This is a genomic window from Cylindrospermum stagnale PCC 7417 (assembly GCF_000317535.1).
GTDB classification, from domain to species: domain Bacteria; phylum Cyanobacteriota; class Cyanobacteriia; order Cyanobacteriales; family Nostocaceae; genus Cylindrospermum; species Cylindrospermum stagnale.
In genome coordinates this window covers 230686-282500 of the sequence record NC_019757.1, presented here as the reverse complement: position 1 = coordinate 282500, position 51815 = coordinate 230686, and the positions used below count along the sequence as shown (strand labels likewise).

Sequence of the window (51815 nt, the reverse complement as noted above, 5' to 3'; positions counted from 1 at the left end):
CAACGTGTGCTCTGGGTATTCAGAGTTTGTCTCGATTTGGTACCGGTCTCCCAGCCCGCACCGAAACAGTGCTTTACCCCCCAGATGTAATCGTTACCGCTGCGCCTAAACACATTTCGGGGAGAACCAGCTAGCTCCTGGTTCGATTGGCATTTCACCCCTAACCACACCTCATCCGCCGATTTTTCAACATCGGTCGGTTCGGACCTCCACTTGGTGTTACCCAAGCTTCATCCTGGACATGGTTAGATCACCAGGGTTCGGGTCTATAAACACTGATTATCGCCCTCTTCAGACTCGCTTTCGCTTTGGCTCCAGCATTCTCGCTTTAACCTACCAGTGCCTATAAGTCGCCGGCTCATTCTTCAACAGGCACGCGGTCAGACGTTAAATCGTCCTCCCACTGCTTGTAAGCTAACGGTTTCATGTTCTATTTCACTCCCCTTCCGGGGTTCTTTTCACCTTTCCCTCGCGGTACTGGTTCACTATCGGTCACACAGTAGTATTTAGCCTTACGAGGTGGTCCTCGCGGATTCACATGGGATTCCTCGTGCCCCATGCTACTCGGGATTCAGCTACTATCCTTTGACTTTCGACTACAGGACTTTCACCTCCTCTGGTGCAGTATTTAGCTGCTTCGTCTAGTCTCTAGATTCGATCTCGCTGTCCCACAACCCCAATCGGTAAACCAATTGGTTTAGGCTCTTCCCCTTTCGCTCACCACTACTTAGGGAATCTCTATTTGATTTCTCTTCCTCCAGCTACTAAGATGTTTCAGTTCGCTGGGTTGGCTCTCTCCTGCCTATATATTCAGCAGGTAGTATTTAGGGTTGCCCCATTCGGAAATCTCCGGATCTTTGTTTGCTTCCAACTCCCCGGAGCATATCGTCGGTAACCACGTCCTTCATCGCCTCTGTGTGCCTAGGTATCCACCGTTAGCCCTTATTAGCTTGACCACTCAAACATTTTGGTGTTTCACTTTAAAGCATCCACGAACATGACTTATGTCTGTGTCTGCCTGCAATTTTTTTCGCGTCACTATGCAGTTTTCAAGGTTCTGGCTGGTTTCATTCCCAGCAGTCTGGCATATAAGCCTAGTTGCTGAATTTTCCCCGGTCTACCATCCTACCATACAGTCTAAGATACCACAAAGACTATTTTAACACTTTTTTACTATTTATAGCTGTGTTTATTGAGCTTGGTAACCGTCACACTAGGTGGAGGTTAGCGGACTCGAACCGCTGACATCCTGCTTGCAAAGCAGGCGCTCTACCAACTGAGCTAAACCCCCATCAACAATTAAAAATTAAAAATTAGCAAATAAAGACTTTCCGCCTTTTTAATGCTTAGATTTTAGACTTTTAATTGATTCAGGTGGGCCATCCTGGACTCGAACCAGGGACCTCACCCTTATCAGGGGTGCGCTCTAACCACCTGAGCTAATAGCCCCTAAACGAACCAATCATAGTTTGAAAGCCATCAATAACCATCTGCGACCGACCTTAGGATGACCAACTCAATATCTAATCACTGATTGTTTTCGATATCTGAGTGGGTAGGTCTCCCTAAAAGGAGGTGATCCAGCCACACCTTCCGGTACGGCTACCTTGTTACGACTTCACCCCAGTCACCAGTCCTGCCTTAGGCATCCCCCTCCACAAGGGTTGGGGTAACGACTTCGGGCGTGACCAGCTTCCATGGTGTGACGGGCGGTGTGTACAAGGCCCGGGAACGAATTCACTGCAGTATGCTGACCTGCAATTACTAGCGATTCCTCCTTCACGCAGGCGAGTTGCAGCCTGCGATCTGAACTGAGCTACGGTTTCCGGGATTAGCTTGCTATCGCTAGCTTGCTGCCCTCTGTCCGTAGCATTGTAGTACGTGTGTAGCCCAAGGCGTAAGGGGCATGCTGACTTGACGTCATCCCCACCTTCCTCCGGTTTGTCACCGGCAGTCTCTCTAGAGTGCCCACCCGAAGTGCTGGCAACTAAAAACGAGGGTTGCGCTCGTTGCGGGACTTAACCCAACATCTCACGACACGAGCTGACGACAGCCATGCACCACCTGTGTTCGCGCTCCCGAAGGCACTCTCCCCTTTCAAGGAGATTCGCGACATGTCAAGCCTTGGTAAGGTTCTTCGCGTTGCATCGAATTAAACCACATACTCCACCGCTTGTGCGGGCCCCCGTCAATTCCTTTGAGTTTCACACTTGCGTGCGTACTCCCCAGGCGGGATACTTAACGCGTTAGCTACGGCACTGCTCGGGTCGATACAAGCAACGCCTAGTATCCATCGTTTACGGCTAGGACTACTGGGGTATCTAATCCCATTCGCTCCCCTAGCTTTCGTCCCTCAGTGTCAGTTGCGGCCTAGCAGAGCGCTTTCGCCACCGGTGTTCTTCCTGATATCTACGCATTTCACCGCTACACCAGGAATTCCCTCTGCCCCGAACGCACTCTAGCTATGTAGTTTCCACTGCCTTTACAAGGTTGAGCCTTGCTCTTTAACAGCAGACTTACATAGCCACCTGCGGACGCTTTACGCCCAATCATTCCGGATAACGCTTGCATCCTCCGTATTACCGCGGCTGCTGGCACGGAGTTAGCCGATGCTTATTCCTCAGGTACCTTCATTTTTTATTCCCTGAGAAAAGAGGTTTACAACCCAAGAGCCTTCCTCCCTCACGCGGTATTGCTCCGTCAGGCTTTCGCCCATTGCGGAAAATTCCCCACTGCTGCCTCCCGTAGGAGTCTGGGCCGTGTCTCAGTCCCAGTGTGGCTGATCATCCTCTCAGACCAGCTACTGATCGTCGCCTTGGTAGGCTTTTACCCCACCAACTAGCTAATCAGACGCGAGCTCCTCTTCAGGCAGTTAACCTTTCACCTCTCGGCACATCCGGTATTAGCCACCGTTTCCAGTGGTTGTCCCAGACCTGAAGGCAGATTCTCACGCGTTACTCACCCGTCCGCCACTATCTCCGAAGAGACCGTTCGACTTGCATGTGTTAAGCATACCGCCAGCGTTCATCCTGAGCCAGGATCAAACTCTCCGTTTTGGTTTGTTTGTTTTAGCTCTTTCAACCGATTTTTACAACCTCGGTCAGGTTATTTTTTACTGACGCAGGCTAGTTGTTTTATACTGGCTTTCAAACTATAATATTTTCAAGGTTCGGTTCCCTCCGGCGCCGCTCTGTCGCGCTCGCTTTTCAGGCACTCATCTAATATAGCGAGCACACAATCTTTTGTCAACTCTTTTTCCAAAATAATTTTGGAACCATTTCTGCACTGACTAAAATCCTTATAGAGTAAGGGTTGTAGGCTATACTGTTCATGTTCGGCAAGTAGAGACTAATTAAGTTGTGAGTAAGTTTGGTGTTTTGCCGCCAAGGTTGGTGTTAGATCCGCTGTTGCGTGGGTGGTTGTTGGAGGATGTTGGTCGGGGCGATCGCACGACGGGTAGCCTATTAGTGGAAGATGTGACTCCAGGAAGCGCTAAATGGATAGCTAAAGCTGGGGGAATAATTGCTGGCTTACCAGTTGCTGGTAGGGTATTTCAGCTTTTGAATGAGAAGGTGCGCTTTGTGGCGATCGCAGATGAAGGCGCTAGGTGTGAGCCTGGACAGGTAGTGGCAGAAATCCATGGTTCGCTGGATGCGCTGCTGATGGGGGAACGGGTTGCTCTCAACTTAGCTATGCGGTTGAGTGGGATTGCGACGCTCACTAATATATATATAGAGAAAATTGCTGATTTACCTCCTCGGTTGGTGGATACGCGCAAAACTACACCAGGGCTGAGACTTTTGGAAAAGTACGCGACTGCTGTGGGTGGGGCGATTAATCACCGGATGGGGTTGGATGATGCGGTGATGATTAAGGACAATCACATTGCGGCGGCTGGGGGAATTGGAGAAGCTGTTACTCGCGTTCGTTCTCAGATTCCTTATCCTCTAACTATTGAGGTGGAGACGGAAAGTTTGGAACAGGTGTGGGAGGCTTTACAGCACAAAGCTGATATTATTATGTTGGATAATATGCCTTTGGAGATGATGCGCGAGGCGGTGCAGTTGATTCGCCAGCAGGATAGTGGGGTTAAAATTGAAGCTTCGGGGAATGTGACTTTGGAGACTATTCGGGCTGTGGCGGAAACTGGTGTGGACTATATTTCCAGTAGTGCGCCGATTACTCAGTCGAAGTGGTTGGATTTGAGTATGAGAATGGGGTGAGGAGTGGAATTTTATTCCGACAGACTGAAGTTGGTGGCTATATATCCCTCTTTCAAGAAACACATTCGGTGGGGAGAGAAATAGGAATAAGTTCCAAACCAAGAGCCTGAGCTTTTTTGTGGAGGTTGTTGACCATTCGCTCTCGGTAGTGCTGCTCATAATAATCCATGCCAGGATCGGTATAATCTCCTCCGGTTGTCCAAAGTTTGTAAAAAATCCGGGCAATTTTATGAGCGGTAGCAGTAATAGCTTTAGGAGAGCCAAGTCGAGAACGTAAGCGACGATAAAATGCACCCAAAGCAGAATTACTTTTTCCGGCGGTTTGTGCTGCCATGCGGAAAGCATTGGCAGCGCGGTTGACTACAGGACGAGTCTGAGAACTTTTAATTTTGCCATCAGTAATGCGGCTACCAGGACAAAGGCCAAGCCAAGAGGTAAAGTGTTTAATTGTAGGGAATCGGCTAGGATCTAAACCCACCTCAGACAGGATTATTTGCACTGTCAGGATACCAAGACCGTCAACACGGGTAAAATCTACCCCACTCATTAATATCGCTGACTGCTTGATGCAGTTGTATGTTCATTTGAGTTAAAGCTTTCTGCATCCGTTGTATACGAACACTGGCACTTCTGATGAGGCTATCACGTTGACGGATATAGCTACGTAAAACACAAATTTCGTCTTCTGGAGCCACTGCGTTGGGCGGCTTTGCCGACTTGAAGCAAGTGGCGCGGCGAAAAGAACCTGACAACAATCCATAGCTGTGCAACTGTTGCAGCCATTGACAATCCAGAACATCTGTTTTACGTCCTGGTAAAGTCTTTACATGGTGAGCATTTACAAGTTTAACTTCAAAGCCACGAATCTCCAGAATTTGAAACAACGGAATCCAATAAACACCTGTTGATTCCATTGCCACTGTCTCAACTCCACATTCACTCAACCAATCAGCAATGGCGTATAATTCAGCTGTATAACAACCAAAACGCCGGACGCACTCGTTAGCGTGTCCTGAGGGTACGCACACCCAATGATGTTGAGAACCAATATCAATCCCAGCCGCATTAGGATGAATCGGATTAAGTTTAGATGCCTTGCCTATAGATTGGCAATTCGGAACTGAAGACTTCTGCTTCTTCTTCATTTTAGTTCCCCTAGTCTCAAGCAGTATCAAAGTTGAGGTGTGCCTTGACCCAGGTTGACGGAATTATTACAGTCTTCTAAACGGGATAACGTCTAAACGCTTCACCAATGCCATCGCCGTCACAACCCAGAACCACGCTTTTGTACGGGCAAAGTTGCACCATTGAGGGAACGGTCTTAACTGTCAAGAAACAATGCAAGTATAAGCTTTTTCCGTACTTTTTATTTCGTTTCTTTCATCCATCGCGGACATATCGTCCATCAACCGCTTTTGTCACTTTCCGGGAGGACAATCTCTGAAAGCCTTATCAACCAATCAATCCAACCTATCCTATTAGAAAAAAATGGGTGTTGTATTTGTTATTAGAAAGAAATTGTGCAATCGCTTGGTAGATAAAAGCTCTAGAATTCAGAAATGGCGAATGTTTTCGGAGAGTGACAGAACAGGAATATCCCTCTTCTGTCAGAGTGGGGTGATAAAATAGAAATAAAAGGCTAAAACCTATATCCACAGGAGGTTTGCCATGACTTTACCAAGAATTGCATTCAAAACAGTTTCTGTAATCGACGAATACTGTGAATCCAGAAACGTTGAATGCAGCAATAAAACTTTACATACTAAGATGTAATTGTCCTATCAAGGGTTAATTGTCAACATTTCATAATATCTTCCATCCAATGTACATAACTAATTTGTTGACACATACAGGCTTGTAAATAGCGGAATTTATCTAATATTTTTTCACCCCATTGTTTAGGAACAGATACAAGTTGTAAAATCAGATAAGCAATGAGACTTGCATAGATTTGTATGGTAATACCATTAACATTTTTGGTAATTAATTTATCAAGTTTTAGGTGCATCTTTAAAAATTTCCATAACAATTCAACTCCCCACCTTAAGCGATAAATATCTCTAATATCATCATCTCTAACTGCTGCATCTCCATTAGTTGGTAAATTAGTGACTAAGCGAAATTCAGTTCTCGTTTCTAAATCACAAAAATTAATCACTCTATAAGCTTGTGCATCTGTTGATGAGCCAATTTTTACCAGTCCATTTTCTGATTCAAATTCTAACTTCCAATTATTTTTAATCCGTAACACAAAGTATTTATTTTCTTGAACTAGTTCTTGAATAAAATTTAAACCTGCAAAGCCCCTATCCATTACTCCAACAGCATCTGCTGGCAAATTAGACATCATCTTTGAGCCAAATTTATAATCATGATTATGACCAAAGTTGATGAAATTATCTTCTGGACTTCCTGTAGCAAGATTTAGGGAACTAAACAGTTTAACTTGATGATAATCCAGAATCCATAACAGCTTACTTGTCAATGTAATAATTGTTGAATCAATTGGACATATTGCATATTTATTGTGTAACTTCTTCTGGACTTTATTCTGGACTAATTGATTTAATTGATGATAAATCTTCTGGAATACTTCTTGACTTCGATGAGTGTTAGCTTTGGAAAACGTGGAAATATCTACATCAAATCCTGTATTGTTTAATCGTTTAAATAAATCCCTCATACTCGTTAAGCTATTATCCAGGGCATAAGCTAACCAACACTCGACAAAAAGACGGCTGTTCAAAACAGGATAATCATTTTTTGGTAGCCCTCCCAGGATATTTTTGACAATCTTGGGAAATGAATTTATAATCATCGTTAATCGAAATATTTTAATCCTTTGCCCAAAATCTAACATATTTTGGGCTATTCTTATCGGAATTTTCTTAACATTCAACACTTCTGCTGTGAATCATACAAGGATATATTTCCAGAAGTCAGAAGCTTTGAATGTTTTAAATGCTTACTTTTGGGGATAATTTCGGATATAAAAAGACACTGCCGGAGATTGCTAAAGTAGTTAGATTAGAAAATGCACAATCGCTACATCATTTTTTAGCTAATTCACCATGGGCAGTAAATAAATTAAGAGACCAAAGATTAGAATTATTATCAAAAGGATTAAATTCTCGGTCATTCATTTTGATAATTGATGAGACAGGAGATAAAAAGAAAGGGAAAAGAACTGACTATGTAGCCCGTCAATATATTGGTAATTTGGGGAAAATAGAGCACTTAATTGTGTCAGTAAATGCCTATGGTGTATTTGAGGACATTATCACATTTAAATTGTCTTCTATTTATTTCTAATAATACTGGTTTCTCTGCCCAGGGTAAATCTTTAATTATATATCTATGATTTTGTATGTAATCTTTGACTTTTTGTCCCGTAGCGAGGACAAACACTTTCCGAATTGATTGATTCAATCTGTAGAATTATTCCGATTCCTTCATGCTGGCGCTGTGAGCATACCTTTATCCCTTATAGATTCAGAAGCTCTGTCAGTATTTTTATTCCCCTTTTTGCCTTCATGACTGTAAATGCACTCAAAAATCGTTTTGGCTAACATTACAGTGAACAATAGATGATTCCTACTTGTCAATCCCTTCAAGTATTTGATGAATATTTTTATCAAATAAATTATCTTTATTCTCCTATTTAACTAATAGTCTGGCATACTAGGTACTGAAGAGCCGTATATTTTATTCTCTGGAAGTCCCTTAGAAGTCCCTTTGCTTGACAAGGAGTGTGTTCATCAAGGGTATTTATTCTTCTACCACTTCCACCAAGTCTTCAATCATCACATCTAAGGCGCGGGCCATCTTCAAAATTGAGGTATAATCTACCATTGCTAGCCCTGGCGCTCTTGCATAGGCTCTAACAGAACTATAGGCAACTCCAGAACGGTCGGCGACATCTTTCAGTGTCCAACCCTTATCATCAGCAAATTCCCGAATTCGTAGCCTAATCAGCCCCATTCTATCTTGACAAACGATTGAATTTTATCTTAAATATCTTAAATATATAGTATCATATAAAGCAATCGCCCTCCGTCCTGCAAAACTGAAAGGCGATCGCATATTTCACAAAAACCATTCACTTTCAAAAGAGACCAATCACTCTAAAAATAAGGTGAGCAATCACTTGAAAAATCAGGTTTGCTTTATGGTATCATCACTTTTAACAAAAATGCTCGTTATTCGCACATCAAAAATCGTTTACAAATCGGCAACTCCCCACCAATTAGCACGATTTGTCAGCGAAGAGGCAGTTTGCCTGATGTTCAGAATTGGCTTTGAAGATATATATACAGTTGAATGCTGGCGGCACATCGTTTACATCCACGCAAAGGGTGTGAGTAAATTTGCCAGCTATGCCGATTTTCCGCCGATTGTGGGAGTAACGCCACCCACAGCCCTAGACTGTATTAAGTGGCGCAAGTGTTGGCGTAAAACACATGATTATGCCCACAAAAAGCAAGCTCCCTATTGGTGGGCGGAATTTTTTACTAATGAGTTTCGCCAAGCTTCCTCAGAGTCTGTGTTGTCTAGTTGGGGACAATTGGTCGAGTTGATCAAATTTGCCTTTGCCGAAGACACTTTGCCGGAACTCCGAAGAAGCTATCACCAGGAAAAATCGCTGATAGCTGTTTAATTGCTATTCAGCAGGTTTGTTGCTAGCTCGATTGGCACGCGCTTCAGCGGAAGCCATCACCTCTTCAAAATTCTCTAGGATTTCGCCGGGGAAGTTTTCCAAAATCCTGGTGGAAAGAGCTACCCGACCTTTGCCTTCATCCAAGTCAATAATTACAGCTTTAATCTTCTGACCGTTTTGAAAGACTTTTTCCAGCGATTCAATGAATTTTTGGCTCACCTGCTTGATGTGCAGCAAAGCGCTCATACCATCTAAATCTACAAATACGCCAAAAGGTTTGATGCCAGTAATTTTACCTTCTACCAGCTGACCTAATTCTAGTAAGCTGAAGTTGCTAGAACGAGTTGCCAAGCGCTGGGAAAGTATCAGTTTGTTGGTGTTGCGATTGATTTCTAAAAAGCCAACATTCAGAGTTTGACCTTTAAGTGCTTCTAAGTTATCACGCTCTTGCAAGTGCGATCGCGGAATAAATCCCCGCAAAGACAGAAGATCAACGGTGACACCACCTTTATTCACACCCATAACCCGCACTTGCACTGTCTGGGAATTTTCCTGCATCTCTAGCAGTCGATCCCAGATGTGCTGAATTTCCAACTGCTTGCGAGAAAGAGTTACTTGACCCTCAGCATCCTGATCTCGGATAATCAAGAACTCCAGTTCCTCTTGCATCGGCAGCACCTCCGATAAATCGGTTACTGCTCTCAAAGAAGCCTCATCGCGGGGGAGAAAAGCTGACGACTTGCCACCAATATCAACATACGCTCCATCATGGTCAAGTTGGAACACTTTGCCATGTACAACCTGTCCCTTTTGAAACTGGTAGTCGTGTTTTTCCAGTGCTTTGGCGAAATCGTCCATTGTAAAGGGCGAATTGGCTGTTTGAGAACTTTTCGATTCGGAATTCATGACTTTTGAAGATAAATTGTTATTTGATCTGATGCCACTGGAGTTTTACTCAACGCCCAACAACATCGGACTTGGTGAGAGGGTGATGGCAGCCATTTGTAAATGTTGTACGCTTGCTTTAGCACTGAGCAATTTTACCCCGCCAACACGCTACCAAACAGTTGTTTCACCTGCTCCCAAGCATCGGTTGCAGCTTTAGGATTATAGCTGGCACGAAGGTCACAGAAAAAACCGTGATCAGCTCCATCGTAGCGAAACACACGATGGGGAATGTTGTATTTTTCTAACGCTGCCGAAATCTCGTCTATCTGTTCTAAAGGAATGCTGGCATCTTGAGTACCAAAAAAGGCGTAGAGAGTGCCTTGAATTTCGCTTGTACGGGTGATGGTGGGATTTCCACCTCCAGGGGTGCGGGTGGTGATACCAGCACCGTAGAAGGAAGCCGTGGCTTTAATATCTGGTAGGGTGGCGGCAAGATATGCTACGTGTCCGCCAAAACAGAAGCCTATACAGCCAAAGCCATCTTTTTTGACTTGGGGGAGGCTTTTGAGGTAATCTATGGCTGCCTGAATATCCCTCAATAACTCTGATGCTTGAGTTTGCATGGCGTAGCTTCTGCCAGTTTCAATGTCTTGGGGGGTATAGCCTGTTTCAAAGTCTTTTACTTGTCGTTGAAAGAGTGCGGGGGCGATCGCTACATACCCCAGCTTGGCAATCCGTTCTGTCACTTCCCGAATATGAACGTTAACACCAAAAATTTCCTGTAGGACTACAACTCCTGGGTAAGAACCAGGATCTTTGGGCTGTGCCAAGTAAGCGGTAGAGAGGAAATTATTTTGGCTTACCGTAGCGTCTGGTAGAGAAAGTTTAACTTTTGTAGTAGTGATTGCATGGTCTGTCATAATAATTTTTACTAATGTACTGTGATTGTTTGATATAACTATGCCAGTATCTTCAGGCTATCTCCAATCAAATTATCAATTAGCAAAAGTGAGCGCATTAGAAATTTCCACCAGAAAAACTCAACGTCACAATAAAATATTTAACAGGTAGAATATGCAGTTGGTTTTCTACAAATTTCGCCGCCAACTCGAGTACCAACGTCAGCGATCTAGTTCCCAACTGGTGTTAGTTGATCAGTTTTACCCTAGTTCCCAAATTTGCTCGTCCTGTGGACAGGGGGAAATACCGACAGTCGCGGAGGAAGCAGGACGTAAACCTCAATGTCCAGACAAGTCCGGCGTTGTATTAGTTTTATGGAGCAGGTTTGGTGATGATTCAATTCCGTATTCAGCCAGACAGCGAAATTCCCGCATCCACCCAGCTGTTTAATCAAATCAGGTTTGCGATCGCATCCCGGCAATATCCACCCGCGTATAAATTGCCAAGCACAAGGGCGCTAGCAATGCAAACTGGGTTGCACCGCAATACCATTAGTAAAGTTTACCGCCAGTTGGAGGAAGACGGATTTGTTGAAAGTCTAGCTGGTTCGGGAATTTATGTCCGCGCCCAAGGTCATGAGGGCGGTAGTAGGCTACAATCGCCCATTCTCAAGCAACATCCCGAAGCATACAAAGTTGTTCAAGAAGCACTTGACGAATTACTCAGCCAAGGCTGCACCCTAAATCAAGCACGGGAAATATTTCTGGCTGAAATTGACTGGCGCTTGCGTTGTAGTGCGCGAGTGCTAGTAGCAGCGCCATCTCAAGACATTGGTGCTGGCGAATTAATGGTCTTTGAATTGGAAGAATCGCTAAAAATACCAGTGCAGTTGGTAGCGATGGAAGAATTAGCTGCTGTGCTAGATCAAACAACCTCTGCGACATTGGTCACCAGTCGTTATTTTATTGGGGATGCGGAAGCGATCGCCGCGCCAAAAGCTGTGCGCGTGATCCCCCTAGATATCCACGACTATGGCAAAGAACTCAACTTGGTGAAAAACCTACCCAAAGCTAGTTGTATTGGCATAGCTAGCCTCAGTCCTGGGATTCTCAGAGCCACAGAAGTCATCCTTCACGGTCTACGCGGGGATGAACTACTTGTCATGACCTCGCAACCCAAAGATGCTTATAAACTTCAGGCCCTCGTCAAGCGGGCAGAAATGATCTTTTGCACTGATCAAGCCAGTTTTTCAGCAGTGCAAGCAGCCGCACAAACAGCTTCGGAAGATTTAATTCGTCCACCCAAGCTAGTACGCTGTGAAAATTACATCGGCGCCAAGTCTATCAATTTGCTAAAACGAGAACTGGGTTTAGGTTAAACCCCAGATAGAGGAGCTAAAGATAGGTCAAGGGCGAGAATGAGAGATGGGGAGACACATTTTTGTGGAAACTCACTCTTGGCTCTTCACTAAATGACTAAATAACTATGATTGTGGAAATACAAGCCTCTCTTAGTCTGGGGGAAGCAATCAAGCAACGGCGTGCTGCTAGAGCTTTCAAGCGCGAAGATATTCCAGAAGCTATTTTGCAACAAATACTCAATTTAGCAGTACAAGCACCATCAGGCTTTAACCTCCAACCTTGGCGATTTATTATCGTCAAGGAACAAAAAAACAAGGAAAAACTCCAAGCTTGCGCCTTCAACCAGCGCCAAGTCGGTCAAGCGCCTGTTGTTTTAATTTGTTGTAGTACAAGCCTTGTAGGCACAAAAGAATATATCGCCTCTGTCATCCATTTGGGGGAAGAGCACGGGACTATGACTGATAGCTATGCAAATTATCTGCATTCTAGCATTCCCGAATTCTTCGCCAATCATCCCAGCTTTGGGGACATGGAAGCTTGGACGAACCGTCACACTATGTTAGCAGTAGCTTACCTGATGATTGTGGCGAAAAGCTTCGGCGTTGATAGCTGCCCAATGGAAGGATTTATCAGCGCCCAAGTTAAAGATGCCTTCCAGATTCCTGAGGAAGTAGATATTTGTTGTTTACTAGCACTTGGATATGCCTCAGAACCATTTAAGCCTTATGGCGGACGCTTCCCACTCAACCAAGTTTGCTTTAGCGAAAACTATGGCGAACCTTTGCCGTCAAGTTAACTTTTTGATAGTTCTGGTGTGGGAATTTGCAAAAATTCTCGCACCCGCGCCAGGTAAGTTTTTGGATCTTCTAACATTGGGAAATGCGCTGTCTGGGGAATCAGAGCATACTCAACTTTTTCGTTCAATGCGGCTGCTTGACGCCCCATGTCGGCGGGAATAATGATGTCATACTCCCCCGACACCAGCAAAGTCGGTACTGTCAGCTTGGCAAATTCCCCAGGCATAAATTCTGCTTGTGCCTTGCTCACGGAAGTAAAAATTGTGCCTAACGCCGCATCATAATCAGCTTCAAGAAAATCCTGTAAAAAAGCCTGACGCTCAGATTTTGGTATGGGGAGATGCAAAAATCTGGCCATAAATATCCTGTCAGCAAGTGGTATTTTCCCTAACCACTTGGGACGGAATTTAACTACGTAGCCACCGAATTTATGAAAGGCAGCAAAGGCTTTTTCGTCATACTCAAAAATACCGCTACAGGTCAAAATTCCTTTTTCCACTCGTTGGGAGTAGCGGTTAAAAAATAAAGTGGCAATTGAAGCACCCATTGAATGAGCATTAACATAGACGCGCTGGAGGTGCAAGCCATCTAACAAAGCTGCCAAGTCCTCAGCGTAGTCCTCTAACTCATAGGTTAACTCTTTAATTGCTTCAGCTTCTTCCTGGGGCGACTGGGACTCGACAACAGATTCACTGGCTTGGACGATAGTTGGTTTCCCACGGGAACGCCCAAAACCCCGCATATCGTAGAGTAAACAATCAAAATGGTCTAATAAAGCTTCAGCAGTACCTCGCCAGTATCTAGACGAACCAGCCCAACCGTGCATAAAAATCATCACTGGTTTTACCAAAGAACCAGATGGTTTTTTGATCCACTCGTAGTAGTGCTCAACACCACGAACATTAATATAAGGCATTAGTCATTAGTCCTTTGTCATTAGTCCTTCGTCATTAGTCATTGTGCCTTTACTAATGACTAATAACTAATGACTAACGACTATTATGCTGATTCTGGTTTCGGTAGCGAAGATGGATGCACCAGTAGTTCGGCAGTTGATCGCTTCTCGACCATTTCCCGCGTCACTGTGCAGCGAGTAACATCCTTCCGGGATGGCAACTCATACATCACCTCTAGCATCAATTCTTCCACAATGCCCCGTAGCGCCCTCGCACCAGTTTTGCGGCGGTAGGCTTCTTGAGCGATCGCCCGCAAGGCTTCTGGTTTAAAGTCTAACTGAACATTATCCATCTTCAGCAGCTTCTGGTATTGCTTCACCAAGGCGCTGCGTGGTTGGGTGAGAATCGCCATCAGTGCTTCTTCATCTAGAGGATCTACCACCGCTACCATTGGCACCCGCCCAATAAATTCGGGAATCATGCCAAACTTCACCAAGTCGTCCGGTTCGAGGTGGCGCAATGTATCTGCTGCCCGTTTCTCCTTCGTCTGACCTTCTCCTGGTTGCACAAAGCCGATGGACTTTTTGCCAACTCGCTGATCTACAACTTTATCTAAACCGACGAAGGCGCCGCCACAAACGAACAGGATATTGCTGGTATCAATCTGGATGCAGTCTTGATAGGGATGCTTGCGTCCTCCTTGGGGTGGAACATTAGCGATCGTCCCCTCTAACATTTTCAGCAAAGCTTGCTGTACGCCTTCACCTGAAACATCACGTGTAATCGACGGGTTCTCACTCTTGCGGGCGATTTTGTCAATTTCGTCAATGTAGATAATTCCCCGCTGTGCCTCCTCTACGTCCAAATCTGCCACCTGCAACAGTCGCAGCAAGATATTTTCCACATCTTCTCCCACATACCCGGCTTCCGTCAGTGTCGTGGCATCAGCGACGGCAAAGGGTACATCCAGGATTTTCGCTAGGGTTTGTGCTAAGAGAGTTTTGCCGCAACCAGTGGGGCCAATTAACAGAATATTGGACTTTTGCAGTTCTACCGCATCCTCTGCCCCACCTTTACCACTGCTTTTAGCCTGCACGCTTGCCAGCCGCTTGTAGTGATTGTAAACCGCAACTGACAGCACTTTCTTGGCTTCGTCTTGACCAATCACGTGTTCGTCTAGATACTTTTTAATCTCTCTAGGTTTGGGTATTTGATTAAACGAGAGACTAGAAGTACGTGTACGGCGTTTTTGAGGCGGTTCTGACTTTGGCGCTGGTGGCGACGCCGCACCATTCGTGTCCAGTAACTCCTCATCTAGTATTTCATTACACAAGTCCACGCATTCATCGCAGATGTAGACTCCCGGACCCGCGATCAATTTTCGCACCTGCTCCTGAGACTTGCCACAAAACGAACATTTTAAATGGGAGTCGTACTTAGACATACCAGCCTCTTATTTCAGAATGGTGACGTTTTCCCCTACTGTGGGAATATTTTGTCTGGAGATGACCTGATCGATCAAACCGTAGTTCTTCGCCTCTTCTGCCGACATGAAAAAGTCGCGTTCCGTATCTGCTTCGATCTTTTCTAAAGCTTGACCAGTATGCTGGGCCAATAACTGATTCAACTTAGCCTTAATGTAAAGAATTTCTCGCGCTTGAATTTCGATGTCGATGGCTTGCCCTTGAGCGCCACCAAGGGGTTGGTGAATCATAATTCGTGAGTCTGGTAGAGACATACGTTTCCCCGCAGCTCCGGCTGTTAACAGGAATGCCCCCATGCTTGCAGCTAGTCCAAAGCAGATGGTAACAACATTGGGACGGATCTGTTGCATTGTATCATAGATTGCCATCCCTGCGTAGACGGAGCCGCCGGGAGAATTAATGTACAGTTGAATATCTTTTTCTGAGTCTTCGGCGTCCAAGAACAACAACTGGGCAACAATTGAATTGGCGACAGCATCATCTATTGGTGTTCCCAAAAAGATAATCCGCTCTCGCAGTAAGCGGGAGTAGATGTCGAAAGCCCTTTCTCCCATACCAGATTGTTCTACCACCATCGGCACGATGTTGCTAGGGCTGCTCAAGTGGGAGTTAATATCTATTCGACTCAAGCTGCTAATTGGGTAATTTCCCGACTGCGATACAAGCATACAAGAACATTTAACAATAAGTAGGACAGAGATTGAAGCAGCAATGACTGCTTTTTCCACGGATGGAATTTTTATTTGAGCTATGTTTTAACCATTATGCCTCATCTAAATTCGTCTCGTCTAAACTTAGTGCTGAGTCCTGAGTCCTGAGTATTGAGCAGTCAAGAGTCAAGGATTAAGGGTTAAGGGTTATTCACCCCATCACCCCATTACCTTTACTCAGGAATAGTGGACTCATTGTCCTTGTCCAATTCAGTGGTTGGTGGTTCTGTTTCCTCTGTAGCACTCAAAGAACCTTCTGGTACAAGTTCAACAGATGAGTGTTCTAGAAGCCAATTGAGGATTTTTTCGGTTAACAGTTCATTTTCCACCACTGAGCGCAGTCTATCTTCATCAACGTCTTGATCTTCATACTGCTGCAACAGTTCTGTGGCTCTAGCTTCGATTTCTTCTGGTGCCACTGCGATAGACTCGCGTTTACCAATTTCCTGCAAAGCTAGGGAACGTTTCAGGCGCTCAATTGCTTCAGGCCGGGATCTCTCCCGCAATTGGGCAATAATATCTTGGGTGAACAACTTTTTGACATCCAGCCCCTGCTGTGACAGCCGGATTGCTGTTTGTGTCAGCATGGCATCAGCTTCTTGTTCAATCAATGTTGCTGGCAAGTCAACTTCCACGTGCTTAAGCAGTTCTGCTACCAGTGCTTCCTGCTGATTCGCTTTGGTTTTATCTTCAGCTTCTTTTTGATATCGCTCTTCTAAAGAGGCCCGCAATTCTGCTAAAGTCTCGAATTCGCTGACTTCTTGGGCAAAATCGTCATTCAATTCCGGTAGTTCTTTTTCCTTGATTTCTTTGAGTGTCACTGTGAAACTTGCTGGTTTTCCAGCTAACTCATCGTTGGCATAGGGATCTGGAAACTGAGCCGAAATTTCTTTAGTTTCTCCAGGATTCATCCCCACCATGCCAGTGACAAAACCGGGAATAAACTTATCTTCCTGCAACTCTACTTGAAAATCAGCCGCTTCTCCTCCGGGTATTGGTTTTGGCTCGACTGTTTCGTCTTCACCCTCGGCTTTTACCAACACACCTTTAAAATCAACTACGGCAATATCGCCGATTTGGGCTGCGCGTCCTTCTACCGGAATCAAGGTCGCTAATTCTTCTCGTTCCTTGTCCAGGACGCTTTCCACTTGCGTTGGATCGTACTTTACTTCCTCGGCTTTGGCTTGCAAGTCGGTATACTGCGCCAGGTTGATTGCTGGTTCTACGTCGACGGCAGCGGAGATAATCAGGGGTTTCCCCGGTTCATAATTATTAATCAAATCGTCAAAGGAGGAGAGCAACCGCGGTTGACCAATTGCGGCGATGTCTTCTTGTTTAACTGCTTGCTCAATGCCATCTGGAATTAGCTCTTCTAGGGCTGTTGCCTTGATGCGACTGACGCCTAGGCGCTGTAGCAATATCTGCCGCGGCACCTTACCTTTGCGAAACCCAGGAATATTTGCAGTACTGGCTAAGTTTTTAATAACCTGTTCGTATTTTTGTTTGGTAATTTCCGGTGTGATCTCTATTTCCAGGCCAATTTGGCTGGCGGGAAGTTTCTCCTGGGTAACTTTCATGCTTTGTCTCTGTTTTCTGGTATTTTAAACTCCGAAATCTACGCACAAGACGCGTTCGCCTTTGGCGGGGCGAAGCCCGTCGCTGGAGAGCGGGCCTTTTTTCCCATCGCCGGAGAGCGTCCGCTTTGCGCGATCACTGTTTGGTATAGCGCCGACCTTGACGCCGCATCCCGCAGGGAAAAATAAGGCTTTGGCGGAGCCTAGGCTCGCGTTGCTAACTTGATGTCTTGCGGCAGGGGGATATGCCCACAAGGCTGCGTCAGAATTCAAGGATTGGATGGTTGCCCTTCAGCAGAGATCTAGTTTACTGCCAATGGCAAAGGACTTAACACTTTACCGCAATAACTTTACCCCACCTCCACATTAGTCATGAGTTCTGATTTCTAAGGAGCCAGTACGTTACTCTGGTCGAGAGAGTTGCAGTGACTGGCGTGGCTGAGTCATAAAAACCTGCTCAATTGTTTTCTCAGGTTTTTTATTCAGAACTGTTTACTAGAAGCGGACTTGTGATCAGAGGGCTAACACCGTGATATCCTGGTTTTCAACCAGCAGATCGGATGCCAAACTTGTACCGTTTGCTCTGGCAGCCTTGGTTCAAGCGCAGCTATTGCCTGGCCACATAGCTCAGTTTATTGCTGTGATGATGCTAATCCATTTGGATCATAGTACATTCATCGTCCTGGTAACAAACTTTTATTGCGTGATGTTTGTTTACTTTACAGCTAGGGCGTCTGGAAAATACCTGAGTGTAAATATCTCCAGATTTCCCCGGATGGCGGTTTGTTGTATAATAATATATTATTATGTTTATGGCTTAAATCGGTGAAAAATTTCAGCAGTAGTAATTGTTTGTCAAGGGCTAAAATCAGTTAACTTACATAACAAAGAAAATAAATGTTTCAAATTTATAAATATCTATTAAATTAGAGAAACATCTTAAAGAAATATTCAAATTTATTTAATATCTGCTATTGCCATTTAAAAAACATGCATATATTTTGTTGAATTGTTCCCAAAAATTGTCAATAACCTCTTAAAGGAGGAAGTCAGTTTGTCTAAATCCTATCGTGTAGCTATTTTGGGAGCAACTGGTGCTGTAGGCACAGAGTTGCTGGAATTACTGGAACACCGTAATTTTCCGGTTTCTGACTTAAGGTTGTTGGCATCAGAGCGAAGTGTGGGGCGGACACTGCGGTTTCGGGGGGAAAATCTAGCAGTCGAGCCTGTGAGCGATCGCGCTTTTGATCATGTGGATCTGGTGTTAGCTAGTGCCGGTGGTAGCGCATCCAAAACCTGGGCAAGAGTGGCTGTAGAAAAAGGCTCAGTAGTAATTGATAATTCTAGTGCCTTTCGGATGCACCCGGAAGTTCCACTGGTAGTGCCAGAGGTGAATCCACTAGCCGCAGCTAGCCACAAAGGGATTATTGCTAATCCCAACTGCACAACAATTTTAATGGCGATGGCAGTATGGCCTTTGCATCAAGTCAAACCAGTAAAACGCCTGGTGGTCGCAACCTACCAATCAGCTAGTGGTGCTGGCGCCAAAGCAATGGCAGAAGTGAAAACCCAAGCTAGTGCTATTCTACAAGGACAGCAGCCTGTTGCTGAGGTACTGCCTTACCCGTTGGCGTTTAATTTATTTCCCCATAACTCCCCATTAAACGATTTGGGATATTGTGAGGAAGAGATGAAAATGGTCAACGAAACTCGGAAAATATTTGGCAGCCAACAGATCAGAATCACGGCAACTTGTGTACGGGTTCCCGTACTCCGCGCCCATTCAGAAGCAATTAATCTAGAATTTGAAACGCCTTTTAGTCCAGATGAAGCTAGAGAGATATTAAGTCACTCCCCTGGAGTCAAATTGGTGGAAGATTGGGGGACTAATCATTTTCCCATGCCAATTGAAGCCAGCGGTCGGGATGAAGTTTTAGTGGGAAGAATTCGTCAAGACATCTCTCATCCGTGCGGCTTGGAACTTTGGCTATGTGGCGACCAAATTCGTAAGGGTGCAGCGTTGAATGCAGTACAAATAGCTGAGTTATTGGTAGAAAAAAACCTACTCAAATTGTCGGCAACAATTTACGCTTCCAGTTAGGAATAATAGAAAACTATGAGGTTGGGTTGCGGGAATGAAAGCTTTTCAAAGAGGAGAAAAAAATTCACGCAAATGTGTAAATCAGGCTTGCAAGCAATTTAGTAGCTAGGTTATGACAATAAAAATCCACCAAGGCACAAACAACAAACAGGGTTATCAGGAGTGAAAACAGGGTGGGAGATTTTGGCAGAGTTTTAACCGCTATGATTACGCCGTTTAAAGTCGACGGTAGCGTCGACTATGATGTAGCGGCAGAACTAGCAGCACATCTAGCTAGTAATGGCACAGATACATTGGTGGTGTGTGGTACAACGGGGGAATCCCCAACCCTGAGTTGGGATGAGGAGTACCAGTTGTTTGTCGAGGTTTTGCAGGCCGTGGCGGGTAAAGCCAAGGTGATTGCCGGATGTGGTTCTAATTCCACCAAAGAAGCGATCTCAGCAACCCAAAAGGCAGCTAAAATAGGAGTGCATGGTTCTTTACAAGTTGTTCCTTATTACAACAAACCGCCACAAGCGGGACTATATCAGCACTTTCAGGCAATAGCACAAGCCTGTCCCGACCTACCGATGTTGTTGTATAACGTTCCTGGTCGTACCGGTCAAAATCTTAGTTCAGAAACAGTTGCCCGATTAGCTGAGGTCAATAACATTGTTGGGATTAAGGAAGCCAGTGGGAGTTTAGACCAGGGCAGTGAAATTCGCCGCTTGACACCAAAAGAATTTCAGATCTACGCTGGAGATGATTCTTTAACCTTGCCCCTGTTAGCTATCGGGGCAAAGGGTGTGGTAAGTGTGGCTTCGCATCTGGTAGGAAACCAACTACAGCAGATGATCCAAGCCTTTAGTGCGGGGAAAATCCAAATTGCCACTGAGATTCATCTCCAACTCTTCCCCTTGTTTAAAGCTTTATTTCTAACTACAAATCCCATTCCAGTTAAGAAAGCACTAAAACTTCAAGGTTGGGAGGTTGGTTCCACTCGTCTGCCGCTTTGTGAAACTGACTCAGATATCTGTCAAAAGTTAGAGGCGGTGCTTCAAGAACTTAGTTTAGTGTAAGCGCAAATTTGAGCGGCAGCAATTTTATAGTTGCCAAAAATACATATAAATATGGGCAATACTTGTTACTAAGTAGCTAATTAAACATCTATGCTGCGACTGAATAGATAAACTGATGAATTCTTCAGTGTAAAGTCCATTTTATTCAACAAACAATTGAACATCTGAATTAAAACTTTAGCTGCTTTGGGACTACCGTCATAGACAGCTCGTGTTGTATTTCATACAAAAACGCTAACTATCAACTGATTAACTACACACAAAAATCACAGGAGCAAATGGCTAAAAACGAAGTTGACTCCGCCCTAAAAATTATTCCTTTGGGCGGCTTACACGAAATCGGTAAAAATACCTGTGTTTTCGAGTACGACGACGAAATCATCCTGTTAGATGCAGGATTGGCTTTTCCGACAGAGGCGATGCATGGAGTAAATATTGTCCTGCCAGATATGACTTATCTGCGGGAAAATCGCCACAAAATTAAAGGTATGGTCGTTACCCACGGTCATGAAGACCATATCGGTGGGATTGCTTTTCACCTCAAGCAGTTAGAAATCCCTGTAATTTATGGGCCGAGACTAGCAATGGCAATGCTAGAGGGTAAATTGGAAGAAGCAGGGGTGCGCGATCGCACAGAATTAAGAACAGTCCGCCCCCGTGATGTGGTGCGGATTGGTCAACATTTCTTTGTCGAATATATCCGCAACACCCACTCCATCGCGGATAGCTTCACTCTTGCCATCCATACACCCTTGGGCGTAGTTATCCACACTGGCGATTTTAAAATTGACCACACCCCAGTCGATGGTGAGAAATTTGATCTCCAACGCCTAGCGGAACACGGTGAAAAAGGTGTGCTTTGCTTGTTGAGTGATTCCACCAACTCAGAAGTACCAGGATTCACCCCTTCAGAACGTTCCGTTTATCCCAATCTTGACAGGGTATTCTCTCAAGCCACTGGGCGATTGTTTGTTACCACTTTTGCTTCCAGCGTGCATCGGATCAATATGATTTTGGATCTGGCACAGAAGCACAACCGGGTAGTGACAGTCGTCGGTCGTTCCATGCTCAACTTGATTGCCCATGCTCGCAATCTGGGTTACATCAAGTGCGAAGATAATCTGCTGCAACCGTTGCATGTTGTCCGCAGTATGCCAGATGAGAGGGTATTGGTTCTCACGACTGGTTCTCAGGGTGAAACGATGGCAGCTATGACCCGAATTGCCAATAAAGAACACCCCCACATCAAAATCCGCCAAGGAGATACGGTAGTATTCTCCGCCAACCCGATTCCCGGTAATACGATCGCTGTTGTCAACACCATCGATAAATTGATGATTCAGGGGGCAAAAGTAGTTTATGGAAGGGATAAAGGGATTCACGTTTCTGGTCACGGTTGTCAAGAAGACCAAAAACTGATGATTTCCTTAACTCGACCTAAATTCTTTGTGCCTGTTCATGGTGAACATCGGATGCTGGTGAAGCACTCGGAAACGGCTCAGAGTACGGGCATTCCCGCCGAAAATATGGTAATTATCCAGAATGGGGATGTGATAGAACTAACAGAAAATTCCCTCCGCGTTGTTGGTAAAGTGCCATCTGGTATCGAATTGGTGGATACTACCAGTTCTGGTATGGTGAGTGCCAAAGTGTTGCAAGAAAGGCAACGCATGGCTTCAGAAGGTCTTGTGACTATCGCCGCGGCGATTGATTGGAGTGGCAAATTGCTGGCAAAACCAGAAATTCATATGCGGGGTGTAGTCACAAGTTTCGAGCGATCGCTTTTACTAAAATGGGTACAACAGCGAATTGAAGAAATCCTCAGCGTCCGCTGGTCAGAGTTTTCTGCCGCAGAAGGTGAGCCAGCAGATATAGATTGGGGTGGATTGCAAGCAACTTTAGAGCGAGAATTGCAACGTTCCCTGCGTCGAGAGTTGCAATGTCAACCAACTGTGACTTTGTTGATGCAAATTCCTGAGGAACCACCTGTGAAAGTTGCTGACGGTAGAAGGCGCCGTACTCGGACTGCTGCTCAAGTAGCATCTTAATTTAGTTAGAATGAACCTCACGCAAAGGCGCAAAGACACAAAGTTGTTTTTAGCGTCTTTGCGTTTTTGTTAAAGAAGAATCATTTGCCTCTACTTTAGAAGCTAGTTATGGGTAGCCATCAAATTCGTCAAGAAAAATGGGAAACGATTCAAGAGAACCTGGAAAGAAGTTCAGAACTTTTAAATGAAGTTCAGGAATTAACAAATGAATTAAAAGAAGATTATAGCTATTCTAGTGCTGCAAGCGAAAGGAGAGAAAAGTTAGAGGAACTTTATTCAGATGTAGAACAAGCTTTGGTAATTCTGGAAAAAGCCCTGGAAATTTTGAATGATCGGTAATTATTAAGATTCAATGATTTATCTCTTGAGCGTGACAAGCTACTAGCGACTATGTTAGATCAAGCCAAAAAACCTGCTGTTTGATACCTGGGAAAAAAGTTAAGTGTGATCATTCGCGATCGCTTCTTTCTAAAAAGGAGCAAGATGAACATCCTCAATGAACCCACAGATAAACCAAAATTAGAGTAGAAAGTGTCAGGGGAACACCAAAGCGCAGATGCTCCCAAAAAGTCAACCTGTAACCTAAATCAGCCGCCGCTTCGACAACAATTAGGTTAGCTACTGAACCAAATAAAGTTAGATTACCAGCTAGAGTTGAACCCGCTGCCAGCAACAGCCAGAAATGGGTATCAGCGCGAGGTATTAAAGGTTGCAGCAAGAGTACAGCGGGAACATTAGAAATTAGATTAGATAAAATAACTGTCACACCCAAAAAGCTCACAGGTGAGTTAACTGCATGGGTGAATGGCTGGAGTAAATTTAACTTTTGTGTGACTCTCGTCAGGATAAACAGCCCAGAAAACATCACCAGCAGGTTCCAATCTACCTTTTTAAGGATGCGCTGGGGTTTGATGCGTCTTGTAATTAGCAACAAGCTAGCAGCAACTAAGGCAGATTCTGCTAAGGGCAAACCAAGGGCAAAGGCAATCAGCAACCCCGTAGTGATCACTAAGCTTTTATTAAACAAGGGTTTGTAAATGCGATCGCCTTTGGCGGGGCGTAGCCCATCGCTAGAGAGCGGGCGCTCCGCGCCATCGCCTTTGGCGGGGCGCAGCCCATCGCTAGCGGTGGGTAACTGCTGGCAAGGTTGAGTTGAGCGCACATCTGGATAAAGTAGCCACAGTAAACCCACCTGAATCACCAAGCCAGTTAAGGCAACTGGTGCGAGGACGCGCAAAAAATCTAGGTAGGGAATGCCTGAGAAGGAACCAATCAGAATATTTTGGGGATTACCGCTCAAAGTTGCTACTGAACCGACATTAGTTGCCCCAGCCACCGCTAGTAAATAGGGAATCGGATTTAATTTGAAAGACCTTGTTAAGCTCAAGGTTAGGGGTGTAAAAATCAGCGCCAGGGTGTCATTGAGAAAAAAGGCAGAGAGGATGCCACTGGCAAAAGTAAAAGCAATCAATAAGCCTAGAGGACTACGAGTAAAACTCAATAGCACTGACAAAGATCGCCGAAAAAACCCGGCGTAGGCTAAGTTAGCGTTAACGACCATCATGCTCAACAGAAACACGATGGTATTAGCATCAATCACTTGCCATGCCTCTTGCAAATTCAAAACACCCAGGGCAATGAGAAAGGCAGAGCCGACCAAGGCAATAGTAGCGCGGTTCATCCGTAAACCCGGAATGTAGCCTACAGCTAAACCTAGGTAAGTCAGTCCTAACACGCCATAGATCGCAAATTGCCCAAAAATCACTTTATTTATCGAACTATTATCAGCAGCGGTGTTTGAGATATAGACCGCGCAAAATTATTTATATCACTGATATTTATACTTATCGCAAACACTCACCGGAATGTTTGATGTTAACTTTTGTTAAAAATACGCCAAAACCTGTCTAATGACAGAGGTCTTCATTAGACTAATGACAGAGGTCTTCATCAGACTAATGACAGAGGTCTTCATTAGAATTTCAACTAAGTCAAGTTATGAACAAGATCATATTATTACACTACCCATCCCCGGAAAATTGCGTTTAACTTGACGTAGTCATATGTAGGTTCTGACTTTAAGTGGCCGCCTAAACATCATATTAATGTATCAGTCAGAACACGATTATTCCGGGAAAAGTCGTTGCCACGTTGTATATATTCATCAGTAAGATGAATACCCTCAAGAAAATAGAGGATTGACCATGAAGGTATTTAATTGTACCACAAAAAGAATTTTTCTCGCCAGCTGGGTTTCGATAAATCAAGCAGAGCCTAGTAACGCGCATCTCACCCAGCTGCATAGTTCTGTTTCCAAGTCTTACTGCGATCCTCTCCAACCCCTGCGAAAGTGGTTAGACAAACTTCAAGTTGGCGATCGCCAACAAGCACACCGTTTGTGCAAGATGATTCCGGCTCAATGCCCATTTGAGCGCGATGTCAAGTTATTTGGCAAAACCCTGTTTCACATTCCGCCAATGTGTAAACTAAATCCCTTATATGAAGAAGTAGTAGGCTTACGTTTCCGAGCAATGTGCTATCTAGCCGATGAATGCGGCGAGGATATTTCACAGTACTGCTAATAGGTAATAGGTAATTGGTAATGGGTAATTGGTAATGGGTAATTGGTAATAGTTTTTCTAATTACCAGTTACCCATTACTTATGACCAATGACTAATTTTTAATCCTTCTAACTTGCCATTTTTGGATAGCATCCTGAGCATCTTCATAAGCGGCTGTCACCTCTGGAACTAAAGCAGCGGTTTCAATTGCCGCATTGAGTTCTCCTTGAGCGGCGCGACTTTTGGCCAGGTCTAAAATTTTTTCACTCCATTTATTGATCGATTTTTGGGCAGCATCAAAACCTGGTTGACCTGGTGGTACTTTTTTGGCAACTTCGATAGCACGATTGTAGGTAGATGCCTGTCCTGGCTGAATTAAGCCATTAGCTGCTTCTAACAGGGTTTTGTTGCTGACATACTGCTTGGCCTCGAGCCGCCACTGCTTAATTGCTGCTTGTGCTTGGGGATAAAGGACTTCATCTTTAGTAATTAACTGAGCGGCGGCTACAGCATTTCCATACTGTCTTTGTTTAGCACGACCCTCGGCTAAATCTAAAATCATCTGGCTCCAAATCTGAATATTCTCCTGCGCTTGTTTGTAAAGCGGTTCGCCAGATTTAATCTTCTGGGCAGTAGCGATCGCCAAACTCAAATCACTAGCCTGAGTTTGTTTGAGGGACATTTTCCCTAGGTCTGACAATGCTTGGTTGCGCTTATTTGACTCGTCGAGAGTTGGAGCGATTTGGGATACCGATGGGTTTTTTAGTTCAACTGGTGCGGTGGTATGGGGGATGGAGTGAGTGTTGGGTAAAGTCTTGATAATCTGGCGCTCGCTAAGATCCGTCGTATTGGGCGATGCTGTGAATAACTCTTTAATCCGGAAACTTGACTGATTGCGGAGAAAATATGTGGCGATTAAACCTACTACCACCATGCTGCCACCACCCCACAATATAAACTGTTTCCACAATCTGGTATTTGCCTGATTTGAAGGCAATCGGGAGGCGTAGGCAATGCCTGAGGAGGGGATAAACCTTCCCACTGTGCTCAATTCTCCGGAAGTTGCCAGCATCCGATTGCTGTCTACAAGGGGCTGGGCCATTGGGGCGCCGGTTGACTCCAGGGCTACTTCTTGGCTGTAGGACTTCTTAAGCCCTGGAGAGGTCTTGCCCAGAGTAGTTTCCACCGTTCTGCCTTCTGCCCACCAAGCTCTATCTGTGGTTGAATTTCTAGGGGCCGTGTCTCCGAGGGGGGGAGCTGCCCGGTTAATGGCAAAGTTTTCTTCTGGATAAATAACTGAGTCTGGTTCAGGGTTACTGTCCACTGCCACCAAGGACGGCAAGATGGTTTGCTCCTTGGATGGGATTATAGTGACAGGGTTTTGGATCGGACGCCAATAGTGTTGACATAATTTTGGCGTTAGAGAATTCAGGTAGATTTCTAAATCCGCCAAGCTGCTGCCACTACCAGAACGTAAAGCTTCTAACAATGCTGCTGTAAAGAATCCGTGACCTAGTTCGCTACTTTCGTGGGAGAATTGCTCTGGTTGGCAAGAAATAATTGCCGCCAGTTGAAGTTCTTCGGCTAGTTCGATAATTTCTTGACCAACGGGGGCATCTGCTTGGGTGCCAAAAGCGCGGTTGATATCGAGTATGAGTAATACATTCAGTCCAGCCACTTGCAGACTTTGCATCAGCGATCGCACTTCTATGCCAGTCTCTTGCACAAGGTCAGGATTCGCGGACACTGGCATCAAGTAATCTTTTTCTTTGTAGTTGACGCCATAACCACTGAAGAATAACCATAGGTGGTCTTGCGGTTGCCAAGATGTTGCTGCCAATTCCTCCAGCAACACCAGAATATTTTCCTTAGTAGGAGAGGATGATTTCTCGCCAATCGGCGGTGAAGTATTTGTCATTAGCAGGCAGTTTTCGGGCAAAAAACCTGCTTCTGTCACCAATAAATCCTTTAGTGCCTCAGCATCTGCTTGAGCACAACTTAAAGGTTGAAATAACTGATATTGATTGATGCCAATTGCGATCGCCCAGTAATTTGCCATCCCGCTCTTTTTCGGTTGTTGTTTGCTTGCCTAAAATTGCGGCTGGCTTTGCTGAAAAAACAAAGCTAACCTATGTCTTATAGTCTAGGTGATGCTCGTCAAGATCGCCGATAAAATGTAACTCTTATTACATTATTTAATCGGAAAATACTTTCACTGGGTATTGGGTAATGAGTAATGGGTAATGGGAGAAGGCAATCTTAGAGACGAATTCAATAATTCCCGCTTGGATTGTCCTCCTAGCCCCCCTAGTCACCAGTAAAGAGTCCCTAGTCTCCAGAGTCACCAGTAAAGAGTAAGGAACTACAAGGTCATGATCAAGAGTTATGCCCACCAACCATCATCAATCATCCCCTTTCCAGTTATTAGCCAAATTGCCAGAAAAATCCGGATAGTTCAGTCCGGAGTTTTGCTCTTATTTACGGTTCCTTTATGGTTGGCGACTACAGCAATCGCCCCCCAGATTGTACGAGCTGAGACCGCTAGAGTTGACCTGGCAATTGACCGTCTACCGGATGAAAACTACGAAACCATTCTTAGAAGAGCAGAAGCGGCTGCTAGAGCAGCTGCTCAACGCAGCTTCGACCAAGACATATTGGTGACAGATGTTTCAATAATCGTCTCCGCACAAAATTATGGAGCGATCGCTCCAGTTCTAGCATTAGAAGTCACTCGCCCCCAATGGCGTTCGCGCCCAGACCCCCAACGCTGGGTAACTTACTTCAAAACTGCGCGATCGCTACTGTTCTTGGAACCAACGCCGGCAACTGTCAATCAAACCCCCACAGTTGCGCGTCCATCCGCAGTCATTAATGTAAACCCAACAACTCCTCCTCGATAGTTCCGGAGTCCCTAATCAGCAAGCAGACAAGTAGAAATCTTGAGTTCAGCCTGAACAGTGGTTGTCGCCGCTCAGAAATTCGGTAATTTTGAGTTGATTCTCGAATCCATTACCATTCTTAGTGTCAGTTGATGGCCTAGAATAAAAAGGTTGTCAAGAATCGCAATATCCGCTATCATGGCTGTTCCTAAGAAGAAAACGTCCAAATCCAAACGAGATAAACGCCGCGCCACCTGGACACACAAAGCCGTCGTTGAAGCTCAAAAAGCGCTCTCCCTAGGCAAATCGATTTTGTCTGGACGTTCCAAATTTGTCTATCCAAGTCCAGAAGAAGAGGAAGCAGAAGAGTAATAATTTCCCAGTCAGGAGGGGAATGGGGATCGGGTACTGGGTAATGGGAAATCCTTCTGATCCGCAATCCCCAATCTCTAATACCCAATCTCTAATCCCCGAAGATGAAATTTTTTCAGAAACCAGATAAGCAAGAAGGTGAACGTGTCCCTCCAGGTCAACACCTGGCTAAAGGGTTCCCTGTATTAACTTACGGTGAAACACCCCAAGTCAACATAGAGACATGGGAGTTTCGTGTTTGGGGTTTGGTAAAACCTGCCAGTTTTACCTGGTCAGATTTTATGTCACTACCTCAACACGAATTTACAGCAGACTTTCACTGTGTCACCCGTTGGTCTAAACTTGATGTTAAGTGGACTGGTATTAAGGTGACAGACTTCATGAGTCTGATTGATGTAGAACCCCAAGTAGCCCATGTGATGGAACATTGCTACGGCGGCTACACCACCAATATCTCAATGGCAGACTTTGCGCGATCAGAAAACTTCTTTGCCTTTAAAGTATTTAGTGAGCCGCTATCAGCTGAACATGGTGGCCCGATGCGGCTAGTTGTTCCTCATATTTACGCTTGGAAAAGTGCCAAGTGGATTAATGGTTTGGAGTTTTTAGAAAAAGAAAAACTGGGTTTTTGGGAGCGGAATGGTTATCACAGCCGTGGTGAACCTTGGGCGGAGGAACGTTACAGCGGCTCCTAATTGCTCTTTGATATAAATGTAAAACTCAAAACTTTAGCATTTGCTTCAGCCAAGGTAACTTGCCTTCGTAGGGAGCATATCGTAATTTTATATCCAACCAGAAAGGGTTTTGTAACACACCTTTGTGATGAGAAAAGGTGTCAAAACTGGCTTTGCCATGATAACTGCCAATACCACTATTTCCCACACCGCCGAATGGTAAAGATGAAACATTAAATTGGAGTACTGTTTCGTTGAGACAAACTCCACCAGATGAAGTTTCCTGTAAGATTCGCTGTTGCAGGTTTTTATTTTGGGAAAATAAGTATAAAGCCAAGGGTTTTGGTTGAGAATTAATTAAGGCGATCGCATCGGCGATATCTGTATATTCAATGATCGGCAGAATAGGTCCAAAAATTTCTGACTGCATTACTGGATCTGTTAAGGAAACATCATCTAGTAATGTGGGGGCGATATAAAGTTCCGCTAGATTGGTTTCACCACCAATAATAATTTTGCCCTGCTTCAAAAAATTACTTAATCTCTCGAAGTGTTTTTGAGTGATAATTCTGGCATAATCAGGACTTTTTTCGGGATTTTCTCCATAAAATTCTTTGAGGCATTTCCCCAGACTAACTGATAATTTCTCTTTAATATTTTGATTTACTAAAAGATAATCAGGGGCGATACAAGTTTGTCCGGCATTAAAAAACTTGCCCCAAATAATGCGTCTGGCAGTATGTTCAAGATGAATTTCAGCATCTACGATACAAGGATTTTTTCCACCTAATTCTAGGGTGACAGATGTAAGGTGTTTGGCTGCTGCTGCCATGATGATTTTGCCAACATCTGGGCTACCAGTAAAAAAGATATGGTCAAATTTTTCTACTAATAATTTTTGAGTTGTTTCTACACAACCTTCTACGACAGCAATATAGGCTGGTTCAAAATACTTTGTAATAATATCAGCTAATAAGCGAGAGGTATGAGCGGCAATTTCTGAAGGTTTGATAATTGCACAGTTTCCAGCAGCGATCGCACCTACTAAAGGTGATATAACTAACTGGAATGGATAGTTCCAAGCACCAATAATCAAAACCACTCCTAGAGGTTCTGGTTGAATTCTGGCTGAGGCGGGAAATAAGTAGAAAGGGACTGCGGCTTTCTTTGGCTTAGACCAATTTTTCAGGTGTTTAATTGCCTGGTCAATTTCTTTTAAAATAAAGATAATTTCGGCAGTAACAGCCTCAAGTATTGGTTTACGCAAATCCGCTTGCAATGCCTGGATAATAGCTTGTTCATTCTCAATGACTGCTTGCTTGATAGTTTTGAGTTTTTCTAGGCGAAAATTAATTTCTTTGGTCTTACCTGTGGAAAAATAAGCACGCTGGTGATGGATAATATCGTTAATTGATAATTTAGTTATCATCTGTGTTTTGCTAAAAAACTATTTTACATGATATCACCAAACTATATTTTAGTGATTAATTAGTAGTTCGTATTTATAGCTTAAAGATAAAGTTTTACTAAATGTTTTAGTGCTATACTTAATAAGTGATAGATGCTGATTTTTTCAGTAACAATCTATATTATTGTCTCATTATTTGATGGGTAGAATCACAATAAAAATACTACCTTTGCCTAACTCAGATTTTAGTAGAATTGTTCCTTTATGTGCCTCAACAATTCGGCGAGAAAGGTAAAGTCCTAAGCCGCTACCAGAACGCTTATGGCTGCCTTGGCGAAATCGGTCAAACAAACTGGCTTGTTCGTCAGGGGGAATACCTGGGCCTGTATCTGCTACCTCAATGGTAATGTAGTCACTCAAATTTGAGTTCACAAAACGCTCTGAGCGGTAGCTTTTGTCAGATTGAGATTCAGAACTGAGGCGAATAGTCACTGAACCGGAATCGGTAAATTTGATAGCATTGCCTACAAGGTTGGTGAATAGACGATGTAGTTCTAAGCGATCGCCTATAACTGTGTTTTTGGTTGACTCCTCAAAAAAGTCCAGATTGATTGATAGGGCTTTTTCTTGAGCTAAGGGGGTTAATTCTCCAGCCACTTCCTTGAGTAATTGGTCGAGATTAACTGGTTGAAGAGCCAGGGTTTTGCGACCTGCATCAAAGCGATAAACTTCTAATAAGGTATTGACCATAGCCAGCAGGTTAGAATTACTGCGAGCCATGATGGTGATTACTTCCTGCATTTGCGGTGATAACTTGCCTAAAGCACTTTGCAACAACAGCGTTAGCATCCGTTCAGCTGCTACTAAGGGGGTGCGTAAGTCGTGAGTGAGGCGAGAGACGAAATCTTCACGCTGGCGGGCTATTTCATCACGCTCATCGATGCTGTGTTTTAGCCGTAGGAGCGATCGCACTCGTGCCAGCAATTCATCTAATGTTACAGGTTTGCGGATAAAGTCATCAGCACCCAAATCTAAGCCGTGGGCGACGTTAGGGGCATCATGGGCTGTAATCAGCAGTATGGGGATATATTGCTGTAAGTTCATTTCTTTACGAATGCGTCTGGTGACTTCGTAGCCATCCATTCCCGGCATCATCAAATCTAGCAACACCAAGTCACAAGGAGATGCTTCCAGTTGTGCTAATGCCGACATACCATTTTCGGCGGTGCTAATTGTATAGCCTTCTTCCTCCAAAATCGTTTTGATCAAAAACACATTATCCGGAGAATCATCTACAACCAGAATTTTGTCAGAACGAGAAGATTTTGAACTCATAGGATAGCCATGTATAGGGCACTTTTGCAGTTTTCAGGGCAACACACCCGTAAAGCCAGGATAGCCCCCTGTAAGCATTCTAAACAATTTATTTTTTAATTTTGTTCTACAAAGATCGCCGTTAACCCTACTCCTGGGGTTCTGAATTTTTCTTTGGTGGTGCGAATGGTAGGGATTCTCGGGGTGTTTTGATCAAAACCCAATCGAGAAAGAGGACGAGAACTCGCATTTTTAGGAACTGGTTGAAGCGTTGGTAGTTTTCATCCTTCAGCACCCATGCAAAGATTTTTTCCAGCAGTAGCGTCAGGAGTACTTCAAGAGACTTGTTGAGTACCTGGGAAAATATAGTTCAATGCTTGCAAGTCATTTATAGAGTAAATATTAGATTTTATTTAAACTGAAATTTAACATTATTTCCTTGCCAATATTACATAATCATCTAAAGTATAGTTAGAATTATATTTTTGTCCAAGATACTTTTGTATTATTGGAGCCATATACCGCTGTTTAGGTAGTTTATCTTTAGCAAATTTGGTAAACTCAGCAGCAGAACAAGGATTTCTGGAAGCTCTAGATGTTATATATCTATACCAAATTAACTTTAAGCCTAGTTCAGAAACAAATTTAAGTACGATATTTTTTTCCTGTTCTTGGTCTTCGCTTGGTTGAAGATTATAATATTTGAATAATTTCTTATCCTGTATAACTAGCAGAACGTAACCTTGTTGATTTAAGCTCTTAGCAATTATTTGTTTATAGATATCATTAACCTGTAATGTTTTGCTTTTATCTGCAAAGAAACAGTGGGAAATTACGATGTAATCAAAAAAATTATTTGGTATATTACTAGATTGAACATCCCACATAAAGATGTCAGCAGTAACAAAGCGAAAGTAAGTATTTGCAGGGGTTATCCGTGACTCGATATATTTACGCCAAAATTGAAGCCCTCGATACTGGAAAGCATCTTGTTTTTCTAAAGAATAGTAAGATACATGCATTTGTGGAATCTCAAAAAAGCTGCTACAACTTTCGAGAAATAAAGCCAAACCATAAGCAGTTGTTCCTGGACCCGCTGCAATATCAAGGATATTAACTTTAGTTAATAGTAACCCATCTTGATAAATGAGAAACCAGGCTAAATAGAGACAATATACATTTTCTAAAAAATACTTCATAAAGTAGACATGAGGAGTCAGACTAAAACCATAGTCTGGATCTTGTCCAATTTTTAAGTTGTTAATATCCTCAAGAGCATCTACCAACTTAACTGCTAGTTGTTTATCAGACAACTTATTAAATTCTTCTTGGAGATATTCAACTAGCCTAGCTTCAAAATCTTCAAATATCCGCTCATCAATCCCAGTAGCTTGTAGTTTATGTTCATCATGCTGGACTAAATTAAAAACCTTGTAGATATATTTAACGAACTCGGCATCAGGTGTTAATAACAAATTATGATTTTGCTGAGATGCTTCTGTTAGTTGTTTCGTTAAAGTTTCTTTTTCTCGTTTATATTCCTGAGAATAACGTTCGAGTTGCAGTTTATCCCTAAATAGTTTTTCCAACCATGAGAAACTTGCACCAGATTTTTGAATCTCTTGCAAGAGTTGCACAGCACTTCGGATATCGCCACGGCTCAATGCTGACTTTAACTGCTGACTGCGCCACCAATTAGCAATAAAATTACTCATAACCAAATCCGTCTTTTCCTTCTTTAATTTCTACACCTGGAAGCCGAGAAACTAACTTTTGCTTAAACCTGATATAGCTTAATTGCTCATTTTCATACCACCAAGCATACTTTCGCTTAATTTCCTCAGCTTCTTCGCGGGTTGATGCCATCAAAGAACCTTTATGACTAGGGTGAAAATCTTGAATCACCACTCTATCGGCAATAGCTAATTTATCAATAAAAGCTGTTTCATCACTTGGTAAACTTGGAAGTAGCGGTGTTACAGTAATAGAAATTTTGGGAAGAAAGCCTTTAAAATTATCAATATTTTGTTTAATTTTATTAATAGCATTTAGTCTGGCTTTAATACTAGGCGAACGTGGTTCAAAATCTCTTCTCACCGATTCGCTACCAGTGGGAATACTCATATTAATTCGCAATCTTTGAAATCGTTGTAAATAATCAATATCTCTAGTAATAATTGGACTGCGAGTTTGAATTACTAAAGTTGGAGTTAGAAAACCATTATCTCTCACATCAAGCATCACCTCTAACAACCTACGAGTTAGCTGATGTTTAGATTCCAGAGGCTGATAAGGATCTGTAACGCTACTCATGTAAATTCTGGGCGGTTGATGAGGATTTTTCTTATACCATTTATTTAACTCTTTCTCTAAAATTTCCGCAGCATTTTCTTTAAAAATTACCCATTTACCCCAGTCTTGACGCATTTGAGTATTAGGGCTAAATGCAGCAGCATAGCAATAACTACAACCATATTGACAACCCCGATAAGGATTGAGAGTAAAGTCATAAGCAGCAATAAAACCAGTAGCTTTTGTTAATATCGATTTAGCATTTTGGGCGTAAACATTGGCATCCCCAAACTTTTCTTTAACTAATTTTGTTGGTGTGCTGTCGCTATAACCTTCATACTGTGGTTTTACCATGTTTATAGTTGATAATTTCCCGTAAAGAGGCAAAAAAGCTAAGAATAACGTTTAAATCTAGTTAAATCTAACTCTGCCAGATAAACAAACGTATATTCACGGACATTAACAAAATAGTGTTTTGCTCGCAGTGCTGCCACTAGCTGTAACCCTAATTCTGCTAGGCTGAAACTTGATATGTTATTTGGGTTGATTTTCTGGGAATATAGAATTACAGCCCTGTGTATCTACCAAAAAATATGACAGCTAAAGTGATTAGTATTTGCAACCTCAAGGGTGGAGTTGGCAAAACTACCCTTGTTATGGTATTGGCAGAATATTTGGCAGGCGATACAATGTACGGCAAGCGTGTACTTGCGATTGATCTTGATCCTCAGAGTAACTTGACTAGCGCCCTGATGTCTGAAGATATTTGGGAAAGACAATTTGAATTTAGAAAATTGACGTTACCTTATTTATTTCAAAATTATGAATATTTTTCAGAAAATGGTAATAACGATAAATTTATAGTTAAAGAAAATGTCTCAAATGTAAGAAACAAAAACTCTTTCAATTGTCTGCATCTAATACCAAGCAGTCCTAAATTATTTGAAATTCAGCAAGATTTACCACCAAGTTCAGTTTCTATACTTCGTCAGTTGCTCAATCCATTGTTAGAAAATTATGATTATATTTTAATAGACTGTCCACCAAGTATTAATAAAGTTGTTAATAGTGCATTTTATGTAAGTGACTTTTGTCTAATTCCCTGTGTACCAAATAGAATGTCTACTCACGGTTTAGATTTATTACTTGAACACATCGATAAGTTTAATAGAGATTACCAACACACCCTCAAATCTTTAGGAACATTAATTTGTCGTTATAACGGAACCATCGCCCAAACTGAGAGTTTAAATTTCATTATCGTTAATCCTTTTTTCCCCCCAGCTTTTTACACAAAAATTCCCGAAAGAGCAAAAATTGCCGAAAGTTTAAATTATAGTGTTCAGTTAACATACAAACAAAAATACGGTGATTCTCATGAATCGATGGTTAACCTAGCTAAAGAATTTATGCAGAGAGTAAATTACTGAATGGATGCATCAAGAATTACAAATTGATTTAGAGCGCCCGCGTTTTTCAGTCAAGCGATATAATAGCTATTAAAGTTGTTGAACAAGTAAGTAAAAATGGAAAGATTGCTAAATATCCACATTGAGAAGTTACCAGAAGGTGTTTATTTAGCCACTTCTGATGAGCTTCAAGGCTTAGTCGCTCAAGGAAGAACGGTTGCAGAAACTTTAGAAATTGCCCGTGATGTAGCACGTAAGTTGCTAGAAGCGCAATCTCAGGATAAAGAACCCGATTACTTGCAACCAATAGCCGAGCAATTTAACTATCCCTTAGTTGTAAGCCAGTAGTCAATTCATGGGACGGTTATCTGGCTTTAGCTACAGACAAATTGTCAAAATTATCAAATCCTTTGGCTTTATTTTTCATCGTCAAGCCGCAGGAAGTCACGAAATTTGGTTTAATCCTGAAACTAATCGTTATGCTACTATCCCCAATCATTCTGGTGATATGCCAGAAGGAACATTACGTGGAATTTTGAAGCAAGCTGGTATTGAGCCAGAGGAGTTTATTAACCGCTCTTAGTGTTGCTTTTATAACTTTATCAACCCCTTTCCTGCTGTTCTAACCAAGCTACCAAATCAGCAACTTCAGAAAAATCAAACAACGCTTCTCCTAATTCCTCTAACTCTTCAACAGATAAATTGCGAACCTGCTCAAGTGATGATGCGTCAATATCACCAAAACGCCGTTTAAGCTGACGGCTGATTAGTTTAAACGCTTCCTTTTGAACAATATCTTGATAAATTACAGATTCTTTCATAATATCCTCCCGCAAAAATTGACGAACCAAATCCTTTTCAAACCGTAAACCCGCCAGAATTTCTACACAACCGGCGATATTTTGGCGCTGCTCCCTATCTGGAATTGTAGCGACTTGTTCCGCAACTTGCGCTAGTAAAGCTGGTGGTGAGTCAGTTTGCGTCAAAGTTGCTAAAGGTAACAGTGCAGGATTTGCTAAAAACGGCGTTGAATCTTGTTCCCAAAGACGGATAACCTGATATTGATGAGTTGTTGTGTTATCTCGGTATTCTTGAGTAAAAGCCACCTCTTTATCAGTTTCCTGCAAAAATATCAACACCTGAGTAACAGGACATTTATACTGACGCTTCAACCTGACAGAATAATCAAGCATTCGGAAATTAAGCGGCGTTTTAGACTTGGGTAAAGTTTGAAATTCAATATGCAAAATTTGGTTAGCTGTTTGCAAAAACGTTACAGAATCAGCGCGAATTGGTTCAAGAGTTAATTCTGTTTTCAGTACTTCAATTTGTGGCGGTTCTACCCCCAACAACCAACGCACAAAATCAGCAGGGTACTGTTCAGCTAAATATTTACAAGCATTATCGTAACTCAAATTTTTCTATTTTCCTATTCCAAGGGTGCGTTACACAAAGTTGACGAACCAATTTTTTCTGTTGATATATTGCGGTGCGTTATGCTGTCGCTAACGCACCCTACTATTTTCATAATTAATAGTTGATAATATCATTTAGTTAGATTTAAATGGACTTGTTTATGATGTGGTTTGCACAAAAGTTGCAAATCTTCGTATCTTTCGCAACCCAAGTTTTTATAATGCAAATGGTGAACTTGAAGTTCTGAATCCCAATCTGTTCCATAATAAGATTCACCACCATGATGATATAGGCACTCATTACAAATAGCACCCTCAAGTAGAATCATGGCAGAGCGAACACGCCGCCAATGTGAACTTCTTAAATAATTTGAATAAGGTATTTTTTTAAAATAAGCTTGTTCTTCCGGTGTAGAATTAATATTTAAATTAAACCATAAACCTTTTGCAGCAGTTTGAATTTTTCCATTCCATCCTTGGATTATATCTTCTATCAATAAAATTCCGACATCTTGTAATAGTTGTCCTTCTTTATCAGTTGGATACGAAAGTTGTTTAATTAAAATTTGCTGGCCGTTAAAATGTTTTTCTAAATCTGATGAATTTTGTTTCCATTTTTGCCAGCTTTGATAATACTTTTCATCTTGATCTAATTCCTCAATAAACTTAATATTGATATGATTTTCATAGCAAAATTCACGAAATTCTACTAAACAATGGCGATTATATTGGTATCTATAAAACCTCATACCACAACGTTTATAAAGTTCACACCATCTGATATAGCAATATTCAATGTTAATTTTGCTATCCTGAAAATGAGAAATAAAATCATCTTTTGACAAAGGGGTAAATTCAAACCATTCAAATTGAGCCATAGTTATTGATTAAATGCGGTAATACCCTTAATTAAGCTTATTATAATTGTATTTTTTATTCCTTCCTTCTTCTCTAGAGAATTTTTACTTTTACTAATTTTTCTTCAATTTTTCTTCGCGCTCTATCTCTTCGAGACGCTACGCGTTAGCGAAGCTTTCGCTTTAGCGATACGTGCCTTCGCGGTTCATTAAACAAAAAAAACAGCCGCCTCCTTGCGGAAGCAGCCGTTTTCAAAATTAGGGGACTTAAAAAATCTTAGTAATCGAAGTCTCCGCCACCCATACCACCGCCAGCGCCAGCAGGAGCGCCATCCTTAGGCTCAGGTTTGTCAACTACGATACATTCGGTTGTCAACACCATGCCAGCGATAGAAGCAGCATTTTGCAGTGCGGAACGAGTTACTTTAGCAGGGTCAACAATACCAGCTTCCAGCAAATCAACGAATTCGTTGGTTGCGGCGTTATAGCCAATGTTGAAATCCTTCTCTTTCACACGTTCAGCAATTACAGCGCCATTCTGACCGGCGTTTTCTGCGATTCTCTTCAGAGGAGCAGGTAATGCACGAGCGACAATCAAAGCACCAATCAACTCTTCATCTTTGAGGTTACCCTTAGCCCAAACTTCTAATTCAGGAGCTAGGTGAGCCAGAGTTGTACCACCACCGGGAACGATACCTTCTTCCACAGCAGCCTTGGTGGCGTTGATAGCGTCTTCTAAACGCAGCTTTTTGTCTTTCATTTCGGTTTCGGTGGCTGCACCCACTTTCACCACGGCGACACCACCAGCTAACTTAGCGAGACGCTCTTGTAGCTTTTCTTTGTCGTAGGAAGATTCGGTTTCGTCCATTTGGCGACGAATTTGCTCGATGCGGGCTTTAACGCCAACTTCGTTACCTTCGGCAACAATTGTGGTGCTGTCTTTGGTAATGGTGATGCGGCGTGCTTTACCGAGGCTTTCTAGCTTGGTGTTATCCAGCTTCAAACCAGCATCTTCAGTGATTAATTGACCACCGGTGAGGATGGCGATATCTTCTAGAAGGGCTTTGCGGCGATCGCCAAAACCAGGAGCTTTGACAGCAGCAACGTTGAGTACACCGCGTAAACGGTTAACCACCAAGGTTGCTAAAGCTTCTTTTTCAATATCTTCGGCGATAATTACCAAAGGACGACCAGAGCGAGCTACTTGCTCAAGTACAGGTACGAGGTCTTGTACGAGGGCAATTTTCTTGTCGGTCAGCAGCAGGTAAGGCTCATCGAAAACTGCTTCCATCCGCTCTGCGTCGGTTGCGAAGTAGGGGGAGATGTAGCCTTTATCAAAGCGCATCCCTTCGGTGATTTCGAGTTCGGTGGTCATCGATTTCCCTTCTTCTAGGGAAATTACGCCTTCCTTACCGACTTTGTCCATAGCTTGAGCAATCATCTGACCGACTTCTTCGTCGTTACCAGCCGAGATTGCTGCAACTTGGGCGATCGCTTTAGAATCTTCTACAGGACGAGCGTGTTCAGCAATTTTCTCGACAAGGAAAGCGGTTGCTTTGTCAATACCGCGCTTCAGCAAAATTGCATTGGCGCCAGCAGCAACGTTCCGCAAGCCTTCTTTGACGATCGCATGAGCTAAAACTGTAGCGGTGGTGGTACCATCACCCGCAGCGTCGTTTGTTTTAGAAGCAGCTTGACGAATCAGAGCTACTCCAGTGTTTTCAATATGGTCTTCTAATTCGATTTCTTTAGCGATGGTGACACCGTCATTAACGATTTGCGGTGCGCCAAATTTCTTCTCTAGAACTACGTTACGGCCTCTGGGGCCAAGAGTAACGGCTACAGCCTCAGCTAAGATGTCAATGCCTCGTTCCAAGGCACGACGGGCGTTTTCGTTGTATATGATGCGCTTTGCCATAAATATCTCTAATTCAGGGGGTAAGTCAAATTTGTCTTGAAATGGGGATTGGGGGTTGGAAATTGGGGATTAGGCACTCTGTCCTAATACTTGATCACCGCAGCCCCTGATCAACCATTTAAATCACGACTGCTAAAATGTCTTTTTCAGAAAGCAGTACATATTCTTCTGTGCCGAGCTTGATGTCGGTGCCAGCGTACTTGGAGTACAACACCTTATCGCCGACTTTAATTTCCAATTCTTGACGTCCACCGTCGTCGTTACGCTTGCCTGGTCCAAGGGCGACTACTTCCCCTACCTGGGGCTTTTCCTTGGCGGTGTCGGGCAAGTAAAGACCACCTGCGGTCTTTTCTTCCGAGGCGCTCACTTTCACGAAAACGCGATCGCCTAATGGTTTAACTGTAGAAACGGTTAGAGATAAAGCTGCCATACAAATATTTCTCCAGAGTTAGCACTCTCAACTCCTGAGTGCTAATTTAGCGAAAAGAGCCTAGCAATAGCAACATTACCTGGTGTACGGGTTCCCGAACTAGGAGAGGGCAAGGGTACTTAAAGTATTAATACTTAATTATTCCTATCTTTCGGGTTCTGTTGTGTAAGTTACGAATATTTTTATATAGACAACTTTATTTGCAAAGTGGGGAAATTGTTATAGAACTGTAATCAGGGAGCCGCTCGATGAGTAACAATACAGTGATCCAGTCTAGCCATCCCATCCCCAAAGCTACTAAATCCCTGGAACGTAAGGACCTAAGTAATTGTGTAGAAACTCTTGAACATGCATTGATTCAGCGACGCCTTTTTATTGGTTCTGACTCAACAGTTGCAAACTGCTGCTCAAAACAAGCTAGTCTGGAATTCTGGGAATACTTAAAAAAGCGACTGAGAGAGCTAAAACTCAACCAGCCGCAAGAGAGTCGTCCCATTTGCATCTTCAGGACAAAAGCCAACTGCTTGCGTGTTTGTTGTTCTGGGCCGATAATGGTAGTTTACTCGGATGGGGTCTGGTATCGACAAGCAAAGAAAGGAAGTCATTGAGCGGATCATCCAAGAAAACTTAATCGGCATAATGATGGTGGAAGAATACGCATTTTTAAGCCATCATGACGCCAAAAACTTCCCCGGTTTAACGTGAACCTCTGAATAGAGGCAAAACATCCGAAGGATATTGTATGGCAGTAAGCAAATGAAAGCGCGGGTTAGTCTTGAGCTAGGGTCATCTTGAGCCAAAACTTAACTTGTGAAGCAGAAGGATTATGATTTAATCAGCGTTTTTTAGCCCGCACCTTTCAAAGCGATATATAATAGCGCATTATAATTACTACTGCTCTACGTATCCTTACTAGACTTCTGCTTGAGCTACTAAATCTCTTGAAAGTGCTCTCCACTTCTAAGACTCCGAGATAGCAAAAGCAAGTTCGGTGGGAAAAAAGACAACATCTCAATAATCCACCAAAGAGGATAACTATTCAAGACCTTGATGGATCGAAGCGCAACAAGTGCCACTGCTATGAAAGAGCCCAGCATGAAAGATCACAAACGACTTCTATTGATTGACGATGACCCTAACCTCATCTTGCTGGTGAAGGATTACTTGGAATTCCGGGGCTATGAAGTCATCACGGCGGAAAATGGACGAGAAGCTCTGGAAATTCTAGAACATGACGTTCCAGACATGATCATCTGCGACGTGATGATGCCGGAAATGGACGGATACACTTTTGTGGAACAGGTCCGGCAAAACGAACGTACTAGTTGGATTCCCGTTCTTTTCCTTTCAGCTAAGGGGCAAAGCGCAGACCGAGTTAAAGGTCTAAATAAAGGTGCTGACGTTTATATGGTCAAGCCTTTTGAACCAGAAGAACTCGTAGCGCAAGTAGAATCTTCGCTGAAGCAAACTATCCGTTGGAAAGAACACCAAGCAAAGGGAGGAGAAAACGGTTCTCGCATCCAGGTTCCTTTCGATGTGCAATTAACCCCAACCGAACTGAAAGTAGTACAGTTTGTAGCTAGAGGTTTAGCTAACCGGGAAATTGCTGAAGAATTAAATGTCAGTCAACGTACTGTTGAAAGCCATGTGTCCAATATGTTGGGCAAGACCAATCTCCACAACCGCACTGAACTAGCGCGGTGGGCGATTGAAAATCAAATGGCTTAAACACAGCACTGATTTGCTAGTGCCTTGCTTGAACGAACTTGAAGTAACTGACGTTGCTGAGTGCTGAGTTAAGATGCCATAACTCAAAACTACTCTTGATCACTCATCTTCTTCTCTCGCCTTAAGCCTGGAAGCCGATAAATTATGAGTTGTGAAGCGAAGCATGGAACTCCATAATTCATACTTCATAATTCATAATTTATAAGATAGTCCTTGCACATAATTCTGGCAACTGTAGAATCTCGGACAAATTCCCCCAGACATACAAGTCACTGGGAAAAATACCAGTATTACTTGTAAAATCTGATAGTGTTTTCTACTGATTCCCAAACGAGCAGGTCACCCTTAACCGCTAAGGTTATCAGACTGTTAAAATGGGAATTTTATTTTTCTCTGCTCAAAGTAATTAAAAAAAATAAATATTTTGATGAATAGTGTTTTTTTTATGCATAAAAAGGGCGTTGGCACTTAAGCAACTAGTGCTACTGGGATTTCAATGGCAAATTATGCCCCATAGCCAAGTTCAGATTTGAATTGAATCTTACCAAAACGTTTCTCAATAATTTGATAGCTAATTGCTAATCTTAATCCTGTTCCTTGGTTGATAAGTTTAGTGGTTTAAAAAGAGTTGCGGATTAATCCCCGCTCTGTTACCTTTGATGATGATTCCGACTGTCTCAAACTCAGTTATTTCTGTTTGAATCACAAGCTAAAAGTAAATCCTTAATTTTTACAAACAGGTATTTAAAGTTTTCAAACTCGCCAACATCAAAAGATTCTACTTGATTGGCAAAATTAATTTTATTTGCACCTATTTCAAAAACTTCACTTCCACCAGGAAGATGGTCACCATAGATATGATTCTTTTTTAGTAAATCATCTGAAAAGTAGTGTTCAATAGCTAAATATCTATGGAATGTATTTTTTTGACTGACAAATATTGAACGTGAATCTGGAACAGGTAACAAAATACCCCAAGCATTTCTTGAAAGATGTTTTCTGATATCTTTGGATATATCATGCTTTTCAAAGCACGATTTATTCAAGCCACTAAACTGTTCATTACCTTTTATATCGTTGTCAAATAAACCAATAATTGGCTTTGATGATATCGCTGCCAGAAATTATAAAGTTCTTCTGACGCTTTCAGCACCTCCTTCTCTTCTCTGTTCATCAGCTTGAATACCTGAAAATATCCCCTCTCCGCAAGCAAAGAGGGGTTTAATAGTTTATGAGTGAAGTTTTAGCCGTAGGTTGGGGAGCCACTCACGTGTGGGGGTTCCAAGAGTTGAGTGAAGTGGCGTTTGAGGAACGAAACCCAACACCAACAAGTTTAATTTTAATAAACAATACTTGATACAATTTCTCTAAAATTGCCATGTATGACAATATTTGTAAATTCATTGCCGAAAACTTCAAGGATGATTTAGCAACTTGGTTACTAGGTTCACCAATTAAATTAACAGAACTAAGTCCTACAGAATTATCAAACGAACCAATTAGAGCCGATTCATTAATATTATTACAATCGGATGAATTAGTTCTACATACCGAATTTCAAACCGACACTGACGAAGATATGCCTTTTCGGATGTTAGATTATCGAGTCAGGGTTTATCGACGCTTTCCTAACAAAAAAATGCGTCAAATAGTCATCTATTTGAGAAAAACAGGGTCAGAATTAGTCAATAAAAACAATCTTAGATTAGAGAAAACTTACCATGAGTTTGATGTCATCCGCTTGTGGGAACAACCGACAGACAAATTTCTGACTGTTCCCGGTTTATTACCCTTCGCTGTGCTAACTCAGACAAATGAGCCTACAATGGTATTAACCCAAGTAGCGCAAGCAGTTGAAGCAGTTACTGATCAACAGCTACAAAGAAATATAGCTGCTGCGAGTGGCATTCTAGCAGGTCTGGTGTTAAAGAAAGATGTAATTAGCAAGATTTTAAGGAGTGAGATTATGCGCGAATCAGTCATTTATCAACAAATCTTAGAAGAAGGCGAAGCTAAAGGTAAAGCCGAAGGTAAAGCCGAAGGTAAAGCCGAAGGTAAAGCCGAAGGTAAAGTCGAAACAACAAGAAAATTGGCTTTAAATTTGTTGCGAATTGGTATGAGTTTAGAGCAAATTGCTCAAGTTACTGAATTATCTATTGAGCAAGTTCAAGTCTTACAAAATGAGATTCAACAATCTTGATTTTAACGAAAGGAGTAGGACTTAACGGACAGAAAACAGCAAAGATGGGGTATAGTTTCAGTCATTAGAAGTCGGAATTCGTGCGTTAGGGAACGCACGCTACGTAGGATGCGTAAAGAGACGCATCTAAAAAGCATGAAAAGAAGCTAAAACTCGGCGTTTTGCGGCGTGCGGGGGAAGGGGATGACATCGCGGATATTCGCCATTCCTGTGATAAATTGCACAAGTCTTTCAAAACCCAAACCAAAACCAGCATGGGGAACGGTACCATAACGGCGCAAATCTAAATACCACCATAAATCTTCTGGTTTCATCCCTTGGGCTAAAACCCGTTTTTCTAATACATCTAGCCGTTCTTCCCGTTGGGAACCGCCGATGATTTCGCCAATTTTTGGTGCGAGTATATCCATTGCGCGGACTGTTTTTTCGTCGTCACTCAAACGCATATAAAAAGCTTTTATTTGCGCTGGGTAATCTGTGACGATGACTGGCTTTTTAAACAGTTGTTCTGCTAAATAGCGTTCGTGTTCTGATTGTAAATCTAAGCCCCAGCTAACAGGATATTCAAACTTGAAATCGGCTTGTTCTAAAAGTTTGATTGCATCTGTGTAGGTTAGACGCTCAAATTGATTATTAATAATATTTTCGGCTGTAGCTAACACGGTATTATCAATGCGTTGATTGAAAAATTCCATGTCTTCTGGGCAAGTTTCTAAGACATATTTAAAGATGTGCTTGAGAAACTCTTCAGCTAAATCCATATCGCCTTCTAGGTCACAAAATGCCATTTCTGGCTCGACCATCCAAAATTCTGCCAAGTGGCGGGAAGTGTTGGAGTTTTCTGCACGGAAGGTAGGGCCAAAGGTGTAGACGTTGGTAAACGCCATCGCCATAATTTCTGCTTCTAGTTGACCGCTAACTGTTAGATATGTAGGTTTACTAAAAAAGTCTTGGCTGTAGTCAATTTCTTGATTTTCTGTGCGGGGTACATTCTTTAAATTTAAACTGGTAACACTAAATAATTCTCCCGCGCCTTCACAGTCGCTAGCGGTGATTATGGGTGTGTGTACCCACAAAAAGCCTCGTTGTTGGAAAAATTGGTGAATGGCTGCGGAACAGGCATTTCTGACGCGGAAAACGGCACCAAAGGAGTTGGTACGCGATCGCAAATGTCCCACGGTTCGCAGAAACTCAAAGGAATGACGTTTTTTTTGTAGGGGGTAAGTTTCGGGATCAGCGTCACCGTAGACTTTCAGCGTCTGGGCTTTTAATTCAATCCGCTGTCCTTTACCTAAAGATGCTACCAGCACCCCTGTCACCTCGACTGAAGCACCAGTGTTCAGCTGTTTGATGATGGCTTCGTAGTCTGGTAAATCCTGATTGATCACGACTTGCAAATTAGCTAGGGATGAACCGTCGTTGAGTTCAATAAAAGCAAACCCTTTCAACTCCCGTTTTGTCCGTACCCAGCCTTGAACCATCAGCGACTCATCAGGTTGACCACTTCGCAATATTTCTGCAATCCGTCGATTTACCATATTTACCCAGTACAGGACTTTAATATCCAGCCTATAATAACGCCCAATCCACCAAAGCGGACGATTTGCCAGAAGGGTTTCTTGAAGCTACCCCAAGAAAATAACTGGCTTTCTAAATTTATTTCTAGCACTTGCAACTGCTGTTGAATGTGCTTTAACTCCGCTTTGATTTCTGGCGTCTGGTACTTATGTTGCTGCAATTGGTGACGCTGTTGTTGCCATTCTGCCTTTTGCAGGCGATCGCGTTGCACTTGAGCATAGCGTTCTTTCAATGCTACAAGCGATCGCTCTACTTCATCCAGTTCTGCTTCAAAATCTGGTTCTGGATTTTCAAGGTGCGGTTGCGTTTCTTTAGGCGGCTTCATTGACAAGTAGTAAACTAAGACTAATAGTCATTTGTCATTTGTCATTTGTCATTTGTCAAGATTTTGACTTTGAACTCAGCAAGGAACGACTAAGTATGCCGCCTCACACCAGTCAATTGAATGAATTAAGCAATTTAGAATTAGCTCAAACCCTGATGGAACGGCTAACCATTTCCCCTAATGATTGGCATCGCCTCAAATCTAACCGCAATTCCCGTGCCAGTGAACAAGTAGCAGCAGCCCTAGTATTTCTGCTCAAAGATCAGCCACAAGAAGCGATCGCTAGATTAGAACAGGCTGTTGGTTGGCTCGATCGCTCGATTTCCGCCCCTCCCTGTCCGTCTCATGGCGAGCATAAGCGATAGTTAAAGGGGGGAGAGGAGAAAAACTCCCGCCTTCCCTTGTTCACCGCCGCAGAGATAGCCGGGGGCGAGTTTCTAGTTGCTTACAAAGCCTTAATTCTGTACCTTTGCGGTTCCACTCTACTTGATCGAAAATTTGATGGAGAAGACATAGACCACGTCCGCTTTCTGCCTCATCTGGTGGTAGATCGTGTGTGGGATCGCTATCCCCATCTGATGAGGGCGCAAACCCACTGCCTTGGTCGGAGATGATCCACCAATACTGATTATCTATTAAGGAAAAACGCACTACTACTAGTTTACTAGGGTCAAGATTATTGCCATGTTTTGCTGCATTAACTAAGGCTTCTTGAAGCCCTAGCCGTAGTTCTGATTGTAATTTGGCGGGAATCTCTGCCAATAGCAAATCTAAGATTGGACAAAGATAGAGAGTTGAGGCAAAACTAATTGTGCCCCAATTGCGTCCAACTGGACGGAGGGAAATGGTAATCACAAGAGAAACCCCATAGCTTTCAGTTAGCTAGACATCAGTTTGCTGTCACAGGCACCCTGATAAAAATTGAGGTGGTCATGCTGCCTTCAAACTTGCGTCTTTAAAACTAAATTTTGAAAATGCTAGGGAGCATTGACTCTGTCTATAAATTTGGATTGCTTGGATATAAACATGCTATGAGAAACCTGCTAATGCAGTCAGCGCCCTAATATGAAGGAGGAATTGGAAAGAGCATTAGTATACTCTGTTATTCGCCGATTTTTAATTTAGACAACTTAATGCATATTTTTAAGAAGTCCATGCAACTTCAATTTTTTTAAACAAAATGAATTTCTATGTTAGATTAATTTAATTTTAGCATTATTGGTATGCACTCTTCCTACAAATTTACAATTTGAGTGTTTCTCAAGAATTAAGCCCCCTTGTGGTTCGGTGATAGCGCCAGAAAGGCAGCAGCTTCGACATGGGACGTTTGGGGAAAAAAATCAGCGGGTTGTACCCGTGTAATAGCGTACAGTCCCTCTCCACAAAGGATTTTGAGGTCACGGGCAAGGGTGGCTACTTTACAACTGACGTAAACTATCTGAGATGGTTTCAATTTTCGTAAAGTTTCAATTACAGCGCGATCGCATCCCTTGCGTGGCGGATCAAGTAATACCACATCTGGTATAATGCCCAGATTTGGGAGAATTTTCTCCACAGCCCCGACTTGGAATGTCACATTTTCAATGCCATTATGTTGAGCATTGAGAATTGCCTGTTCCACCGCTGCTGGTTGTACTTCCAAACCCGTAGCATGACGTACTTGTTTAGCCAGAGGCAAAGTTAAAGTGCCAATGCCGCAGTAGGCATCGACTAGCACCTCATGCCCTTGAAGATTCAGTTGTGACTGAATTACTTGCAATAGTGCCTCTGTCGTTTCTGTAGAAACCTGGAAAAATGTATCTGGGCGGACAAGAAATTCCAGGTGAGCGAATTTTTCCCGCAGTCCGGGAACTCCAGCAACGCAACGAGTTTCGCTGCCAAAAATGGCATTTGTGCGATCGCCATTCCGATTCAGTGAAACTCCCACCAAATGGGGATAGCGTTTTAACCACTCAATTGCTACGGCTTCAATCCCCGGTAAATTCCAGTCCTTGACCACTAACGTCAGCAAAATTTCACCTGTACCCCGGCCAATGCGTAAACCGAGATGGCGAATTTGCCCTTGGTGACGTCGTTCGTCGTAAATTGACCAACCTTGCCGTTGGATATCCTGCTTAACTTCGGCAAGTATGGGATTTAAGCGAGCATCTTGTACTGGGCATTGATTCAAGTTAATTAATTGGTGACTACTTTTTTGGTAGTAACCAGCTTGTACCTGACCCGTAGCGGAGATGCCAAAAGGATAGGTAGCTTTATTTCGATAGCCCAGCGGTGAAGCAGCCACCAGCACTAGATCTACTGGCGGTTGAACAAAACCACCAATGCGTTCCAAAGCTTGGATCACTTGATTACGCTTGGCTATTAGCTGGTACTGATAATCAATATGCTGCCACTGGCAACCACCACATTTATCAGCCACAATACAACCGGGTCGGATACGATGAGGGGATGGTTGCAATATTTGCTGGAGCGTGCTGTTGGCATATTGCGGTTTGACATTTACCAGTCGGACAATAACGCGATCGCCTGGTACCGTATCCGGGACAAATACTACGCGATTCTCAAAGCGACCCACTCCATCACCAGTGTCACTCAAATCAGAAATCGCCACTTCGATTAATTCACCCTGTCGCCAAACTATATTAGTCATTGGTCATTGGTCATTGGTTATTGGTCATTACCCCATCTTCTCATCACCCCAAACAGGTAAATTCAATACCTGGTAACTTATTGCTCTTCACTTGTGTACCTCAGACTCGTTAAACTAACAAATAATATTTCGCGTGATTGCAATAAATTATGACTGTCATTAGCCAAGTTATTCTCAAAGCTGACGATGAACTCCGTTATCCCAGCAGTGGCGAACTCAAGAATATCAAAGACTTCTTGGAAACAGGTGTACAGCGGACACGGATTGCTGCTAGCCTCGCTGAGAACGAAAAAAAGATCGTTCAGGAAGCAACCAAGCAGCTTTGGCAGAAGCGTCCTGACTTTATCTCGCCAGGTGGCAATGCTTACGGAGAGCGTCAACGTTCTCTATGCATCCGTGATTTTGGCTGGTACTTACGCCTGATTACCTACGGCGTGCTTGCTGGTGACAAAGAACCAATTGAAAAAATTGGTTTGATCGGCGTGCGGGAAATGTACAACTCACTTGGTGTTCCTGTACCGGGAATGGTAGAAGCAATCAATTCCCTGAAAAAAGCCTCCCTTGATTTACTGAGCGCAGAAGATGCTACCCAAGCAGCACCTTACTTTGATTACATCATTCAAGCGATGTCTTAATCCAAAGTGTGTGCTACCAATAAGCGTGGACTAACAGTCTACTAAACTGAGTGCCAGTCATCAGCACTCGCTCCCGATAAAATTTCTAATTTGATCATACCTTCCCCACATTTGGTAATGGCTGTGGCAAAACCTCTGTCAGGCTATTAACCAGTTGTGGGGAAATTTTATTTGCCAGTCAGTGGTGAGTAAAACTGAAAAACATAGTAAAAAGCCAACAGTCTTGTAAAAGGCTGTCAGCGATAAGTGTGTTCCCTATTAATGACTCGGCTAGAGTTCAGTTAGTTATAATTATGCCAATTTGCCGATTGTTAGGAGACGATCTCAATCATAAATACTTGTGATTGTCGTCACTTAAGGGTTACAGGCAGACTATATTTACATAACGTAATTTATCTATATATATAAATACATATATCTGAGCGAATCAGGAACTATAGCTTTGATGTCGAGGTCATTTTTTTCGTCAGTACCAACACATCAGACGGAAAATGGCGCTTAATTTTGTCAACTCAATAACTGAGACAATTCTGTTGGCAACCTCTTTGCTTGCCGTGATCCCACCACAGAACCAAGTTCCCGATAGCAACGGCGTTATAGTGGCACACACTAAGATTTTGGCTAGTTATCAATCAAAAACGCCTAGACCGTCTACCAAAAAGGCCACAATTTCTGTTGAAGGGGAAAAAATCCCCATCGCCCTGAGACTCTACCAATACAGCGATTTATTAACTACTTACTTCCCCGAAAAAGATTTTATTGCTGAAGCAAGCAGTTCTGGGGAAGGGCAATCAGTCAGGTTTTTTGCCAATTTTGGCGGAAAACAACAGAAGAATGCCTATGTCCACTTTGCCTTTCTTAATGGTTTAAAAAACTTAGGACAGGTGAAAAGCTTTGTAAATGGCAAAAATGGTCTGATTGCGTCTAATGGATGGCGGGTTGTGAACCGGACTCGAAATCTCCCCTACAGCTGGGCAAAAGAAAAGATCGTTTTCCGTGGCAGTAAAAATCTCGTCGGTGCTGTGTACATTGGAGAACAGAAGGGCAAAGCTTTTTATGTGATCACCCATTTTCCTGGGGAATACGGTGACGGATTTCCGCCAAGGGCAGATTTGATTTTAAGGAATCTGCAAGTTGGTGGGGGATAAAGGGTTTGCGTTTTAGGGCGTAGGTGTAGCCATTGAATATCTCGCTTTTTTATGGCTTTAGTCGCACAAATGCGATCGCTTTCAATAGAAACTAAACAAAATAGTAGATTTTTCACAAATCAATTATCTGCCGAACCATAACTGCGTCTACAGCGCTGGTAAATCGATAAAATAATCCTCTGTCCCCTTGGTGCATTATTTCCATGACCGCCACCGCAAAAAATCCATTTTCTCCCCAAGAAATCGCCGCCGAAGGTCTCAAGCCAGAAGAATATACAGAAATTGTTCGACGGTTAGGGCGTCATCCCAACAAAGCTGAACTGGGAATGTTTGGGGTAATGTGGTCAGAACATTGCTGTTATAAAAATTCCCGACCTTTACTCAAACAGTTTCCCACAACAGGGCCCCGCATTCTCGTGGGTCCTGGTGAAAATGCCGGTGTTGTCGACTTAGGCGACGGACTACAACTAGCCTTTAAGATTGAATCCCACAACCATCCCTCAGCTGTCGAACCTTTCCAAGGTGCAGCCACAGGCGTAGGCGGAATTTTGAGAGATATCTTTACAATGGGTGCGCGTCCCATTGCCCTCTTAAACTCACTGCGCTTTGGTTCCCTAGAAGATGCCAAAACTCAACGGCTGTTTAGCGGTGTCGTGGCTGGCATCAGTCATTATGGTAACTGCGTTGGGGTGCCCACCGTTGGCGGTGAAGTTTATTTTGACCCTGCTTACTCCGGTAATCCCCTAGTGAACGTTATGGCCTTGGGATTGATGGAAACGCCTGAAATAGTCAAATCTGGGGCTTCTGGTCTAGGTAACCCGGTGCTATATGTTGGTTCCACCACCGGACGCGATGGCATGGGAGGGGCAAGTTTTGCCAGTGCAGAACTGAGTGATGCATCAATAGATAATCGTCCCGCTGTGCAAGTGGGTGACCCATTTTTAGAAAAGTCGTTAATTGAAGCTTGTCTAGAAGCTTTTAAGACTGGGGCTGTTGTCGCCGCCCAAGATATGGGGGCCGCTGGTATTACCTGTTCAACCTCAGAAATGGCTGCTAAAGGCGGTGTGGGTATTGAACTGGATTTAGATAAAATTCCAGTGCGGGAAACGGGGATGGTTCCCTATGAATACCTGCTTTCGGAATCTCAAGAAAGAATGTTGTTTGTAGCCCACAAGGGAAGAGAACAAGAGTTAATCGACATTTTCCACCGTTGGGGACTGCAAGCTGTTGTTGCTGGTACTGTGATTGCTGAACCTATCGTGAGAATTCTTTTTCAAGGTGGAGTCGCGGCGGAAATTCCTGCTGATGCTTTGGCAGAGAATAC

At 43.1% G+C, this 51815-nt stretch carries 47 protein-coding genes, 2 tRNA genes, 2 rRNA genes and 3 pseudogenes (2 of these 54 only partly in view); 25 read left to right on the top strand and 29 right to left on the bottom strand.

Going from position 1 to position 51815, the window contains the following annotated elements:
• The 4 genes from CYLST_RS01290 to CYLST_RS01275 form a co-directional block, all read right to left on the bottom strand.
• Window positions 1-956, bottom strand: a 23S ribosomal RNA gene (locus CYLST_RS01290); it reaches 1873 nt to the left of the window's first position.
• Window positions 957-1218: 262 nt separating this feature from the next.
• A tRNA-Ala gene (locus CYLST_RS01285) sits at window positions 1219-1291 on the bottom strand.
• Between the two features lie 84 nt (window positions 1292-1375).
• Window positions 1376-1449: transfer RNA gene (locus CYLST_RS01280), tRNA-Ile, on the bottom strand.
• Window positions 1450-1568: 119 nt separating this feature from the next.
• Window positions 1569-3056 (bottom strand): 16S ribosomal RNA (locus tag CYLST_RS01275).
• Together the 16S and 23S rRNA genes with 2 tRNA genes alongside form the textbook arrangement of a ribosomal RNA operon.
• A gap of 303 nt (window positions 3057-3359) precedes the next feature.
• Here CYLST_RS01275 and nadC point away from each other — a divergent pair.
• On the top strand, window positions 3360-4223 hold the full coding sequence (nadC, locus tag CYLST_RS01270) for a carboxylating nicotinate-nucleotide diphosphorylase (protein ID WP_015205898.1): 864 nt from the start codon (window positions 3360-3362) through the stop codon (window positions 4221-4223).
• Between the two features lie 52 nt (window positions 4224-4275).
• On the opposite strand, the pseudogene CYLST_RS01265 reads toward nadC, so the two are convergent.
• Both CYLST_RS01265 and CYLST_RS01260 read right to left on the bottom strand, forming a co-directional pair.
• Window positions 4276-5326: pseudogene (locus tag CYLST_RS01265) on the bottom strand (IS110 family transposase).
• A 692-nt stretch (window positions 5327-6018) separates the two neighbouring features.
• The gene (locus CYLST_RS01260; protein WP_085960564.1) at window positions 6019-7041 is read right to left on the bottom strand and encodes an IS4 family transposase; all 1023 of its coding nucleotides are present in this window, start codon (window positions 7039-7041) and stop codon (window positions 6019-6021) included.
• A gap of 42 nt (window positions 7042-7083) precedes the next feature.
• Here CYLST_RS01260 and CYLST_RS01255 point away from each other — a divergent pair.
• Window positions 7084-7505 (top strand): annotated as a pseudogene (locus CYLST_RS01255) (transposase); the annotation flags it as partial.
• Here the strand turns inward: CYLST_RS01255 and CYLST_RS36505 are convergent.
• Window positions 7491-7704, bottom strand: a pseudogene (locus CYLST_RS36505) (transposase family protein); the annotation flags it as partial. The pseudogenes CYLST_RS01255 and CYLST_RS36505 sit on opposite strands and share 15 nt — an antisense overlap.
• A gap of 287 nt (window positions 7705-7991) precedes the next feature.
• Window positions 7992-8204, bottom strand: coding sequence for a helix-turn-helix domain-containing protein (locus tag CYLST_RS01250; RefSeq protein ID WP_015205895.1), 213 nt, complete (start codon window positions 8202-8204; stop codon window positions 7992-7994).
• 187 nt (window positions 8205-8391) lie between these two features.
• Here CYLST_RS01250 and CYLST_RS01245 point away from each other — a divergent pair, with 187 nt between their 5' ends.
• Entirely contained in the window at window positions 8392-8880 is a 489-nt protein-coding gene (locus tag CYLST_RS01245; RefSeq protein ID WP_015205894.1) for a hypothetical protein, read from the top strand.
• A gap of 3 nt (window positions 8881-8883) precedes the next feature.
• On the opposite strand, the gene CYLST_RS01240 is transcribed toward CYLST_RS01245, so the two are convergent.
• Window positions 8884-9786: a S1 RNA-binding domain-containing protein gene (locus CYLST_RS01240; protein WP_015205893.1), complete on the bottom strand. Its 903-nt coding sequence runs from the start codon at window positions 9784-9786 to the stop codon at window positions 8884-8886.
• Window positions 9787-9920: 134 nt separating this feature from the next.
• Entirely contained in the window at window positions 9921-10688 is a 768-nt protein-coding gene (locus CYLST_RS01235; RefSeq protein ID WP_015205892.1) for a dienelactone hydrolase family protein, read from the bottom strand.
• Between the two features lie 154 nt (window positions 10689-10842).
• Between CYLST_RS01235 and CYLST_RS32955 the strand changes: the two genes are divergently transcribed.
• From CYLST_RS32955 to CYLST_RS01225, 3 genes are all read left to right on the top strand, one after another.
• Window positions 10843-11118: a zinc ribbon domain-containing protein gene (locus CYLST_RS32955; RefSeq protein WP_085960563.1), complete on the top strand. Its 276-nt coding sequence runs from the start codon at window positions 10843-10845 to the stop codon at window positions 11116-11118.
• On the top strand, window positions 11060-12046 hold the full coding sequence (locus tag CYLST_RS01230; protein ID WP_015205891.1) for a GntR family transcriptional regulator: 987 nt from the start codon (window positions 11060-11062) through the stop codon (window positions 12044-12046). The genes CYLST_RS32955 and CYLST_RS01230 overlap by 59 nt, the downstream gene beginning before the upstream one ends.
• Before the next feature lie 107 nt (window positions 12047-12153).
• On the top strand, window positions 12154-12825 hold the full coding sequence (locus tag CYLST_RS01225) for a nitroreductase family protein (RefSeq protein WP_015205890.1): 672 nt from the start codon (window positions 12154-12156) through the stop codon (window positions 12823-12825).
• On the opposite strand, the gene CYLST_RS01220 is transcribed toward CYLST_RS01225, so the two are convergent.
• From CYLST_RS01220 to tig, 4 genes are all read right to left on the bottom strand, one after another.
• On the bottom strand, window positions 12822-13742 hold the full coding sequence (locus CYLST_RS01220) for an alpha/beta fold hydrolase (RefSeq protein WP_015205889.1): 921 nt from the start codon (window positions 13740-13742) through the stop codon (window positions 12822-12824). The genes CYLST_RS01225 and CYLST_RS01220 overlap by 4 nt on opposite strands.
• A gap of 83 nt (window positions 13743-13825) precedes the next feature.
• Window positions 13826-15166 carry an ATP-dependent protease ATP-binding subunit ClpX gene (gene clpX / locus CYLST_RS01215; protein ID WP_015205888.1) on the bottom strand — a complete coding sequence of 447 codons (1341 nt, stop codon included), beginning with the start codon at window positions 15164-15166 and terminating at the stop codon, window positions 13826-13828.
• 9 nt (window positions 15167-15175) lie between these two features.
• Complete coding sequence (clpP, locus tag CYLST_RS01210; protein ID WP_015205887.1) at window positions 15176-15874, bottom strand: ATP-dependent Clp endopeptidase proteolytic subunit ClpP; 699 nt, start codon at window positions 15872-15874, stop codon at window positions 15176-15178.
• A 215-nt stretch (window positions 15875-16089) separates the two neighbouring features.
• Entirely contained in the window at window positions 16090-17493 is a 1404-nt protein-coding gene (tig, locus tag CYLST_RS01205; protein ID WP_015205886.1) for a trigger factor, read from the bottom strand.
• A 1051-nt stretch (window positions 17494-18544) separates the two neighbouring features.
• On the opposite strand from tig, the gene CYLST_RS01200 reads away from it, so the two are divergent.
• The 4 genes from CYLST_RS01200 (at window position 18545) to CYLST_RS01185 (ending at window position 23036) form a co-directional block, all read left to right on the top strand.
• Entirely contained in the window at window positions 18545-19591 is a 1047-nt protein-coding gene (locus CYLST_RS01200) for an aspartate-semialdehyde dehydrogenase (protein ID WP_015205885.1), read from the top strand.
• Between the two features lie 173 nt (window positions 19592-19764).
• The gene (dapA, locus tag CYLST_RS01195) at window positions 19765-20649 is read left to right on the top strand and encodes a 4-hydroxy-tetrahydrodipicolinate synthase (protein ID WP_015205884.1); all 885 of its coding nucleotides are present in this window, start codon (window positions 19765-19767) and stop codon (window positions 20647-20649) included.
• A gap of 278 nt (window positions 20650-20927) precedes the next feature.
• Entirely contained in the window at window positions 20928-22697 is a 1770-nt protein-coding gene (locus CYLST_RS01190) for a ribonuclease J (protein WP_015205883.1), read from the top strand.
• Window positions 22698-22805: 108 nt separating this feature from the next.
• Window positions 22806-23036: a hypothetical protein gene (locus tag CYLST_RS01185; protein ID WP_015205882.1), complete on the top strand. Its 231-nt coding sequence runs from the start codon at window positions 22806-22808 to the stop codon at window positions 23034-23036.
• Window positions 23037-23190: 154 nt separating this feature from the next.
• Here CYLST_RS01185 and CYLST_RS01180 read toward each other — a convergent pair whose 3' ends face one another.
• Complete coding sequence (locus tag CYLST_RS01180) at window positions 23191-24462, bottom strand: anion transporter (RefSeq protein ID WP_015205881.1); 1272 nt, start codon at window positions 24460-24462, stop codon at window positions 23191-23193.
• 439 nt (window positions 24463-24901) lie between these two features.
• Here CYLST_RS01180 and CYLST_RS01175 point away from each other — a divergent pair, with 439 nt between their 5' ends.
• Window positions 24902-25279, top strand: a complete 378-nt coding sequence (locus tag CYLST_RS01175; RefSeq protein ID WP_015205880.1) for a Mo-dependent nitrogenase C-terminal domain-containing protein — start codon at window positions 24902-24904, stop codon at window positions 25277-25279.
• Window positions 25280-25371: 92 nt separating this feature from the next.
• On the opposite strand, the gene CYLST_RS01170 is transcribed toward CYLST_RS01175, so the two are convergent.
• Entirely contained in the window at window positions 25372-27318 is a 1947-nt protein-coding gene (locus CYLST_RS01170; RefSeq protein WP_015205879.1) for a caspase family protein, read from the bottom strand.
• A 313-nt stretch (window positions 27319-27631) separates the two neighbouring features.
• On the opposite strand from CYLST_RS01170, the gene CYLST_RS01165 reads away from it, so the two are divergent.
• The 3 genes from CYLST_RS01165 (at window position 27632) to CYLST_RS01155 (ending at window position 29205) form a co-directional block, all read left to right on the top strand.
• Entirely contained in the window at window positions 27632-28159 is a 528-nt protein-coding gene (locus CYLST_RS01165) for a hypothetical protein (RefSeq protein WP_015205878.1), read from the top strand.
• 177 nt (window positions 28160-28336) lie between these two features.
• Entirely contained in the window at window positions 28337-28510 is a 174-nt protein-coding gene (gene rpmF, locus CYLST_RS01160; RefSeq protein WP_015205877.1) for a 50S ribosomal protein L32, read from the top strand.
• Between the two features lie 104 nt (window positions 28511-28614).
• Entirely contained in the window at window positions 28615-29205 is a 591-nt protein-coding gene (locus CYLST_RS01155) for a sulfite oxidase-like oxidoreductase (RefSeq protein ID WP_015205875.1), read from the top strand.
• 25 nt (window positions 29206-29230) lie between these two features.
• Here the strand turns inward: CYLST_RS01155 and CYLST_RS01150 are convergent, their stop codons facing one another.
• From CYLST_RS01150 to CYLST_RS01135, 4 genes are all read right to left on the bottom strand, one after another.
• Entirely contained in the window at window positions 29231-30613 is a 1383-nt protein-coding gene (locus CYLST_RS01150; RefSeq protein ID WP_015205874.1) for an aldehyde dehydrogenase, read from the bottom strand.
• A 171-nt stretch (window positions 30614-30784) separates the two neighbouring features.
• Window positions 30785-31927: a hybrid sensor histidine kinase/response regulator gene (locus CYLST_RS01145; protein WP_015205873.1), complete on the bottom strand. Its 1143-nt coding sequence runs from the start codon at window positions 31925-31927 to the stop codon at window positions 30785-30787.
• A 410-nt stretch (window positions 31928-32337) separates the two neighbouring features.
• Window positions 32338-33621: a hypothetical protein gene (locus CYLST_RS01140; RefSeq protein ID WP_015205872.1), complete on the bottom strand. Its 1284-nt coding sequence runs from the start codon at window positions 33619-33621 to the stop codon at window positions 32338-32340.
• A complete protein-coding gene (locus CYLST_RS01135; protein ID WP_015205871.1) occupies window positions 33614-34552 on the bottom strand; it encodes an SPL family radical SAM protein in 939 nt (312 codons plus the stop codon). Before CYLST_RS01135 ends, CYLST_RS01140 begins: the two co-directional genes overlap by 8 nt.
• Window positions 34553-34791: 239 nt before the next feature.
• Between CYLST_RS01135 and CYLST_RS01130 the strand changes: the two genes are divergently transcribed.
• The 3 genes from CYLST_RS01130 to CYLST_RS01120 all read left to right on the top strand — a co-directional run bounded on the left by CYLST_RS01130 (window position 34792) and on the right by CYLST_RS01120 (window position 36190).
• A complete protein-coding gene (locus tag CYLST_RS01130; RefSeq protein WP_015205870.1) occupies window positions 34792-35628 on the top strand; it encodes a ParA family protein in 837 nt (278 codons plus the stop codon).
• Window positions 35629-35724: 96 nt separating this feature from the next.
• Window positions 35725-35955: a type II toxin-antitoxin system HicB family antitoxin gene (locus CYLST_RS01125; protein WP_015205869.1), complete on the top strand. Its 231-nt coding sequence runs from the start codon at window positions 35725-35727 to the stop codon at window positions 35953-35955.
• A 7-nt stretch (window positions 35956-35962) separates the two neighbouring features.
• Entirely contained in the window at window positions 35963-36190 is a 228-nt protein-coding gene (locus CYLST_RS01120) for a type II toxin-antitoxin system HicA family toxin (RefSeq protein ID WP_015205868.1), read from the top strand.
• Window positions 36191-36209: 19 nt separating this feature from the next.
• Here the strand turns inward: CYLST_RS01120 and CYLST_RS01115 are convergent, their stop codons facing one another.
• The 4 genes from CYLST_RS01115 to groES all read right to left on the bottom strand — a co-directional run bounded on the left by CYLST_RS01115 (window position 36210) and on the right by groES (window position 40227).
• Complete coding sequence (locus tag CYLST_RS01115) at window positions 36210-37022, bottom strand: DUF4351 domain-containing protein (RefSeq protein ID WP_015205867.1); 813 nt, start codon at window positions 37020-37022, stop codon at window positions 36210-36212.
• 131 nt (window positions 37023-37153) lie between these two features.
• The gene (locus CYLST_RS01110; RefSeq protein ID WP_015205866.1) at window positions 37154-37900 is read right to left on the bottom strand and encodes an HNH endonuclease; all 747 of its coding nucleotides are present in this window, start codon (window positions 37898-37900) and stop codon (window positions 37154-37156) included.
• A 256-nt stretch (window positions 37901-38156) separates the two neighbouring features.
• A complete protein-coding gene (groL, locus tag CYLST_RS01105; protein ID WP_015205865.1) occupies window positions 38157-39797 on the bottom strand; it encodes a chaperonin GroEL in 1641 nt (546 codons plus the stop codon).
• Window positions 39798-39915: 118 nt separating this feature from the next.
• The gene (gene groES / locus CYLST_RS01100) at window positions 39916-40227 is read right to left on the bottom strand and encodes a co-chaperone GroES (RefSeq protein ID WP_015205864.1); all 312 of its coding nucleotides are present in this window, start codon (window positions 40225-40227) and stop codon (window positions 39916-39918) included.
• Between the two features lie 567 nt (window positions 40228-40794).
• Here groES and CYLST_RS35670 point away from each other — a divergent pair.
• Window positions 40795-40932: a hypothetical protein gene (locus CYLST_RS35670; protein WP_245587454.1), complete on the top strand. Its 138-nt coding sequence runs from the start codon at window positions 40795-40797 to the stop codon at window positions 40930-40932.
• A gap of 345 nt (window positions 40933-41277) precedes the next feature.
• The gene (locus CYLST_RS01090) at window positions 41278-41955 is read left to right on the top strand and encodes a response regulator transcription factor (protein WP_010997804.1); all 678 of its coding nucleotides are present in this window, start codon (window positions 41278-41280) and stop codon (window positions 41953-41955) included.
• Between the two features lie 683 nt (window positions 41956-42638).
• Here CYLST_RS01090 and CYLST_RS01085 read toward each other — a convergent pair.
• Window positions 42639-43001 carry a hypothetical protein gene (locus CYLST_RS01085; protein ID WP_157162505.1) on the bottom strand — a complete coding sequence of 121 codons (363 nt, stop codon included), beginning with the start codon at window positions 42999-43001 and terminating at the stop codon, window positions 42639-42641.
• Between the two features lie 185 nt (window positions 43002-43186).
• On the opposite strand from CYLST_RS01085, the gene CYLST_RS36310 reads away from it, so the two are divergent.
• Window positions 43187-43312 carry a hypothetical protein gene (locus CYLST_RS36310; protein ID WP_015205861.1) on the top strand — a complete coding sequence of 42 codons (126 nt, stop codon included), beginning with the start codon at window positions 43187-43189 and terminating at the stop codon, window positions 43310-43312.
• A gap of 21 nt (window positions 43313-43333) precedes the next feature.
• Window positions 43334-44155 carry an Rpn family recombination-promoting nuclease/putative transposase gene (locus CYLST_RS01080; RefSeq protein WP_015205860.1) on the top strand — a complete coding sequence of 274 codons (822 nt, stop codon included), beginning with the start codon at window positions 43334-43336 and terminating at the stop codon, window positions 44153-44155.
• A gap of 146 nt (window positions 44156-44301) precedes the next feature.
• Here CYLST_RS01080 and asnS read toward each other — a convergent pair whose 3' ends face one another.
• Window positions 44302-45693, bottom strand: coding sequence for an asparagine--tRNA ligase (asnS, locus tag CYLST_RS01075; protein WP_015205859.1), 1392 nt, complete (start codon window positions 45691-45693; stop codon window positions 44302-44304).
• Between the two features lie 2 nt (window positions 45694-45695).
• Window positions 45696-46058 (bottom strand): sll0565 family protein, encoded by a 363-nt coding sequence (locus tag CYLST_RS01070; protein ID WP_015205858.1) that lies wholly within the window; start codon window positions 46056-46058, stop codon window positions 45696-45698.
• Between the two features lie 95 nt (window positions 46059-46153).
• On the opposite strand from CYLST_RS01070, the gene CYLST_RS01065 reads away from it, so the two are divergent.
• Window positions 46154-46423, top strand: a complete 270-nt coding sequence (locus CYLST_RS01065; RefSeq protein ID WP_015205857.1) for a DUF6439 family protein — start codon at window positions 46154-46156, stop codon at window positions 46421-46423.
• A gap of 40 nt (window positions 46424-46463) precedes the next feature.
• Here the strand turns inward: CYLST_RS01065 and CYLST_RS01060 are convergent, their stop codons facing one another.
• Together CYLST_RS01060 and rlmD are read right to left on the bottom strand one after the other, a co-directional pair.
• Window positions 46464-46913 carry an ATP-binding protein gene (locus CYLST_RS01060; protein WP_015205856.1) on the bottom strand — a complete coding sequence of 150 codons (450 nt, stop codon included), beginning with the start codon at window positions 46911-46913 and terminating at the stop codon, window positions 46464-46466.
• Between the two features lie 412 nt (window positions 46914-47325).
• A complete protein-coding gene (gene rlmD / locus CYLST_RS01055) occupies window positions 47326-48708 on the bottom strand; it encodes a 23S rRNA (uracil(1939)-C(5))-methyltransferase RlmD (protein ID WP_015205855.1) in 1383 nt (460 codons plus the stop codon).
• Window positions 48709-48857: 149 nt separating this feature from the next.
• On the opposite strand from rlmD, the gene CYLST_RS01050 reads away from it, so the two are divergent.
• The 3 genes from CYLST_RS01050 to purL form a co-directional block, all read left to right on the top strand.
• The gene (locus tag CYLST_RS01050) at window positions 48858-49343 is read left to right on the top strand and encodes an allophycocyanin subunit alpha-B (protein ID WP_015205854.1); all 486 of its coding nucleotides are present in this window, start codon (window positions 48858-48860) and stop codon (window positions 49341-49343) included.
• A 491-nt stretch (window positions 49344-49834) separates the two neighbouring features.
• Window positions 49835-50491, top strand: coding sequence for a hypothetical protein (locus CYLST_RS01045; protein ID WP_015205853.1), 657 nt, complete (start codon window positions 49835-49837; stop codon window positions 50489-50491).
• 203 nt (window positions 50492-50694) lie between these two features.
• Window positions 50695-51815: the 5' end (the start) of a phosphoribosylformylglycinamidine synthase subunit PurL gene (gene purL, locus CYLST_RS01040; RefSeq protein ID WP_015205852.1), read on the top strand. The gene runs 1276 nt beyond the window's last position; only the first 1121 of its 2397 coding nucleotides appear in the window; it begins with the start codon at window positions 50695-50697; the stop codon falls past the right edge of the window.

Excerpts from the sequence above, each read along its gene's own strand:
- asnS (WP_015205859.1), bottom strand. The coding sequence starts at position 45,693 with ATGGTAAATCGACGGATTGCAGAAATATTGCGAAGTGGTCAACCTGAT.
- CYLST_RS01165 (WP_015205878.1), top strand. The coding sequence starts at position 27,632 with ATGATCAAGAGTTATGCCCACCAACCATCATCAATCATCCCCTTTCCA.
- CYLST_RS01120 (WP_015205868.1), top strand. The coding sequence starts at position 35,963 with ATGGGACGGTTATCTGGCTTTAGCTACAGACAAATTGTCAAAATTATC.
- CYLST_RS01175 (WP_015205880.1), top strand. The coding sequence starts at position 24,902 with ATGAAGGTATTTAATTGTACCACAAAAAGAATTTTTCTCGCCAGCTGG.
- clpP (WP_015205887.1), bottom strand. The coding sequence starts at position 15,874 with ATGCTTGTATCGCAGTCGGGAAATTACCCAATTAGCAGCTTGAGTCGA.
- CYLST_RS01245 (WP_015205894.1), top strand. The coding sequence starts at position 8,392 with ATGGTATCATCACTTTTAACAAAAATGCTCGTTATTCGCACATCAAAA.
- CYLST_RS01225 (WP_015205890.1), top strand. The coding sequence starts at position 12,154 with ATGATTGTGGAAATACAAGCCTCTCTTAGTCTGGGGGAAGCAATCAAG.
- CYLST_RS01230 (WP_015205891.1), top strand. The coding sequence starts at position 11,060 with ATGATTCAATTCCGTATTCAGCCAGACAGCGAAATTCCCGCATCCACC.
- CYLST_RS01155 (WP_015205875.1), top strand. The coding sequence starts at position 28,615 with ATGAAATTTTTTCAGAAACCAGATAAGCAAGAAGGTGAACGTGTCCCT.
- tig (WP_015205886.1), bottom strand. The coding sequence starts at position 17,493 with ATGAAAGTTACCCAGGAGAAACTTCCCGCCAGCCAAATTGGCCTGGAA.
- rlmD (WP_015205855.1), bottom strand. The coding sequence starts at position 48,708 with ATGACTAATATAGTTTGGCGACAGGGTGAATTAATCGAAGTGGCGATT.
- CYLST_RS01220 (WP_015205889.1), bottom strand. The coding sequence starts at position 13,742 with ATGCCTTATATTAATGTTCGTGGTGTTGAGCACTACTACGAGTGGATC.
- CYLST_RS01260 (WP_085960564.1), bottom strand. The coding sequence starts at position 7,041 with ATGATTATAAATTCATTTCCCAAGATTGTCAAAAATATCCTGGGAGGG.
- CYLST_RS01065 (WP_015205857.1), top strand. The coding sequence starts at position 46,154 with ATGCCGCCTCACACCAGTCAATTGAATGAATTAAGCAATTTAGAATTA.
- CYLST_RS01145 (WP_015205873.1), bottom strand. The coding sequence starts at position 31,927 with ATGAGTTCAAAATCTTCTCGTTCTGACAAAATTCTGGTTGTAGATGAT.
- CYLST_RS01150 (WP_015205874.1), bottom strand. The coding sequence starts at position 30,613 with ATGATAACTAAATTATCAATTAACGATATTATCCATCACCAGCGTGCT.
- CYLST_RS35670 (WP_245587454.1), top strand. The coding sequence starts at position 40,795 with ATGGGGTCTGGTATCGACAAGCAAAGAAAGGAAGTCATTGAGCGGATC.
- CYLST_RS32955 (WP_085960563.1), top strand. The coding sequence starts at position 10,843 with ATGCAGTTGGTTTTCTACAAATTTCGCCGCCAACTCGAGTACCAACGT.
- CYLST_RS01250 (WP_015205895.1), bottom strand. The coding sequence starts at position 8,204 with ATGGGGCTGATTAGGCTACGAATTCGGGAATTTGCTGATGATAAGGGT.
- rpmF (WP_015205877.1), top strand. The coding sequence starts at position 28,337 with ATGGCTGTTCCTAAGAAGAAAACGTCCAAATCCAAACGAGATAAACGC.
- CYLST_RS01070 (WP_015205858.1), bottom strand. The coding sequence starts at position 46,058 with ATGAAGCCGCCTAAAGAAACGCAACCGCACCTTGAAAATCCAGAACCA.
- CYLST_RS01110 (WP_015205866.1), bottom strand. The coding sequence starts at position 37,900 with ATGGCTCAATTTGAATGGTTTGAATTTACCCCTTTGTCAAAAGATGAT.
- groES (WP_015205864.1), bottom strand. The coding sequence starts at position 40,227 with ATGGCAGCTTTATCTCTAACCGTTTCTACAGTTAAACCATTAGGCGAT.
- CYLST_RS01170 (WP_015205879.1), bottom strand. The coding sequence starts at position 27,318 with ATGGCAAATTACTGGGCGATCGCAATTGGCATCAATCAATATCAGTTA.
- CYLST_RS01090 (WP_010997804.1), top strand. The coding sequence starts at position 41,278 with ATGGATCGAAGCGCAACAAGTGCCACTGCTATGAAAGAGCCCAGCATG.
- CYLST_RS01135 (WP_015205871.1), bottom strand. The coding sequence starts at position 34,552 with ATGGTAAAACCACAGTATGAAGGTTATAGCGACAGCACACCAACAAAA.
- CYLST_RS36310 (WP_015205861.1), top strand. The coding sequence starts at position 43,187 with ATGAGTGAAGTTTTAGCCGTAGGTTGGGGAGCCACTCACGTGTGGGGG.
- CYLST_RS01045 (WP_015205853.1), top strand. The coding sequence starts at position 49,835 with ATGGCGCTTAATTTTGTCAACTCAATAACTGAGACAATTCTGTTGGCA.
- CYLST_RS01190 (WP_015205883.1), top strand. The coding sequence starts at position 20,928 with ATGGCTAAAAACGAAGTTGACTCCGCCCTAAAAATTATTCCTTTGGGC.
- CYLST_RS01125 (WP_015205869.1), top strand. The coding sequence starts at position 35,725 with ATGGAAAGATTGCTAAATATCCACATTGAGAAGTTACCAGAAGGTGTT.
- CYLST_RS01235 (WP_015205892.1), bottom strand. The coding sequence starts at position 10,688 with ATGACAGACCATGCAATCACTACTACAAAAGTTAAACTTTCTCTACCA.
- CYLST_RS01240 (WP_015205893.1), bottom strand. The coding sequence starts at position 9,786 with ATGAATTCCGAATCGAAAAGTTCTCAAACAGCCAATTCGCCCTTTACA.
- groL (WP_015205865.1), bottom strand. The coding sequence starts at position 39,797 with ATGGCAAAGCGCATCATATACAACGAAAACGCCCGTCGTGCCTTGGAA.
- CYLST_RS01130 (WP_015205870.1), top strand. The coding sequence starts at position 34,792 with ATGACAGCTAAAGTGATTAGTATTTGCAACCTCAAGGGTGGAGTTGGC.
- CYLST_RS01050 (WP_015205854.1), top strand. The coding sequence starts at position 48,858 with ATGACTGTCATTAGCCAAGTTATTCTCAAAGCTGACGATGAACTCCGT.
- CYLST_RS01080 (WP_015205860.1), top strand. The coding sequence starts at position 43,334 with ATGTATGACAATATTTGTAAATTCATTGCCGAAAACTTCAAGGATGAT.
- clpX (WP_015205888.1), bottom strand. The coding sequence starts at position 15,166 with ATGTCTAAGTACGACTCCCATTTAAAATGTTCGTTTTGTGGCAAGTCT.
- CYLST_RS01185 (WP_015205882.1), top strand. The coding sequence starts at position 22,806 with ATGGGTAGCCATCAAATTCGTCAAGAAAAATGGGAAACGATTCAAGAG.
- CYLST_RS01140 (WP_015205872.1), bottom strand. The coding sequence starts at position 33,621 with ATGAGTAATTTTATTGCTAATTGGTGGCGCAGTCAGCAGTTAAAGTCA.